Origin of the sequence: Rathayibacter rhapontici, assembly GCF_001995175.1 — a bacterium.
Lineage (GTDB): Bacteria > Actinomycetota > Actinomycetes > Actinomycetales > Microbacteriaceae > Rathayibacter.
On sequence record NZ_MUKN01000035.1, the window covers coordinates 1 to 41,584 of the forward strand.

The following is a 41,584-nucleotide window of genomic DNA, read 5'->3' on the forward strand; positions in this document are numbered from 1 at the left end:
AAGCCGACCGCGGCACGCCGGGCAGGAACCGGCACGCACACGAACACAGGCGAACGAACGGATCGCGTGCGAGCGATCCGTCCTAGCCGTACGCAGGACGCTCCCCAGAACGCAACCACTCCGAGAAGCCGACCGCGGAAAGCCGGGCAGGGACCGGCTTTCGATCAAACTCAGAACAGCGAGATCGGCTTCACGATGTCGGCGTAGATGAGCAGGGCGCTCATCCCGCCCAGCAGCAGCACGACCGCGTAGGTCAGCGGCAGCAGCTTCGCGATGTCGACCGGTCCGGGGTCGCGCTTCCCGAAGAGCTTGGCGATGCGGCGGCGCAGGCCCTCCCAGAGGGCGCCGGCGATGTGACCGCCGTCCATCGGGAGCAGCGGGACCAGGTTGAAGACGAAGAGCGCCACGTTGAGCGAGGCGAGCACGCCGACCATGGTCTGCACCTTCGACACCACGGGGAGCTGGTCGGAGGCGGCGATCTCGCCCGCGATGCGGCCGACGCCGACGACGCTGATCGGGCCGTTCGCGTCGCGCTCCTCCGGGCCGAATGCCGCCTGCGCCACGTCGAGCAGCCGCTGCGGCAGGTTGAGGATCACGCCGGCGACGCTCGCGACGTTCTCCCCCACCGTCTCCGGGACCGCGGTGATCGGCTGCTGGACCAGCGCCTGCGCGGGCGAGATGCCGATGAAACCGACGGTCTGCGTCCGGACGGCTCCCGAGGAGTCGAGCACGGGGCTGCCCGCGTCGTCCACCACGGCCACCTCGTTCTCGGCGGGGGTGATCGAGAGGGTGAGGCTCGTGCCGTCGCGGTCGATCGCCACGGCGAGGGGCGTGCCGGCCGACTCGCGGATGATCGGGGTCAGGTCGTCCCAGGAGGAGACGTCGGTGCCGTCGATCGAGACGATCCGGTCGCCGGGGAGCAGCCCGGCGGCGGCTCCCGGTGCCAGCGGATCGTCGGGCGAGCAGGTCTCCGCGCTCGACTCGGTCGCGGGAACCACGCACTGCGAGACAGTGGAGATCGTCGACGTGTTCTGCGCCACTCCGATGCCGCACAGCAGCACGGTGAAGAGGACGGTCGCGATGAGGAGGTTCATGAAGGGGCCGCCGAACATCACGATCACGCGCTTCCAGACCGGCAGCCGGTAGAAGGCGCGGTGCTCCTCCCCCTCGCCGATCGTCTCGGCGCTGGCGGCCCGCGCCTCGTCGATCATGGTCGAGTAGGCGCCGCGTCGCGGTTCGGGTGCGGACTCGTTGCCGTTCAGCCCGTTGAAGAAGCCGGTGCTCGACTCCGCGACCCGGTCGCCGGGGTGCTTCGGCGGGTACATGCCGATCATCGCGATGTAGCCGCCGAGCGGCAGCGCCTTGATCCCGTACTCGGTCTCGCCACGGCGGCGCGAGTAGATCGTCCTGCCGAAGCCGATCATGTACTGCGTGACCTTCACTCCGAAGAGCTTGGCCGGGACGAGGTGCCCCACCTCGTGCAGGGCGATCGAGAGGGCGACGCCCACGGCGATGATGACGACGCCGAGGACGAAGAGCAGCACGGATTCCACCGCATCACTGTAGGCCTGGCCGACGCGTGCACGCTGGGGTGCGCCTGCACGATCCCGATGAGTCGACCACGCGGCCGATCGGGGCTCAGGCGGCGGCGATCCTCGCGTCGGCCGCTCGTCGCGCCCAGGTCTCCGCCGCCGCCAGCGAGTCGCGGGTCAGGGCTCCGTCGACGACGTGCGCATCGACGACGGCCTCCACCGTCGCGAGGATGTCGAGGTAGCCGATCCGGCCCGCGTGGAACGCCTGCACCGCCTGCTCGTTCGCCGCGTTGAAGACGGCCGGGTACGACGCCCCGGCGACGCCGACCTTCTTGGCGAGGCGGACGGAGGGGAACGCCTCCTCGTCGAGGGGCTCGAAGGTCCAGGAGTGCGTGCGGGTCCAGTCCAGCGGCACGCCGACGCCCGCGACGCGGTGCGGCCAGTCGAGGCCCAGCGAGATCGGCAGCCGCATGTCCGGCGGCGACGCCTGGGCGAGCGTCGATCCGTCGACGTACTCGACCATCGAGTGCACGACCGACTGCGGGTGCACGGTCACGTCGATCCGCTCGTAGGGGATGTCGAAGAGCAGGTGCGCCTCGATGACCTCGAGGCCCTTGTTGACGAGCGTCGACGAGTTCGTCGTGACGACGAGACCCATGTCCCAGGTCGGGTGCGCGAGCGCCTCGGCGGGGCTCACGTCCCGGAGGGAGGAGCGGTCGCGGCCTCGGAACGGCCCGCCGGACGCGGTGAGGACCAGGCGGCGCACCTCCCGGTGCTCGCCCGCCAGAAGGGCCTGCGCGATCGCGGAGTGCTCGGAGTCGACCGGCACGATCTGGCCGGGAGCCGCGAGCGAGGTGACCAGCTCGCCGCCGACGATCAGCGACTCCTTGTTGGCCAGGGCGAGGCTGCGCCCCTCCTCGAGCGCGGCGAGGGTCGGGCCGAGTCCGACCGAGCCGGTGATGCCGTTCAGCACGACGTCGGCGTCGACGCCCCGGACGAGCTGCTCCGCCTCGTCCGCGCCGAACGCGGTGTGCTCGACGCCGAACGCCCGGGCCTGCTCGGCCACCGCCTCCCGGTTGGAGCCGGCGGCGAGGCCGACCACCTCGAAGCGGTCGCGGTTCGCGCCGATGACGTCGAGGGCCTGCGTGCCGATGGACCCGGTCGAGCCGAGGATGATGACCCTGCGCATCCGCCCATCCTGGCACGGCGCGCAGGGCCGCTCCCGGGTCAGCTCACGGCGAGGATGTCGATCACGAAGACGAGGGTGTCGGTGCCGGAGATGCCGGCGTTCGCGTTGCCCGCCTCGCCGTAGCCCAGGGCCGGCGGGATCACGACGACCACCTGCGAGCCGACGGTCTGGCCGACCAGGGCCTGCTTGAAGCCCTCGATCACGTCGCCGGTGCCGAACGACGCGGGCGTGCCGGTGCCCCAGCTCTGGTCGAACACCTCGCCGGTGCCCCACACGGTGCCCTGGTACTGGACGATCAGGCTGTCGCCGTCGGCCACGACCTGGCCGTCGCCCTTCTTCAGGACGCCCAGCTGCAGCTCGGCCGGCGGGTCGGTCTCGGGGATCGTGACGGTCGGCGTGCCGTCCTCGGCGAGCTCGACGGTGGGCAGGCCGTCGACCGGCGGCTGCGGCGCCCCCGTGGCAGTGGTCGGCACGATCGCCTCGACGTCGATCACCATGACGATCGAGTCGTCCGCGCCGACGCCGAAGTCGGCGCTGCCCGCGTCGCCGAAGGCGTCCGCCGGAGGCACCACGGCCACGACGCGCGAGCCGACGGCCGCGCAGTTGACGGCCTTCACGAGACCCGAGAGGTACTGGTCGGTGTCGACGGCGAACGCGGCGCGACCGCCGGACGCGTAGGTGCTCGCCGAGAACTCGGCTCCGCTCGTCGCGTTGTAGAGGGTGTAGTCGACCAGCACGGTGTCGCCCTCCACGACCTCGTCGCCGGTGCCCTCGATCACGGTCGTGCGCTCGGTCTCGTCCACGCTCAGCGGCGAGGGGAACACGGTGACCGGCTTCGTCGCGAACTCGCCGCTCGTCTCGACGGCCGCCGAGGCGTCGCCGTCGGACACGCAGCTCAGCGGAGTGGGCGACGCGCTCGGCGCCGCCTCCTCCGCACCGCCGGTGCAGGCCGTGAGGCCCAGGGTCGCGCCGACGACGGCGAGGATCGCGAATGCTCTGCGCACGGGGTGCCTTTCCTGTCCGGTGCTGCCGGACGACGTTCGGGGATGCACCCATGCTCCGTCATCCGCCTCGGGACGACCTGGGCGCGGAGCGTCGGAGCGCCCCTGCAGGAGCGCCGCCTACGATTGGGGCATGCGTGAATTCTCGGTCCCCCAGTCCCGCGCGCTCGTCACCGAGCTCCCCGGCCCGCGCTCGATCGCCCTGCAGGAGCGTCGCGTCGCGAGCGTCTCGCGCGGCGCGGGCACCCTGGCCAACATCTACATGGACCACGCCTCGGGCGCGGTCCTGGTCGACGTCGACGGCAACCGCCTCATCGACCTCGGCTGCGGCATCGGAGTCACCACGATCGGCCACGCGCACCCCGCGGTGGCCGCCGCGGCCGCCGCCCAGGCCGAGAAGCTCACCCACACGCTCTTCACGGTCACCCCCTACGAGAACTACGTGCGGGTCGCCGAGAAGCTCGCCGAGATCACCCCCGGCGACTTCGAGAAGCGCTCGATCCTCGTCAACTCCGGCGCCGAGGCCGTCGAGAACGCCGTGAAGATCGCCCGCAAGCACACGGGCCGCCGCGCGATCGCCTCGCTCGATCACGCCTTCCACGGCCGCACGAACCTGACGATGGCGATGACCTACCGCCCCTGGCCCGAGCGCGCCGGCATGGGTCCCTTCCCCGGTGAGATCTACAGCCTCCCGATCAGCTACCCGTTCCGCGACCCCGAGGGGATGACGGGCGAGGAGGCGGCCGAGCGCTCGATCGACTACATCCGCACCCACATCGGCGCGCAGGAGCTCGCGGCGCTGTTCGTGGAGCCCATCCAGGGCGACGGCGGCATCATCATCCCGGCGCCAGGCTACTTCCAGCGCCTCTCCGAGTTCTGCACCGAGAACGGCATCGTCTTCGTCGCCGACGAGATCCAGGCGGGCATCGCGCGCACCGGTGCGTGGTACTCCATCGAGCACCACGGAGTCGTCCCGGACCTGATCACGACCGCCAAGGGCATCGCCGGCGGCTTCCCGCTCGCGGCCGTCACCGGTCGCGCCGAGATCATGGACGCCGTGCAGCCCGGCGGCATCGGCGGCACGTTCGGCGGCAACCCCGTCTCGACGGCGGCCGCTCTCGCGACGTTCGAGGCGATCGAGACCGAGGGGCTCCTCGAGGAGGCTCAGCGCGTCGAGCGCGCGCTGTGGGCGCGGATCGGCGACTGGGCCGAGCGCTTCGCCGTCGTCGGCGAGGTGCGCGGCAAGGGCGCCATGTTCGGTGTCGAGCTGGTGCACCCGGGCACGAAGAAGCAGAACCCGGAGGCGCTCACCGCCGTCCTGAAGCACGCGACCGCCAACGGCGTCATCCCGCTGGACGCGGGCAGCTGGGACAGCGTCCTGCGCATCATGCCCAGCGTCGTCATCAGCGAGGAGCTGATCGACGACGCGATGTCGGTGATCGAGGAGGCGCTCGCGCAGCTCGGCTGAGCCTCCCTCCCGCCGGTCCCGCGCATGACCGGCGGGGCATGCGACCGCCGGTACTGTCGTGCGAATGCGGACCGACGACGACCACGACGCGCCGACCCCACCCGGGATCGGCCTCTCGGCCCGATTCGCCCGCTTCGCGATCGGCGGGGTCGGCCGCGTGGTCTACCGTCCGATCGTCGAGGGACGCGACAACGTGCCGCTGACGGGCCGCGTGATCCTCGCCGCCAACCACCTGTCGTTCATCGACTCCCCCGTGCTGACGCTCCTCGCGCCGCGCCCGGTGCAGTTCCTGGCGAAGGCCGACTACTTCACCGGCACCGGACCCCGCGGAGCCCTCTCCCGGTCCTTCTTCACCGCGGTCGGCGCCGTCCCCGTCGAGCGCGGCGCAGGGCACGCGGCGCAGGAGGCGCTCGACCTCGGTCGCGCGATCCTCGAGCGCGACGAGGCGTTCGCCGTGTACCCCGAGGGCACCCGCTCGCGCGACGGCCGGCTCTACCGGGGCAGGACGGGAGTGGCGTGGCTCGCGCTCACGACCGGCGCCCCCGTGGTGCCGGTCGGGCTGATCGGCACTCAGGAGCTGCAGCCCGTCGGCTCGGTGATCCCGCGCCTGCACCGCATCACGGTGCGCTTCGGCGATGCGCTCGACCTCTCGCGGCACGGCTCCGCCGACTCGGGGCGCGCCCGCCGTCACGCGACCGACGAGGTCATGACCGCCATCCACGCACTGTCGGAGCAGGAGGCGGCCGGCGTCTACAACGAGTCGCCGCCGACGACCACGGCCGAGCGCATCCGGCGCGCGCTGCCGCACGAGCGGCGCTGATCCGGGAGGCGCCGGTTCCAGCGGCGCCGATCCGGGCGGCGCAGAGCTCTTCGGCGCAGGATCAGCCGGCCGCGACCGTCTCGGGCTCGTGCGCCACGGGGAAGGCGACGGAGTTCGCGATGAAGCACAGCCGTGCGGCCTCGCCGTGCAGCGACTGCGCGAGCTCGATCATCGACTCGTCCGCGACCGTCACCCGCGGTCTCAGGGTCGCCGCGGCGAAGCGACCACCGTCGCCCTCCTGCACCATCCGGCCGACCGCGTCGTCGACGTAGTCGGTGACGACCACTCCGTTCTTCACGGCCACGTGGAGATAGGAGAGGAGGTGGCACTGCGCCAGGGCGGCCAGCAGCATCTGCTCCGGGTTCCACCGGTCGGCGTCCCCGCGGAAGGGCTTGTCCGCCGACCCCGCGATCGGTTCGCGCCCGTCCGCCCGGACCGTGTTCTGGCGCCCGTAGTCGCGGTACCCGCTGGTCCCGGTGCCCCGATTCCCGTCCCAGACGACGGATACCGCGTACTGGTGGTCGATCTGCATCGGATTCCTTCTTCCCCTGGCTGGATCGAGCCGGTCTCGTCGGTCTGGACCCCTGCCCTCGTCAGCGCCGCGGGTAGGATCGCAGGACCATGACAGACACGCTCGCCCCCCAGGTTCCCACGTCGGCAGTCCCCCAGGAGAGGCTCGTCTCGACCGAGATCCCCGGACCGCGCTCGAGGGCCCTGCACGAGCGACGCCTGGCCGTGGTCCCCACCGGAGTCGGCACCGCCCTGCCCGTCTACATCGACCGCGCGCACGGCGCGATCCTGGTCGACGTCGACGGCAACCGCTTCATCGACCTCGGAGCGGGCATCGGAGTGACCACCATCGGCCACACCGACGACGCGGTCGTCGCCGCCGCGACCGAGCAGCTCGGCCGCCTCACGCACACGCTCTTCACCGTCACGCCGTACGAGCCCTACATCCGGGTCGCCGAGCTGCTCGGCGAGCACACCCCCGGCGACTTCGCCAAGAAGACCGTCCTGGTCAACTCGGGCGCCGAGGCGGTCGAGAACGCGGTCAAGATCGCGCGCAAGCACACCGGTCGCCCCGGGGTGGCGGTCCTCGACCACGCGTACCACGGCCGCACGAACCTGACGATGGCCATGAACTTCAAGGCCCTGCCCTACGGCCTCGGCTTCGGCCCCTTCGCGAGCGACATCCACCGCGCGCCGAGCTCCTACCCCTACCACGACGGGCTCTCCGGCGCCGAGGCGGCCGAGCGCACGATCTCGTACCTCGAGAAGACGGTTGGCGCCTCCGCTCTGGCCTGCCTCGTCGTCGAGCCGGTGCAGGGCGAGGGCGGATTCATGGTGCCCGCCGAGGGCTACCTGCCCGCCCTGCAGGAGTGGTGCACCGCGAACGGGATCGTCTTCGTCGCCGACGAGATCCAGTCGGGCATGGCCCGCACCGGCGCGTGGTTCGCGAGCGAGCACTTCGGTCTGGTCCCCGATCTCGTGCTCTCGGCCAAGGGCATCGCGGGCGGGCTGCCGCTGGCCGGAGTGACGGGTCGCGCCGAGATCATGGACTCCGCGCAGGCGGGCGGGCTCGGTGGCACCTTCGGCGGCAACCCCGTCGCCGCCGCCGCCTCCGTCGCCGTCTTCGAGCGCATCGAGCGCGAGGGGCTGCTCGCCGAGGCCGACCGGATCGCGCCCGCCTCGGCGCCGCTCTGCGCGAGCTGCAGGAGCAGTACGACATCATCGGCGACGTGCGCGGGATCGGCGCGATGATGGCGGTCGAGCTCGTCCTGCCCGGCACCGCCACGACCACGAAGATCCCGAACGCCGCCGCCGTGACCGCGATCACCGAGTACGCGGCCTCGCACGGCGTGCTCGTCCTCAGCGCGGGCACCTACGGCAACGTGGTGCGCTTCCTGCCCAGCCTCGCCCTCACCGACGAGCTGCTCGACGACGCGGTGTCCGTCCTCCGCGACGCCTTCGCCACTCTCTGACGAGGCTCTCCTGCCGTCGACGGCCCGGGCCCCGCACGAGGGGTGCCGGGCCGTCGGGCAAGATGGGGGGATGTCTGCAGGAACCTTCACCGTCGCGGAGTCCGTCGAGCTCGCCGTCGTCGAGCGCTCGGGATTCGTCGAATCCCGCCACGCGGGCTCGGCCGTCCTCCTCGACAGCGACGGCCGGATCGCCCGCACCCTCGGGAACCCGGCGGCGCCGATCCTCCCCCGCTCCTGCCTCAAGCCCTTCCAGGCCCTCGCCGTCATGACCGCCGGGGTCGAGCTGAACGCCGCGGAGGCGGTCATCGCGTCCGCGAGCCACGCCGGCCTGTCGCAGCACGTCGCCCTGGTGCAGAACCTGCTCTTCCGCGCGGGGCTCGACCACACGGCGCTGCAGTGCCCCGCCGACTGGCCGAGCGACTCCGCGAGCCGGGCGCAGCTCCTCCGGGCCGGTGCGGCGAAGGACCCGCTGTACATGAACTGCTCGGGCAAGCACGCGGCGATGCTGCTGGCGTGCGTCCAGAACGGCTGGAGCACCGACGACTACCTCGAGCGCACCCACCCGCTGCAGCAGCACATCGTCGACACGATCGAGCGGCTGACCGGCGAGCGGGTCGCGGGGACGGCGATCGACGGCTGCGGTGCTCCCGTGCACGCGCTGCCGCTGACGGCGCTCGCGAAGGGGATCTCGCGGATCGTCTCCTCCTCCCCTTCCTCGCCGTTCGGTCTCTACCGGCAGGCGGGGATCCTCACGAACGCCATCCTCGAGAACGCCTGGGCGCTGGACGGCCCCGGCCGCGACAACACGGTGGTGATCGAACGGCTCGGTCTCGTGGCCAAGCTGGGCGCCGAGGGCGTGCTGATCATGGCCTCACCCGACGGCACGACCGTGGCGCTGAAGATCCTCGACGGCAGCCTGCGCGCGGCGACGGTGGTCGCGCTGAAGCTCCTCGTGGAGGCCGGCACGGTCGAGCGCGCCGCGGCGAACGAGGTGCTCGTCCGCCTGAACCCGGTCGTCACCGGCGGCGGACGTCCGGTCGGCGCGATCCGCGCCTCCTACGTCTGACCCGCGCGGCCCCTCCGCTCGTCACTGCTCCGCTCGTCACTGCTCCTTCGCGAGTCGCTTGGCGCGCGCCGCCGAGGAGACCTGGGTGACGACGACGATCACGATGGCCAGCAGGAACACCGCGGAGGCGATGACGTTCGCCTCGGCCGGGATCCCGCGCGCCGCAGCGATGTAGATGTACTTCGGGAAGGTCGTGACCGAGCCGGAGTTGAAGTTCGTGATGATGAAGTCGTCGAAGCTGAGCGCGAAGGACAGCAGCGCCGCCGCGAGGATCCCGGGGAGCAGGAGCGGGAAGGTGATCCGCCAGAACACCTGCCCGGGCGAGGCGTAGAGATCGCGCCCCGCCTCCTCGAGCTTGGGGTCGAGGCTCGCCACACGGGCCTTGACCGTCACCACGACGAAGCTGATGCAGAACATCGTGTGCGCCAGGATGATCGTGACGAGGCCCTTCTCCGCTCCGACGGTGAGGAACTGGGCCGCGAGCCCCGCGCCGAGCACGACCTCCGGCGTCGCCATCGGCAGGAACAGGAGCAGGCTGATCGCCGAGCGGTACCGGAACCGGAACCGGACGAGCGCGATGGCGATCATGGTGCCCAGCGCCGTCGCGAGCACGGTCGCGACCGCACCGACCAGCAGGCTGTTGCCGAAGGCGGTCATCACCTCCTCGCTCGTCCACGCCGAGATCCACTTGTCGAAGGTGAACCCGCGCCAGGCGATGTTGCTCTTCACGGAGTCGTTGAACGAGAACACGAAGGTGTAGCCGATGGGGATGAGCAGGAAGATCAGCGCGAGGGCGGTGTAGACGCCCAGGCCGAGTCCTGTGAAGCGGCGCGGGCCGCGCACGGGGGCGGGCGCCGGGGCCCCGAGGGCCTCCTGCGCGCTGGCGACGGGCCGGTCGGCGGTAGCGGTCACAGCAGGTCCTCCGTTCCACTGCGCTTCACGTAGAAGCCCACGATGACGAGGATCACGGCCATCAGCACGATCGAGAGCGCCGCGGCGGCGGGATAGTTCTCGAGCGTGAGGAAGTTGGCCTCGATCGCGTTGCCCACCATGGACGTCTGCGAGGATCCGAGGAAGTCGCGGCTGGCGTTGATGTAGTCGCCGGCCGCCGGGATGAAGGTCAGCAGGGTGCCCGAGACGATGCCCGGCATCGAGAGCGGCACGGTGACCTTCCAGAACACGGACGCGGGAGGGGCGTAGAGGTCCGAGCCCGCCTCGAGGAACCGCACGTCGAGCCGCTCGAGCGAGGTGTAGAGCGGCAGCGTCATGAACGGGATGAAGTTGTAGGTGATGCCGAAGATCACCGCGATCGGCGTCCCGGTCAGGTGGCCGTCGGCCGGGAGGATGGCGACGGCTTTGAGCCCCTGCACGAGCGGGCTCTCGTCGGCCAGGATCTGCTTCCAGGCGAGGGTCCGCAGCAGGAAGCTGATGAAGAACGGCGCGATGACGAGGGTCAGCAGCAGGTTCTGCAGCAGCGGCCACGGGCGCGCCTTGACGCCGATGAAGTACGCGAGCGGGTAGCTGATGACGAGGGCGAGGACGGTCGCGATCAGGGCGTACCCGAAGGAGCGCAGCGCGTGGGGCCAGTAGTCGGCCATCACGACGAGGTAGTTCTGCCACGCGAATCCGGGAGCGTACTCGCCGATGTCGCCGTCCGGGATCTCGGCCTGGAACGACGTGAGCACCAGGGAGATCAGGGGCGCGAGGAAGAACAGCAGCATGTACGCGATGCCCGGCAGCAGCAGGACCAGCGCGAGGGTCGAGCGCCTGCGGACCGGAGCGTCCAGCGGGTTCGCGGGACCGGACGCGAACGCGGCGAAGGCCATTCCTACGCTCCCGCTCGCCCGGCGAGCAGGCCGCGCTTCTGCAGCGCGATCGCGCGGGTCGAGTCGTCGGCGTCGAAGCGCGGCACGGAGCCGGGCTCGTCGGCGAGGCCGAAGCCGTGCTCCGTGCTCCAGCTCACCCAGACCTGCGCTCCCTCCCCCACGACCGGGCCGAACACCATGTTCTGCGCGAACACGACGACGGGACCGAGCCCCGGGATCTGGAGGGTGTACTGCGTGCTCACGCCGCTGAAGGACACGTCGACGACGACTCCGGGCCCGAGCACGTTCCGGTCGGGGAGGTCGCCCGGCGCCTCGGTGAGCAGCAGCAGCTTCTCGGGACGGATGCCGATGGTGATCTCGCCGCTCATGCGCGCGGACCGCGCCGCCGGGACGGTGATGCGGTGGCCGCCCGCCTCGACCGTGAGCGCGCGATCGGTCGAGCCGACGACCTCGCCCGTGAAGAGGTTGGACTGGCCGAGGAAGTTCGCGACGAACGCCGTGCGCGGCAGCTCGTACAGCTCCTCCGGAGCGCCCATCTGCTCGATCCGGCCCTTGTTCATCACCGCGACGGTGTCGGCCATGGTCATGGCCTCCTCCTGGTCGTGGGTGACGTGGAGGAAGGTCAGGCCGACCTCCTCCTGGATCGACTTGAGCTCGAGCTGCATCTGCCGGCGGAGCTTGAGGTCGAGCGCCCCGAGCGGCTCGTCGAGCAGGAGGAGCGCCGGACGGTTGACGATCGCCCGGGCCAGCGCGACCCGCTGCTGCTGCCCGCCCGAGAGGGAGGCGGGGCGGCGCTGGGCGAGATGGTCGAGCTCGACCAGGCGCAGCGCTTCGTGCGCCTTGCCCACGGGGTCGTCGATCCTTCGGCGCTTGAGGCCGAACGCGACGTTCTCGAGGATCGACATGTGCGGGAAGAGCGCATACGACTGGAACACGGTGTTGACGGGTCGTTGGTAGGTCTTCGTCGCCGTGACGTCCTCCCCGCCGATGAGGATCCGGCCGGCGGAGGGCTCCTCGAGCCCTGCGACGAGTCGCAGCGTGGTGGTCTTCCCGCAGCCCGACGGGCCGAGCAGTGCGAAGAACGAGCCGGCGGGGATGGTGAGATCGAGCGAGTCGATCGCGGTGAATCCGGGGTAGTGCTTGCTGATCCCGACCAGCTGGAGGTCGGCGCCGCTCTCGGCGAAGGTTCCGGTCGCCATCAGATGCCCAGCAGCACTTTCTGGAACTCCGCCTGGTAGTCCTTCTCCTCCGACGCGGTGAGCGTCCGGAACACGTGCGCCTGCGACAGCGTCTGCTCGTCGGGGAAGATCAGCTGGTTCTCGGCCAGCTCCGGGTCGATGCTCTCCATGGCGTCCTTCGCTCCGTCGACGGGGGTGATGTAGTTGACCCAGGCGGCCACCTCGGCGGCGACCTCCGGCTCGTAGTAGTAGTTCATGAGGGCTTCCGCGTTGGCCTTCCGCTTCGAGCCCATCGGCACGACGAACGTGTCGTTCCAGAGCGTGCCGCCGGAGTCGGGGAGAGCGAACTCCCACTTGTCGCCCGCCTCCGCGTTGATGAGCGTGATGTCGCCCGACCAGCAGATCGCCGCCAGGGTGTCCTCGTTCTGCAGGTCGTTGAGGTAGGCGTTGCCCTTGATGTTGCGGATCTGGCCGTCGTCCACCTGCTTGCGGAAGACGTCGATCGCGTTCATGAACTCGTCGTCGCCCCAGGTCCCGGCGATGTCCGTGCCCTGCGCCTGCATGATGAGTCCGATCGTGTCCCGCATCTCGCTCAGCACGCCGACGCGTCCGCGCAGCTCCGGATCCCACAGGTCGTCGACGCTGCGCAGTCCGTCGGGCAGCTTCTCCTTGTTCCAGCAGATCCCGGCGAACCCCGCCTGCCACGGCAGCGAGAGCCGACGGCCCGGATCGAAGTCCGGGTTGGCGAGCGAGGCGCTCAGATTGGCGATGTTCGGGATGTTGGCGTGATCGAGCTCCTGGACGAAGCCGCGCCGGACGAGCCGCGAGACCATCCACTCGGTCAGGCACACCGTGTCGGCGCCGATGTACTGGCCGAGAGCCAGCTGGTCCTTGACCTTGCCGTAGTAGGAGTTGTTGTCGTCGACCGCCACGTTGTACGTGACCGAGATGCCGGACTGCTCCTCGAAGGCCAGCAGTGTCGGGTAGGCCCCGTCGTCGTCCTCGTCGAGGTAGGCGGGCCAGTTGTCCCAGACCAGTCGCGGATCGGCGGCCGACCCGTCGGCGGCCGCCGTGGGGGCCGGACGACTGACCGGCGCGCAGGCGGCGAGCGCGAGCGCGCCCGCTCCGAGCCCCAGGCCGCCGAGGACGGCGCGCCGGGACAGCGTCGCACGACGCTCTCGCTCTCGGGAGCGGGCGACGGCGATCGCCTCGCGGAGAACGGGATCCCTCGGGAGGGGACGGGTCATGGCTGCGGCTCCTGACTTCGTCGGTGCGCGGGCTCACCGGCGTGAACGTGGGGAAATACTGGCACAGCACCGATCGGCCTGTCGACGCGCGACGGACGGAATCGGGCATTCGGAAACATGATCGTCACGAATTCCGCGCTCACACGCCCTCCAGACCACGGATTCCCGGGGTCGACGCCTTTCCGGTCCTGCGGTCCGGCCACCGCGCCCGCCGGAGCTGTCCGCCCTCCTCGAGCACCAGGCTCCCGGGAGCGCACAGCGGGGCGACCGGCAGCGGGCCGAGGACGATCCGCGCCTCGAGCGGCGGCACATCGAGCGCGACTGCTCCGTCCCGTCGGATCCCGCCGAGCAGTGAGCGGGCCGTCGCCCACTCCGCGACCGTCCCGAGGACCACCGCCGTCGGGTCCGCGCCATCGGCGGCGAGCGCCTCCTCGACGGTGAGAACGGGAGCCGAACCGTTCAGCAGCTGGCGGAGCGGTTCGGCCGAGTTCGTGAGGACCGCCACCCGTGCGGAGCCCACCGGTACGAGCTCGGGGAGGCGTCGATCGCGCTCGGGAGCGAGCAGGGCGCACTCGAACACCTGGAGCCGATCGCCGTGCCACCATCCCCCGCCGGGAGGGAGATCGGAGCGGAACGGCTCGCCGTCGACGGCGAGCAGCTGGTGCTCCTGCCTGCCGGCGGCCCGCAGCAGCAGCACGTCGTCGATGCCGTCCCGGAGCCCGGCGATCCCGTCCGTGGTCCGTCGCGCTGAGACGACGATCCGCCGACGACCCGATCGGACGGCGGTCTGCAGCGAGTCGAGCAGCCGCCGCCGCTCCTCCTCCGAGCATCGACGCAGCAGCAGATCCAGGTCGTCGAGCAGCAGAGGGCCCTCTCCCGCTCCGGCCGGCACCACCTCGTCCCAGACCTCCTCGGCGTCGTCGGCGCCGAGCACCGGAAGACCCCCGAGCTGCTCGGCGAGCATCCGGAGAGCACTCGTGCGCCCCGATCCGGCCGCACCGAGCACGAGGAGGGAGGGACGAGCCAGCACGATCACCTCCTGCGCCTGCTCCGCCGGCCGGTCGACGACGCCCAGCAGCAGACCCGCGGGGCCCCCCGGGGCCGGACGAGGCGGGAGGGGAGCGGATCGAGCCACGGACGGTGGACCGGCACCTCGGCGTCCCCTGGCGCGATCGCCGCGTCGACGTCTCCCGGCCCCGCGAGCGCGGTCTGCACGACGGTCCGTCCTCCGCCGGCCGACACCACGCAGCGGCCCGGAGAGGAGTGCGGGATCCGTGCCGCCGCATCGGTGCCGAGCAGGGAGCGGGAGTCGGCGGCGTCCTGGACGCGCAGTGCGATCCGCAGTCCGCAGTTCGCCGCCACCGCGTCGCGCACGACGCCGACGGGACGCTGCGTGCACAGCACGAGGTGGACGCCGAGCGAGCGCCCCCGGGCCGCGATGTCGGCGAACGCGCGGTGCAGGTCCGGCGAGCGCTCGAGGACCACGGCGCACTCGTCGACCACCACGACCAGGCGGGCCAGCGCGCCGGGCGGCAGACGCGCGATGTCCGCGACCCCGTGACCCGCCAGCACCACCTCCCGCCTCCGCAGCTCCGCCGCGACACTCGCGAACGCGCGGTCGGCACCGTGAGGGTCGAGGTCGGTGATGACACCGGCGACGTGCGGCAGCCTCCCGAGCGGAGCGAACCCCGCCCCGCCCTTGAAGTCGGCCAGCAGGAAGGTCACGGCCGCCGGGCCGTGACGGGCGGCGAGCGCCAGGACCCACGCCACGAGCAGCTCGCTCTTCCCGCTGCCGGTCGTCCCTCCGACGATGGCGTGCGGCCCGTCGGCGACCAGATCGACCTCGACCGGACCGTGCGCGCCGATCCCGAGGACGACCGGCAGCCCGGATCCGCCGCCCGCGCGGCGCAGCGCCCCGAGCTCGGCGAGACTCACGGCGTCCGGGACGACGCGGGTGCCACCGGGAGCGGCCGACGCGGCGAGCGCCTCGGAGTAGCGGCGCGCCTCCTCTGCCGAGACGTAGCCGACCGACAGCTCCTCCGTCCGACCGGCGGCCTCCCTGCCGATCACCCGGTCACCGCCCGACCCGCCCAGTTCGACGACGCACCGGCACGCGGGCGGCAGATCGGAGGAGTGGCGCGCGAGGACGAGGATCCGCTCGCTCCCGCTCCCGCTCCTCACCCCGCCGTCGTCGGCCTCGACCACCTGCCAGACCGCTGCTGGAGCATCCCCGCGCACGTGGGGCGCGCTGCGCAGGCAGTCCCACTCGGAGCCGGGCGGGAGGACGACGCCCAGCTCCTCCGGCGGGACCAGCTCCAGCGCCTGGATCAGGAGGCCGCGGGCGAAGGCCCGGGTCAGGACCGGAGGACCCGATACTCCGATCCCGGCGGTCGCCGGTGCGCGCAGCGGCGCACCCGCGGTCGGCGCATCGGAGCCGCCGGTCCCCGATGGGAGCACTCCCCTCCCGAGCACCGCGGCGAACCCCTCCGCTCGTCGCCGCCACCTCGTGTCGGCGGGCAGCCCGCCTCGGAGGATCGCCCGCGCGTCGGGCGCCTCCGCCTGCAGTGCGGCGAGGCGGTCCCGCTGCCGCTGTGCGAGCGCCTCCTCGTACGCGGCGAGCTCCCGCGCGTACCGCTCCCCCTCGGCGCGCTCGGTCCTGCGTCGCACGCGCTTCGCGTCGAGGGAGGAGGCGATCACGACGACCGGCCCGAGCGCCGCGAACGCCAGCACCGTGGGCGACCGCGTCACGGCGAACAGGACCACCGCCGACAGGACCGGGGCGAGAGCAGCGATCCAGGGGAACGCCGGGCGCGGCGCGGAGGAGGGCGGACGGGGCGGCGAGAGCCCGGGGAGGTGGTTCATCCCCCCATCAGAACGGAGGACGGCCGCCCGTGGGGCCTCAGCGGAGGATCGGGGGGCGCCCGGACCCTGTGGAGGAGCCGTCCAGCCGCTCGACCGCCATCTCGACCGAGGAGAGCAGCAGTCGGCTGCCGATCTTGGCGCGGTAGCGGCGCCCCGCCTCCAACGGCAACGGCGCCTGAGCGGGAGCGACGAGCACCGTGCCGTTCGCCGACCAGCGGTCCCGCACCCAGAGGCCGACCTCGTCGAAGCCGAACTCGAGGTGGGTCTTCGACAGCGACCTCGTCGCATCGGGGATCGCGAGGATGTGGCGGACCGTCTCCCCGGGATCCGGCAGCGGCTGCCGGCCGACGAGGCCCGTGCCGGTGACGATGGCGTGGTGCCCGGTGGCGAAGCTCAGCCGGACGAGTCCCTGCGCCGGCGGCGCGAGAGGCGCTCCCGGGGCGGGTCGGCGGTGCCGACCGGGTGCGAGGCCCGGCAGCCACGCGCGTCTCGACGGATCCAGGACCGTGGTGTCCCCCGTGGCGCTCGGACCGGGAGTCCCGGGGGTCGCGTGCGTCGCCACCGGAGACCCGCACTCACCGCAGAGGATCGCCCCCGGGGCGAGGGTGGAGCCACACGTGCTGCAGATCACCGAGAACGCCCTTTCCTCCATCCATGCTATCCGGCGGCGGCCCGGCACCGACCGGGTGGCGGGATCAGCCGGGGTCGCCCGCGACGTCGAGCACATCCACGACGATCGCCGTCACGTTGTCGCGCCCGCCGTTCTCGAGCGCGGCGTCAACGAGCGCGTCGACGGCGTCCTGGGCACTCGTGGTCGAGGAGAGCAGATGCTCGAGCCCCGCGTCCGTCAGCTCCTTGGTCAGCCCGTCCGAGCACAGCAGGAGGCGCGACGGCGCGATCACCGGGACGAGCCGGTAGTCCGGGACGGGTGCCTCGTGGAAGCCGACCGCCCGCGTGATCACGTTGCTGTGGGGGTGCACGTCGGCCTCGTCCCGCGAGATCAGCCCCGCGTCCACCAGCTCCTGCACCACCGAGTGGTCCACGGTCAGCTGCACGAGCGAGCCCTGCACCCACAGGTAGACCCGCGAGTCCCCGATGTTGAAGATCGACCAGTAGGGCTCTCCCCCGACGGCGGTGAGCGCGGCTCCGGTCACGGTGGTGCCCGTCCCGCGGTCGGCGGAGTCGGAGTGGCGGGCGATGTCGCCCACCGCGTCGCGGAGAGCGCGGTCGATCTCCTCGGCTCCCACGGTGGTCCCCGTGGCGGCGACCGACAGCCGCGAGACGACGGCCTCGCTGGCGATCTCCCCGGCCGCGTGCCCGCCCATCCCGTCGGCCACGGCGAAGAGCGGCGTCTTCGCGAGGTAGCTGTCCTGGTTGGCGCTCCGGACCCGGCCGGTGTCGGTCCGGGCCGCCCAGCCCAGGGTCACCTCTGCCGCCGGAGTGTCCGAGCTCCAGGCCGAGACGGGCACGGTGACGCTCGCGCGGCTGCGGCCGATCTGCGTCATCGCGACTCCTCGTCTGAGCTCCCCGGCCGCTGTCCGGGCACGAGGGACCCTCCGATGCTACTTCCTGCCCGCGCTGCACCCCTCCCGTCCGGCTCCCCCGTCGATCCGCAGCCCCCGTGAGGCCGTCACGGCCCAGCTGGCCGACCGGCATCGACGGGTGGATCCGTGATTCCGGACCCCGTCTGCGTGCGGAATCACTTGCCGCACGCCCCCGGCGCTGCCAGGATCGTCGCATGAGTCCGAACCGCCCTCCTTCGCAGCGCCCCGTCCAGCTCGACGACGTGTCGAAGGCGATCATCGAACAGCTGCAGGCCGACGGACGGCGCTCCTACGCCGAGATCGGCAAGGCCGTCGGCCTGAGCGAGGCGGCGGTGCGCCAGCGGGTCCAGAAGCTCACGGAGTCGGGCGTCATGCAGATCGTCGCCGTGACGGATCCGATGCAGCTCGGCTTCTACCGCCAGGCGATGATCGGCGTCCGTGTCACGGGCGACACCCGCGAGGTCGCGGATCGCCTCGCCGCGATCCCCGCCGTCGACTACGTCGTCCTGACGGCCGGCACGTTCGACATCCTCGCCGAGGTCGTCTGCGAGAACGACGACGACCTCATCGCGCTGCTCAATCAGGAGATCCGCTCGCTGCCGGGCGTCCTCTCGACCGAGACCTTCGTCTATCTCAAACTCCACAAGCAGTTCTACAACTGGGGAACGCGGTAAGCCATGACTGACACAGCCTTCTCGACCGACGCGATCGACGCCGGAGAGACGTTCCGAGCGGACGACGCACCGGCCCCGATCGACGACGCCGACCTCCAGAAGAAGGCGAAGGACCATCTCTGGATGCACTTCACCCGGCAGTCCGTCATGGACTCCGGAGCCGGTGTGCCGATCATCACGCGCGGCGAGGGCCACCACATCTGGGACAGCACGGGCCGCAAGTACATCGACGGCCTCTCCGGCCTGTTCGTCGTGAACGCCGGCCACGGGCGCCGCCGTCTCGCCGAGGCCGCGGCCAAGCAGGCGTCGGAGCTCTCCTTCTTCCCGCTGTGGTCGTACGCCACGCCGAGCGCCATCGAGCTCGCCGACCGCCTCGCCGACCACGCCCCGGGCGATCTCAACAGGGTCTTCTTCTCCACCGGCGGAGGCGAGGCGGTCGAGACCGCGTTCAAGCTCGCCAAGCACTTCTGGAAGCTCCAGGGGAAGCCGGGGAAGCACAAGGTCATCTCGCGGTCCGTCGCGTACCACGGAACTCCGCAGGGCGCGCTCGCCATCACCGGCATCCCGGCGATGAAGTCGATGTTCGAGCCGCTGGTCCCGGGCGGTTTCCGGGTGCCGAACACGAACTTCTACCGCGCGCCCCAGCACGGCGACGATCTCGAGGCCTTCGGCGTCTGGGCCGCCGATCGGATCGAGGAGATGATCGAGTTCGAGGGGCCGGACACCGTGGCCGCCGTGTTCCTGGAGCCCGTCCAGAACTCCGGCGGATGCTTCCCGCCCCCGCCCGGCTACTTCCAGCGCGTCCGCGAGATCTGCGACCGGCACGACGTCCTCCTCGTGTCGGACGAGGTGATCTGCGCCTTCGGCCGCATCGGCCACATGTTCGCCTGCGACGAGTACGGCTACGTCCCCGACATGATCACCTGCGCGAAGGGCATGACGAGCGGCTACTCCCCCATCGGCGCGACGATCGTCAGCGACCGCGTGTACGAGCCCTTCCGCCACGGCCAGGTCTCCTTCCCGCACGGCTACACCTTCGGCGGCCACCCCGTCTCGGCCGCCGTCGCCCTCGAGAACCTCGACATCTTCGAGGAGGAGAAGCTGAACGAGCGCGTCCGCGAGAACTCGCCGGTCTTCCGATCGACCCTCGAGAAGCTCCTCGATCTCCCCATCGTCGGAGACGTGCGCGGAGCCGGGTACTTCTTCGGCATCGAGCTCGTGAAGGACAAGGCGACGAAGGAGACCTTCGACGACGCCGAGTCCGAGCGGCTGCTGAGGGGGTTCCTGTCGAAGGCGCTCTTCGACGCGGGCCTCTACTGCCGAGCCGACGATCGCGGCGACCCGGTCGTCCAGCTCGCTCCGCCGCTGACGACGGGCCCGGAGGAGTTCGACGAGATCGAGCAGATCCTCCGTGGTGTTCTGACGGAGGCCTGGTCCCGGCTCTGAGGGTGCGAGCGCGCCGCCCACTCAGGCGGCGCGCTCGTGCACGAACCGCCAGGGCGAGCGCTCGCCGCACTCGAGTGCCGCGACGAGGCGGCGCGCACCCTCCTCGTGCGGGTCGGTGCGCCCCGCTTCCCTCGCGCAGCGGAGTGCCGCTCCGGAGCCGCCGGACGACCAGTGCACTGCCGCGAGGAGCACGAGGACGCGCGCCCTCTCGGTCCGTGGAGCGAGCTCCGCGACTCGTGCGATCGCACTGATCACATGATCCGGGTCCGGGTGCTGCTGCGGCGCCAGGAGGATCGCCAGCGCGTGCCCGATCCAGCCCGGCCGTTGCGCGCTCACGATCACCGCGGCCGTGAGCTCCGGTCCGGGTCGGATCTCCCGGCCGTCCGCCGCCCTCCGGAGCAGGGCGTCGACCCTCGCGCGGTCCGTTCCGGGCAGCTCGGCGCGCGGGTGCCGGTCGAGCAGCAGGTCGACGTGCTCCGCCACCGCCTTCCGCGCCTCCCCGAGCGGTCCTGTGCCCAGGTCATCGATCGGCGCCGGCGCGCGTGTCCCTCCGATCGCCTCGAACGCCGGGAGCGAGGTCTGACGAGCGCGGGCCCGCAGCGCGGCGGCGACCGCTCCCGATCTCTCCGGATCGTCCGCGTAGAGCACCGCGACGACGGAGTCGGCGCGGCCGAAGCGTCCCAGTGCACCGAGGAACGCGCGGGCGGAGAGCGCCGGGTCTCCTCCGGGCAGATCGAACCGGAGGGCTCCTGTCGGGGCGCCGTCGCGCACGGGGACGAGCACGACGCTCTCGCGCGGGTGGAAGCCGACGAGCTGCGGGATGCGGGACAGGAGGGCGGTGTGCCCGAGGGGCGAGGCCGTGTCGAGAGGTGTCATGGGAGCACAGTGGCGCTCCGGCACGCCCGCGCGGCGGACGGCCCCCGGACCCGGAGGAGAGCGGCGTCCGGCCCGCCGCTGTGGAGGACCGGACCGCCTCCTCCTCCCCAGACGCCGTCGCGGCGGTCGATCCACCGATGTCCGTTTCCCGCCGGTCGGCGGAGGGACCGGCGGATACTCTCGGGGCATGAGAACGACTCCCCTCCACCTCCGCCGCACGACGAGTCCGCTCGGCCGGATCGAGGTCGGCAGCGACGGCAGCTCGATCGTGTCGCTCGCGATCGCCCGGGCCGACGTCCTCCCCCACGACCACCTCGACGAGACCGCGGATCCGGTGCTCGACGCCGCCGTCGACCAGCTCGGCGAGTACTTCTCCGGAGCGCGCCGCGCCTTCGACCTGCCGGTGAGCCTCACGGGCACCGTCTTCCAGCTCGAGATCTGGAAGGCGCTGCAGGCGCTCCGCTGGGGTGAGATCACCTCCTACGGCGCACTCGGTCAGGCCACGGGGCGACTCCGCTCCGGGCGCCCGATCGGCGGCGCGGTGGGGCGCAATCCGATCCCGATCATCGTGGGATGCCACCGTGTCCTCGCGGGAGACGGGCGGATCACCGGGTACAGCGGAGGCGAGGGCATCGCCACGAAGAAGTGGCTCCTCGACCACGAGGGGATCGCGCACCGATGACCGACGACGAGGGGGTCCTCGTCGGGGAGGACGGCCGGGCCCGCTGCGCGTGGGCCGGCCACGATCAGGAGTACCGCCGGTACCACGACGAGGAGTGGGGTGTCCCCCTGCACGGCGATCCCCCGCTCCTCGAGAAGATCTGCCTGGAGGGCTTCCAGTCCGGGCTCTCCTGGCTCACGATCCTGCGGAAGCGACCCCGCTTCAGAGAGGTCTTCCACGACTTCGATCTCGAATCCGTGGCCGCTCTCGGGGACGACGACGTCGACCGCCTCATGGCCGACACGGGCATCATCCGCAATCGCGCCAAGATCGTCGCGACGATCGAGAACGCGCAGGCCACTGTCGCCCTGCGCGACCGGCACGGCGACGGCGCGCTCGACCGTCTCGTGTGGTCGATCCCCGACGACCGATCGGGCGGCAGGCCCGCGACCAGGGAGCAGGTGCCGACCAGGACGGCTGCATCCCTCGCTCTGTCCCGCGCCCTCCGCTCCGCAGGCTTCCGCTTCGTGGGCCCCACCACGATGTACGCCCTCCAGCAGTCCGCCGGCATCGTGGACGATCACCTCGCGGGGTGCTTCCGAGCGGTCGAGTGAGCGTCAGACTTCGGGGACGACCAGGTCGAGCTCACCGGACTGCGCATTGACTGCGAGCTCGAAGCCGCGGCTCGCCGACCACGCGACGAGGTCGTCGGTCGAGTCGGTCGAGAAGCCGTCCAGTGCGAGGGCTCGGACGAAGAGCCCCTTGCTCTGCTTGTTGAAGTGGTTGAGGTTCCGGAGGGAGCCGTCGGCGGCCCGCGACCGGACCCGGACGAAGTACCGCGACTCCCCGTCGAGCGGGCCGAGGGCCGCGTAGGCCTCGCTCCGCAGATCGAGGACCAGCCCGTCCAGAGACGCCAGCGCCCGACCTGCCTCGGCAGCCCACCACCGCTTCAGCGGCATGCCGGGGATCCGGGAGTCGTGCGACAGCCGGTACGCCGGGATCGGATCGGATGCCCGTACCGGCCCCCAGAGAGCCGACTGGACGAGGACGGTCCGGCCGAGGAAGGCCCGCGCCTTTGCGCCCAGACCCGCCGCGTCCAGCGAGTCGTAGAGGACGCCGTCGAAGCGGTCGACCGCCGGCATCGCCGGTCCGGTCATCAGCTCGGCGTTCCGATCGATCTCCGAGAGCTGTCGCGGGCCGAGCTTCAGGGCGCGCGCGGACGCGTCGCGATCGCCAGCGAGCCGCACCAGCGCATCCCGCAGCTCTCGACGGCGTCCCGTGAGTTCCGGGAAGGCCAGTTCCTCGAGCGCGAAGACGGAGGAACCGCCCGAGCGCTTCGTCTCGGACGGCGGGAGCAGGACGTGCACGGATCTCCTCGCAGGTTCTCGTGCCGCAGAGGGCACACGACGGAGGGGCCGGGCGATCGTGGTGATCGCCCGGCCCCTCCGGTGCCGCGGAGTGCGGCGGGTGTCTCAGACGAGCGCCGCCTCGCGGGCGACGACCGTCACGACGTCGTTCTCGACGGACAGGAATCCTTCGTCGGCCTGCGCGGTGATGCGCGTGCCGTCGACCGCGGTGACGCGGACCTCACCGGTGGCGAGGATCGCGAGGAGCGGCTCGTGGCCGGCGAGGATGCCGATCTCGCCCTCGACCGTGCGCGCCGTGAGCTGCTTCGCCTCTCCCGACCACACCTCCGCGTTGGCGGAGACGACGCTGACCTTCAGGGTCCCGGCCATGATCAGCCGTTCTCCTTCTGGATCTGGACCCACTTCTCCTCGCGTCCGAGATCGAGCCGACGTTGAAGAACGCCTGCTCGGCCACGTGGTCGAACTCGCCCTTGGTGATCGCATCGAACGACTCGATGGTGTCCTTCAGCGGGACGGTCGAACCCTCGACGCCGGTGAACTTCTTCGCCATGTACGTGTTCTGCGAGAGGAACTGCTGGATGCGGCGCGCACGCGACACCGTGATCTTGTCCTCTTCGGAGAGCTCGTCGACACCGAGGATCGCGATGATCTCCTGCAGCTCCTTGTTCTTCTGCAGGATCTGCTTCACGTTCGTCGCCACGCGGTAGTGATCGGCGCCCAGGTAGCGGGGGTCGAGGATCCGCGAGGTCGAGGTGAGCGGGTCGACGGCCGGGTACAGGCCCTTCGACGCGATCTCGCGCGAGAGCTCGGTGGTGGCGTCGAGGTGCGCGAACGTGGTCGCCGGCGCCGGGTCGGTGTAGTCGTCCGCGGGGACGTAGATCGCCTGCAGCGAGGTGATCGAGTGACCCCGGGTCGACGTGATGCGCTCCTGGAGCACACCCATCTCGTCGGCGAGGTTCGGCTGGTAGCCCACCGCGGAGGGCATGCGGCCCAGGAGGGTCGACACCTCCGAGCCGGCCTGCGTGAAGCGGAAGATGTTGTCGATGAAGAGGAGCACGTCCTGCTTCTGCACGTCGCGGAAGTACTCCGCCATCGTGAGCGCCGACAGGGCGACACGCAGGCGGGTTCCCGGCGGCTCGTCCATCTGGCCGAAGACGAGGGCGGTCTTGTCGAAGACGCCCGCCTCCTCCATCTCGGCGATGAGGTCGTTGCCCTCACGGGTGCGCTCGCCGACACCGGCGAACACGGACACTCCACCGTGGTCCTGCGCGACGCGCTGGATCATCTCCTGGATGAGGACGGTCTTGCCGACGCCCGCTCCGCCGAACAGGCCGATCTTGCCGCCCTGCACGTACGGGGTGAGAAGGTCGATGACCTTGATGCCGGTCTCGAACAGCTCGGTCTTGGACTCGAGCTGGTCGAACGCCGGCGGCTTGCGGTGGATGGGCCAGCGCTCGGTGATCTCGAACGACTCGCCGTTGATCTTGCCATCGGCGTCGGCGTTGAGCACCTCTCCGATGACGTTGAAGACCTTGCCCTTGGTCACGTCGCCGACGGGGACCGAGATCGGCAGGCCGGTGTCGTGGACCTCCTGACCGCGGACGAGTCCGTCGGTCGGGTTGAGCGAGATGGCGCGGACGAGGTCGTCGCCCAGGTGCTGCGCGACCTCGAAGGTCAGCTTGCTCGAGACGCCCTCGACCTCGACGTGCGTGTAGAGCGCGTTGTAGACCTCGGGGATCGCGTCGTGGGGGAACTCGATGTCAACGACGGGGCCGGTGACGCGGGCGATGCGGCCGATGGCCCCGCCCGACGTCCCGGTCGCCGCCTCAGGTGCGGTCAGTGTCATTGCTTCTTCCTTCTTGGTCTCACCGCACCCGGGGCGCGGAGTTTCGTGTCTGGGGAGGAGAGCCGTCTACTTGGCGGACGACAGGGCGTCCGCGCCGCCGACGATCTCCGCGATCTGCTGCGTGATCTCGGTCTGGCGGGCGTTGTTGGCGAGACGCGTGTAGGTCTTGATCAGCGTGTCGGCGTTGTCGCTCGCCGACTTCATCGCCTTCTGACGCGCTGCGTGCTCCGACGCCGCCGACTGCAGCATCGCGTTGAAGATGCGGCTCTCGACGTAGACCGGGAGGAGGCGGTCGAGGACCGTCTCGGGGTCCGGCTCGAACTCGTACAACGGGTAGAGATCGCTGTTCTGATCCTCCGCGCCCTCGACGACCTCGAGCGGCAGCAGACGGACGACCGTCGGCTGCTGCGTCACCATGCTGACGAAGCGGTTGTACACGAGGTGGATCTCGTCCACGCCGCCCTCTTCGTCATCGAGGTTGTACGACTCGACGACCGCGTCCGCGATCTCTTTCGCCGTCTCGAACACGGGCTGGTCGGTGCCTCCGGTCCAGACGCGCACGCTGGGGCGCTTCCGGAACGAGAAGTACGCGTTCGCCTTGCGGCCGACCAGGTAGAAGACGACCTCCTTGCCCTCGCTGCGCAGCAGCGAGGCCAGCTCCTCCGCCTCCTTGAGCACGCTCGAGGAGAAGGCTCCCGCGAGTCCGCGGTCGGAGGTGAAGATCACGATCGCGGCCGTGTCGAGCTTCTCGCGCTCGGTCGTGAGCGGGTGCTCGACGTTCGAGTAGGTCGCGACGGCCGACACGGCCCGCGTGATGGCGTTCGAGTACGGAGCCGCGGCGGCGACGCGGTTCTGCGCCTTCTGGATGCGCGAGGCCGAGATCAGCTCCATGGCCCGAGTGATCTTCTTGGTCGTCTGGGCCGAACGGATCTTCGACCGGTAGACCCGAAGTTGCGCTCCCATGTGTCTCCTGTAGTCCTTGTGTGACGAATCGCCGGGGTGCCGCTGTTAGCGACGGCCCTTGACGATCTTCTCCTGGCCGACCTCGTCGGCCGAGATCGCCTGGTGCTCCTCGCGCCCGACCGAGGCGAGGGGCTTGCCCTCACCGGTCTGGAACTCGAGCTTGAAACCGTCGACGGCACGGGACAGCTCGGCGACGACGTCGTCCGAGAGCACGTTCGTGTCGCGCAGCGTGGAGAGGACCTTCGTGTTGCGGCCCAGGTAGTCGAGCAGCTCGCGCTCGAAGCGGAGCACGTCGGGGACGGGCACCTCGTCGAGCTTGCCGTTCGTGCCGGCCCAGATCGAGACGACCTGCTCCTCCACGGGGTACGGCGAGTACTGCGGCTGCTTGAGCAGCTCGGTCAGGCGCGCACCACGGGCGAGCTGACGGCGAGAGGCCGCGTCGAGGTCGGACGCGAACATCGCGAACGCCTCGAGCGAGCGGTACTGCGCGAGCTCGAGCTTCAGCGTTCCCGAGACCTTCTTGATCGACTTGACCTGGGCGTCGCCGCCGACTCGCGAGACCGAGATCCCCACGTCGACCGCCGGACGCTGGTTGGCGTTGAAGAGGTCGGACTGGAGGAAGATCTGGCCGTCGGTGATCGAGATCACGTTGGTCGGGATGTACGCCGAGACGTCGTTCGCCTTGGTCTCGATGATCGGGAGGCCGGTCATCGATCCGGCGCCGAGCTCGTCGGACAGCTTTGCGCAGCGCTCCAGCAGGCGGGAGTGCAGGTAGAAGACGTCACCCGGGTACGCCTCGCGTCCCGGCGGGCGGCGCAGGAGGAGCGACACGGCGCGGTAGGCCTCGGCCTGCTTCGACAGGTCGTCGAAGATGATCAGGACGTGCTTGCCGCCGTACATCCAGTGCTGGCCGATGGCCGAGCCGGTGTAGGGGGCGAGGTACTTGAAGCCGGCGGGGTCGGAGGCCGGGGACGCGACGATGGTCGTGTACTTCATGGCTCCGGCGTCCTCGAGCGCGCCCTTCACCGAGGCGATGGTCGAGCCCTTCTGGCCGATGGCGACGTAGATGCAGCGGACCTGCTTGTTCGTGTCGCCCGACTCCCAGTTGGCCTTCTGGTTGATGATCGTGTCGATCGCGATCGCCGTCTTGCCGGTCTGGCGGTCGCCGATGATCAGCTGGCGCTGGCCGCGGCCGACGGGGATCATCGCGTCGATGGCCTTGATGCCGGTCTGCAGCGGCTCGTGGACCGACTTGCGCGACATGACGCCGGGCGCCTGCAGCTCGAGAGCGCGGCGGCCCTCCGAGGCGATGTCGCCGAGGCCGTCGATCGGGTTGCCGAGCGGGTCGACGACGCGGCCGAGGTATCCGTCGCCGACGGGGACGGAGAGGACCTCGCCCGTGCGGGTGACCTCCATGCCCTCCTCGATGCCGGAGAACTCGCCGAGCACGACGACGCCGATCTCGTTCTCGTCGAGGTTCTGGGCGAGGCCCAGGACGCCGTTCGAGAAGCGGATGAGCTCGTTCGCCATGACGCCGGGGAGACCCTCGACGTGCGCGATGCCGTCGGCGGCGTCGATGACGTAGCCGACCTCGGTGGTGGATGCCTTGCCCGGCTCGTACGACGAGACGAAGTCCTTCAGCGCGTCGCGGATCTCATCCGGGCTGATGGTGATATCTGCCATTGGAATTCCTGTTCGTTGGGTCCGTGCGAGCCGAAGAGGTCGTCGGGGCCTGACCTGGATGGTGCGGGGGTCGGAGGCGGCGCGAGCCGCTCCCTGAGGATACGTGCGCCCGTCAGGACGCGAGCTGGAGCTTCAGGTCGGAGAGCCGTGCGGACACGGTCCCGTCGATGACCTCGTCGCCGACCTGCAGTCGCATGCCGCCCAGGAGGGAGGGATCGACGAGCATGTTGACGGAGACGGGCCGGTCGTACTGCCGCGAGAGCGCGGACCGGAGCCGGTCGAGCTGGTGCGGCGGGAGCGGGGACGCGACCGAGACCGTGGCGATGGTGAAACCGCCCTGGTCGGCGACGACGCCGGCGGCGAAGCGGACGAGCTCCGGGATGCGGCGACCGCGCGGGTGCGCGATCAGCTGCCGGAGGATCGCGAGGGTCTCGGCCGAGGCCTTGCCCTCGAGGAGGCGCTGCACGAGCGAGACCTTCGAGTCGGACGCGGCCAGCTTGCTGCCCAGCGCCAGCTCGAGCTCGGCGTCGGACGAGACGACCGCGCCGAACATCTGCAGCTCGCGCTCGATCGAGACGCCCTCCGGAGCGGACGTCGCGATCGCGCGGACCCCGACCTCCTCGATCCCGGCGACGAGGTCGCTCGGGCTCGACCAGCGGTGGCCGGCGATCACGGTCAGCAGGCGCTTCGCGCTGACGTCGAAAGGAGCGAACACGCGGGCCACGAGGGCCCGCTTGCTCGCCGCTTCGACGCTCGGGTCCGAGAGGGCCGAGCGCAGCTGCGCCTGCGAGTCGATGACCCGGGCCGCTTCGAAGAGCTGCTGAGCGGCCTCGAGCGACACGTGGCCGTGGAAGGCGGACAACTCCGCCTTCGCGGCGGCCAGGGCCTGTCGTGACGCGCTGCCCATCAGCTGTTCGCCTTCTCCGAGGCCTCGAGGTCGGCGAGGAAGCGGTCCACGATCGCGGACGCCTTCGCGTCGTCGTTGAGGCTCTCGCCGATCACGCCGGAGGCGAGGTCGATGGCGAGGGTTCCGACTTCGGAGCGCAGGGCGACGACGGCGGCCTGACGGTCCGCCTCGATCTGGGCGTGCGCGTTGTGCAGGATGCGCTCGGCCTCGGCCTGAGCCTGCTCCTTCTTCGCCGCCACGATCGCGTTGCCGTCGGCGTTGGCCTTCTCGCGGATGACCCCGGCCTCGGCGCGCGCTTCGGCGAGCTGAGCGGTGTACTTCTCGAGTGCGGCTTCCGCCTGGCGCTGAGCCTCGTCGGCCTTCGCGATGTTCCCCTCGATGGCGGCGGACCGCGCGTCGAGCATCTTCTGGATGCGCGGCAGGACCAGCTTCCAGAAGAAGAACAGGAGGATGAGGAAGATCACCCCCGACCAGAAGAAGTCGTAGAACTCCGGGATCAGAATGACCGCGGGGACGTCACCTTCTTCCGCAGCGATGTTCACAGCGGTGCTGAACATGACTAAACCGTGAAGATGAAGTAGGTGGCGAGGCCGATGAGCGCGAGCACCTCGGTGAACGCGATGCCGAGGAACATCGTGGTCTGGAGGCGGCCGGCCATCTCGGGCTGGCGCGCCATCGCCTCGACGGTCTTGCCCGCGACGATGCCGACACCGATGCCGGGGCCGATCGCTGCGAGGCCGTAACCGACCGTCGCGATGTTGCCGGTGAGTTCGGCGAGAACGGTGACTGAGTCCACGAGTGGGTCCTTTCAGTGGGGTGATCGTGTGAACGGGTGGGAGCCCGTGAGTTGAGGTGTCAGTGCTCCTCGGCGACGGCCAACTGGATGTAGACCGCGGCGAGAAGAGTGAAGATGTACGCCTGGAGGACGGCGACGAGCAGCTCGAAGAGCGTGAAGGCGCCTCCGAAGGCGAAGGTCACGACACCGAAGAGCTTGAAGCCCGGGTCGACCTGCGAGCTGAAGAGGAAGAACTGCGTGGCCGAGAAGCAGAGGACCAGCAGGAGGTGCCCGACGATCATGTTCATGACCAGTCGAAGCGCGAGCGAGAGCGGACGGATGATGAACGTCTGCAGGAGCTCGATCGGCGTGAGGATGAAGTAGATCAGGAACGGGGCTCCGGGCGGGAACAGGGCGTTCTTGAAGAAGCCCATCCCGCGGTCCTTGATGCCGGCGTAGATGAAGGTGACGTAGGCCACCAGACCGAGGAAGAGCGGCATGCCGACGACGGACGTTCCCGCGATGTTGAGGAACGGCACGATCCCGGTGAGGTTCATCGCGATGATGGCGAAGAAGATCGTCACGAGGATCGGCAGGAAGCGGCGCGCGTCCTTCTCGCCGAGGATGTCCTTCGCGATCGTGACGCGCACGAAGTCGAAGGCCAGCTCGACGACGCTCTGGAAGCGTCCGGGGACGATGCGCATCTTGCGCGTCCCGAGCCAGAAGAACAGCATCAGGGCGATGACCGCGATGAAGCGGACCATCATGACGCGGTTGATCTCGAAGGGGGTGTCCACGAAGAGGAAACCGGGCGGGAAGAACTCAGAGATCGACGGGGTGTGGAAGTCACTCTCACCGGTCGAGGCAGAGACCAACAGGGTCACAGCGTTAGCAAACAGCGCTAGCTCCTGGAATTCGGGGCGTGGCACGCGGCAGCCGGATGATCTTCATCATTCGGACACAACGCTCTCGCGACGACGAAAGGTGGGGGTCTTTCCGCTCGGACGACGCTCGTACTCGACGACCGACATCAACGATGAGACGACCTGAGGACGGGCACACGTTCGCCTGCGGATTCGTCCCTACTGTAGCAACAGAACGGCCTGAGAGCCGAATCGTGTCGTTCTCAGACAGTGCACGGGTGGCGCTCACCTGGCGAGATCGCTGACGTTGGCCATCCGCGACCGCGACACGACGAGGACGTCGATGACGAGCGAGCCGAGCACCGCCGCGATGATCGTGACGAACATCGCGGTGCTGTTCAGCCAGGGCTGGTCGCGGAGCACGAGCGCCGCGATGACGAAGAGCACGAACTTGGCCAGCCAGGTGCCGAGCACGACGGCGAAGAAGCCGCCGATGTCGAGCCTGTTGGCGACCAGGATGCTCGCAGCGGTCAGCGCGACCATCACTCCGCCTACCAGCGCGCCGACGAGCGCGCCGATGGCTCCCTCTCCCCCGGCGACCAGCGCGCCGACGACGGCGCCCACGACGGCGAGAGCCAGGACGAACACCCCGCCCAGGACGAGGGTCCGCCGCAGGATCGGGACGGAGGCGGGCTGGGGACGGGGGGTGGCCGGGGTGTCTCCGGTCATGATGCTTCTTTCCGCGCCGGCGGCGGCGCCTGGGTGTCCCGGACGAACGGCGAGCCGACCGGGGGTTCGACGGGCTCCGCTGCGGAGGCCCGGTCGAGGGGATCGAGGACGGGGGACGCCTCCGCCGACTGCGCCGCGGCCTCGAGCCGCTTCCGGCGGCTGAGGGGTGCGAGTGTGACCACGGTGCAGCCGAGCAGACCGACGCCGAGGAACGCGAGCGGGATCCAGATCACGTCGACGACGAAGATCAGGAGGCAGCCGAACGCCACCACCGCGGTCCAGGAGTAGAAGATCAGGACCGCGTGCAGGTGCGAGTGCCCCATGTCGAGGAGACGGTGGTGGAGGTGCTTGCGGTCGGCGCTGAACGGCGACTTCCCGGCGCGGAGCCTTCGGATCACGGCGAGGCCGAAGTCCATCAGCGGCACGATCAGCACGGCGAACGGAAGGATGATCGGGATGAACGCGGGCAGGAGCTCCTTCGCCTTCAGCTGCGCCGGATCGATCTGACCGGTCACCGCGATCGCGGCCGTGGCCATCAGCATCCCGACGAGCAGCGCTCCCCCGTCGCCCATGAACATGCGCGCGGGACGCCAGTTGATCGGCAGGAACCCCGCGCAGGCCCCGACCAGCACGACCGCGATCAGCGAGGCGAGGTTGAAGTAGTCGGTCGGCGACGTCCGCTGGACGAGCAGGTAGCTGTAGAGGAAGAACACGCCGTTCGCGATCAGGGCGACGCCCGCGACCAGGCCGTCGAGGCCGTCGATGAAGTTGAGCGCGTTGGTCACCAGGACGATGGCGAGAACCGTGATGATCAGCGACATCCACGGCGATCCGACCGTGAGCCCGCCGATGGGCAGCGACACGATCTGCACGCCCTTCCAGGCGATCAGACCGGCGGCGATCAGCTGGCCGGCGAGCTTCGTCGTCCAGTCCAGGTCCCAGATGTCGTCGGCGACGCCGATCAGGACGATGAGCAGGCTCGCCCCGAGGATCGCGAGGATCGGCTCGGGATTCGCGAACACGAGCCGGAAGTACGGGACCTGCGAGGCGATGCCGAACGACGCCACCATGCCGAGGAACATGGCGATCCCGCCGAGACGGGGGGTCGGCCGAGTGTGCACGTCGCGGATGCGGATCTTCGGGTAGAGCCGGTAACGCAGGGCCAGCCGCCAGATCACGAAGGAGAGGACGAACGTCACGACCGCGCAGGCGAGCGAGACGAGGACGAAGGCGATCACGCGCTACTCACCCGGGGCGGAGTCGGGGCGCGCGGTACCGCTCGCCGCCGGCCCGTCCTGCAGGCGCGCTCCGGAGGCCCAGTCGGGTCGCGCGGAGGGAGCGGCCTCGTCCTGCGCCTCCACCGGCTCCGAGGAGGCGGAGTCCTGGGACGTCTCGGTCGTGTCGCCGGTCGTGACCGCGTCGTCGGTCCCGTCGGGCAGCAGCCCGCCCACCACCTCGCGGATGCGCACGGCGGAGACCACGCCCTGACGCAGGATCCGCAGGGTGCCGCCGTCGAAGCTGAGAGCCGTGGCGTCGATGATCGTCGACGACTCGCTCGCTCCTGCGGGGCGGTCGCCGTATCCCGTGCCCGCGGTTCCCGCGTCGAGGTACACGTCGACGGCGTCGCCGAGCTGGTCGAACGCCTCCTGCGCGGTGGTGGCGGAGGGACGACCGGTCCGGTTGGCGGAGGACACGGCGAGCGGACCCGTCTCGGCCAGGAGCTCGAGTGTCACGGGGTTGTCGGGCATCCGCAGCGCCACCGTCCCCCGGGTCTCCCCCAGGTCCCAGATGAGCGACGGCTGCGCGTGCAGCACGATCGTCAGTCCGCCGGGCCAGAACGCCGCGGCGAGCTCGCGCACGGCGTCGGGCACGTTCTCGGCCAGAGCATCCAGTGCGGCGACGTCGCCGATGAGCACGGGCGGAGGCGACTGCCTCGTGCGGCCCTTCGCGTCGAGCAGGCGCTGGACGGCCGCGGCGTCGAAGCGTTCGCGGCGACTCCGTAGACGGTGTCGGTCGGCAGGACGACGAGCTCACCCCGCCCGATCGCCGTCCGCGCGAGACGGGTGCCGGTGAGGAGGTCCGTGTCGACGGAGCAGTCGTAGATGCGTGCCATAACGCGGCAATGATACTCGGACGGCTTTCGCGAGCGTTGAAGGCGTCGCGTGCGGCACGAAGGGGGGCCAGGCCCGCTCTCGGGAAAGCGCTCCCGGAGCGCGCCAGGCAACGGAACCGAAACACGGAGCGATTAGTGTCGAGCACCGTGCAGATCCATCAGCGCTCCTCCTCCTCGGCGATCGGGACCCCTCCCGCTTCCTCCGCGCCCGTCCTCGTCCTCGCGATCGGGGTGTCCTCGTGAAGGGCATCATCCTCGCGGGCGGTTCGGGCACGCGGCTCTGGCCGATCACCAAGGGCATCTCCAAGCAGTTGATGCCGATCTACGACAAGCCGATGGTCTACTACCCGCTGTCGACGCTGATGATGGCCGGGATCCGCGAGGTGCTCGTCATCACCACTCCCGAGTACAACGAGCAGTTCAAGGCGCTGCTGGGCGACGGCGCGGCGCTGGGCATGTCGCTGTCGTACGCGGTGCAGGAGTCGCCGGACGGGCTCGCGCAGGCGTTCCTGATCGGCGAGGAGTTCATAGGCGACGACTCGGTCGCACTCGTGCTGGGCGACAACATCTTCCACGGGACGGCGCTCGGCACCGCCCTCGCTGCGAACGCCGATGTCGAGGGCGCCGTGATCTTCGCCTACCAGGTCGCCGATCCCCGGGCCTACGGCGTGGTGGAGTTCGACGCCGACTTCCACGCCCTCTCGATCGAGGAGAAGCCGGCGAAACCGAAGAGCAACTACGCGGTGCCCGGCCTGTACTTCTACGACAACGACGTGGTGGCGATCGCCAAGACGATCGTGCCGTCTGCCCGGGGCGAGCTCGAGATCTCCACCGTCAACGAGCGGTATCTCGAAGCCGATCGGTTGAACGTCCAGGTGCTCGACCGAGGCACCGCGTGGCTCGACACGGGCACGTTCGACTCGATGATCGAGGCGACGGAGTTCGTGAGGGTGATCGAGCAGCGCCAGGGCTTCAAGATCGGGTGCATCGAGGAGATCGCCTGGCGCAACGGCTGGATCGACGACTCCGCGCTCGCCGAGCTCGCCGCGCCGCTGGTCAAGAGCGGCTACGGCGCCTACCTCCAGCGGCTCCTCGCGCTCGAGTCCTCGTCGTTCTGACGACGAGCCGCGGATCGATCCTGCACTAGCGTCGATGACGAGCGAATCCGTCTCCGTTCCCTCAGTCCACCAGCCCACACCACCTGCAGGAGCACTCGTGCGAATCCTCGTCACCGGCGGCGCCGGCTTCATCGGAAGCAACTTCGTCCACCTCACGCTGAGCGAGCGTCCGGACAGCGAGATCACGGTGCTCGACAAGCTGACCTACGCCGGCAACCGCGACTCCCTCGCGCCCGTCGCCGACCGCATCACCCTGGTCGAGGGCGACATCGCCGATGCCGACCTCGTCGACCGACTCGTCGCCGAGTCAGATCTGGTCGTCCACTTCGCGGCGGAGTCGCACAACGACAACTCGCTGAACGACCCGGCTCCGTTCCTCGAGACCAACATCATCGGCACGTACACCCTGCTGCAGGCCGTCCGGAAGCACGACGTCCGCTACCACCACATCTCGACCGACGAGGTCTACGGCGACCTCGAGCTCGACGACCCGGCGAAGTTCACCGAGCACACGCCGTACAACCCCTCGAGCCCCTACTCCTCGACCAAGGCCGGCAGCGATCTGCTCGTGCGCGCCTGGGTCCGCTCGTTCGGGGTGAAGGCGACGATCTCGAACTGCTCCAACAACTACGGGCCCTACCAGCACGTCGAGAAGTTCATCCCCCGCCAGATCACGAACGTCATCGACGGCATCCGCCCGAAGCTCTACGGCGCCGGCGAGAACGTGCGCGACTGGATCCACGTCGACGACCACAACAGCGGCGTCTGGGCGATCATCGACCGCGGCGAGATCGGCGAGACCTACCTCATCGGCGCCGACGGCGAGAAGAACAACCTCGAGGTCGTCACACTGATCCTCGACGAGTTCGGCCTCGCCGAGAACGCCTTCGACCACGTCACCGACCGACCCGGTCACGACCTCCGCTACGCGATCGACTCGACCCGCCTGCGCACCGAGCTCGGTTGGGAGCCCCGCTACACCGACTTCGAGTCCGGCCTCGCCGCGACCGTGAGGTGGTACCGCGAAAACGAGCCCTGGTGGCGTCCGCAGAAGGCTGCGACGGAGGCGAAGTACGCGGCTCAGACCGCCTAGCATCGCAGAAGGCCCAGCAACATCGCCCGGTTTACGCAGGACCAATACAGTCACACCAACGGACCCCCGCCTGAAGCAGGGACGCGGAAGGAACAGCGTGAGCAAGTCAGTCGCCATCATCGGGACTCGCGGATACCCGAGCTACTACGGCGGATTTGAGACAGCTGTTCGGCGTCTCGCTCCCTACCTTGCCGAGAACGGTTGGGATGTGACTGTTTACGGACGCGAGGGTTCTACCAAGCCGGACGACCCTGCACGAGACCTCCGCGTGCACAGCAAGGTCACGCGGGGTATCGAATCGAAGTCGCTCAGCACCCTGACCTACGGACTGACGGCAACCGCCGATTCAGTCTGGAAGAAGCCGGACGTCGCCTCGTGATGAACGTTGCCAACGGCTTCTGGTTGCCCATGCTTAAGGCACGTGGAGTCCCAACGCTCGTCAACGTCGACGGCATCGAGTGGGACCGAGCGAAATGGGGCCGGGCGGCAAAGGCCATGTTCCGCGCCGGCGCTAAGATGACAGCACTCTGGGGGACGGAACTCCTCTACGACGCAGAGGCGATTGCTGCTCGCTGGAAAACTGATTTCGGCCGGGACGGCGTTTTTGTCCCATACGGCGGCGAGGTGCCCGCGCCGTTGCCGCTGGAAGAAGGACTTACCCACCGACGCTACGTGCTGATCGTAGCCCGGTTTGTCCCTGAGAACTCGATCGCAGAGTTCCTAGAAGCAGCAGCACACCTAAGCGTGAACCATGACGTTGTTATCGTGGGCTCCACTGGCTATGGCGGTGAACTCGACGAAGCTGCAGAAGCACTACAGCGGTCATCCCCCCGCGTCCACTGGCTTGGCCATGTCAGCGACGATGCCAGACTCCTTTCCTTGTGGCAGCACGCTGGCGTCTATTTCCACGGCCACAGCGTAGGAGGCACGAACCCTGCACTGGTCCAAGCGATGGCGTGCGGCGCCCCAATCGTCGCGCGAGACACGATCTATAACCGAGAAGTCCTCGCTGACTCCGCACTCTTCACTGAACCGCAATCTTCCGCCATCGCTGAGACAATCGAGTCGCTTCTCACTGACACCGAGCTTCAGAACCGCCTCGCCGCGCGAGCGCAAGAACGCGCTATCTCCGAGTACTCGTGGCAGTTGGTTTGCACTCGCTACGAAGACGCACTCAGCAACCTAGTCGCACGACGCTGATCTATAAAGCGCACAGGAATCGGCTACTCGCCATTACCGATATGCACCATCGCACCTGTGCGCGGCCCGGAAATCCACTGCTGCGGTTTCTAGGCCCAGGATCTACACATACCGGCAAAACCCACCAAACTCTCTCGCCCCTCCCCGCGTACGATCAGGCTACTCTTGCCGATTCTGGAGGCACGTGGCCATCCGTTCAGATTGACGCGAGCACCTGACAGGAAAGCAGCGCAGAGCGATCATTCCGCGGAGAACCTGGGCGCGAGGACCGCACGCGCGTAAGCTCGGAATTTTTCGCTTTCGCGCAGCCAGATCGCTGCACGAACTCTGTCTTTCCGCCCGAGAACGGCGAATCGCAGAGCCCGGAGTCCCAACCCGCTGGCGACAATCAATCGCCACGCCCAGAATTTCGTCGCCGAGGGGTTGTAGACCTCACGATAGTAATCGGCGAGGCTTTCGATCCACATCGTGAATACGGGCCCGGTGGCAACTTCGCTGGACGCCCCCACCTCGTGCGTTGCCAACGTAGTCGAGTCCTGGACAACCAAGAGCCCTCCCTCTCGCACACGTCGGCACAGATCGATATCTTCCGCGTACATGAACCAGCGTTCGGAAAGTCCCCCAATCGTCCACCAAAGGTCGGTGCGGATTGCGAAGCACGCCCCCGAAACCCAGTCCACTCGCGTCATCGGAGCGGTCTCCCCGGCCGCGTAGAGGTTGAATCCTCGGAACAGGTGTCCCGCGATGCGCCTGCGCCCAAGACCGAGTGCGTGGACCGTCATGTGCGCCAAGTTGGGTTCGTAGCCTGCCGACCGGACTTCTAAGCGGCCATCCGGATGCGTGATCGTGGGTGCCACGACCCCGATTTCACTATTGTTCCGCACCTGGTCCGCAAGAGCACGAAGATCGGCCGCCGCAACTCGACAATCAGGATTAAGCAGAATGATGACGTCCCCCGTTGCGCGAGTGGCCGCCTGATTAACCGCTTTCGCGAAGCCTACATTCTCGCTGTTTGCGATTACGACTACATTAGTGAGCCCTCTCGCTATACTCGTTGAGTTGTCACTCGAAAGATTGTCGACGACGATCACTTCAAAGTCCGGGATATCCACCAACGGCCCGATGCAGGGGACGATGTGCTCTGCGCTGTTGTACGTAACGACGATGACCGAGATACTTCGAGCGATTCCCATGATCTTCCTTCTCCGTTGCATTTCCCAGCCCGGCGCGTTCCTCACGCAGGGCAGCGAGTCCAAGACCCACCGCAATCCACAGCGTATAGCTTGTCGACCCGTCTTGAAGAGACGGGAGCACCAACTGGCTCGGAATGGAGCTCGCTATGGCAACCGCAATCAACGCGATCCCCATTGTCCTGCCTCGGAGCGAAAGCACGACGAGACTGAAGAGCAGAACAAAATACAGCAGCAAAACGAACGGACCCGCCTCCAGCCCAATCAGCAGAAGGAAACTCTCGACCAAAATCGGGTCATTAGTGAATAGATAAGCCCTCGGCCCAACCTGGCCCACACCATAACCGATCGGGTGGCCGAACATCTGCGGTAACGAGTCGGCGAGACTCACTATGTGGCCTGACGTCGAGAGATCGACTTCGGCCCCGCCGATGTACTCCAGGAATAGGAAGCAAGCGGCCAATCCACCCGCTGCGAACACCGGAACCAGCAATTGGCTATAAGTCGCTTTGCTGGTCCGAGCCCGGATAGTAACGAGAACCGCAATAGCCGCTGCGAGTCCGAGCATCGCCGAACGAGACTGAGTCAGCCATAACGCAATCAAGGGTAGCACCAGTAGGAGCCCTCGGCTGGTAACTCGCCACTCCGATCGAGTTATGATGACGCAGAACAATATGACGAGATACAGCCCGAGCTCATTGGGCCCCGGGGCCGGGCTGAAGGCTCTGGGCTCAGTCGCGCCCTGCACGAAGAATGAAGCTGGGAAGCTCTGGCCCTCCGGCACGGGCAGAATTTCCAGGTCGTACAACCATTGGACACCCAACGATGACGTGTAGATTGCAACTAGAGCGACCGCTTGGCCCGCAAGAACCATGACCTTTCCGACCCGACGCATGGAGTCGGCGTCGAGGACCGCTGGCACGACGACCACGAGGATCAGCGGCAGATAGTTGTTCCGCAGGCCGTAGATTCCCTGAAACGGGTCGGATTGCAAACTCGACCCGATTGCCAGAAGCACGATACTGGCAATCACCAGCGCGAGCCAGCCATTAACTCGGCGAAGGCGCTTGGCAGAAAGAATCGTCACCAACACAAGTAGAACGACAATGACGTCCTTGATGGCTCCAAACAAAGTTGCATCCCGCCCGGCCGCCAAAGACGAGGAGATGATGCTGTTGAAGGGCACTAAAACGACGAGAGCGGCGACCCCGAGCCATGGTCGCGAAAGGGTCAGAAGCATCAGAATCGCACCGACGGTTGCGACTGCTGCGATGATCATGACAGCTATAGTAGCATTCGCCTGCCTCAGACGCGCGAATCGTCCTCCGCTGATTAGCGGCAGAACTCCCGCGGAGCAGCGAGGCAGAAGGACATGCGCCGTTCCCCTCCCCCTTTGGGGGTAAGAGCAAGATTTGATGCTAACTCCGTTGGCGCGTGATCACCGTCGGACGGGGCTAAATCGCGGCTGAAGGCGCGCGCTCGTCCCTCTCGAAAGTGAAATTGCAGCACGGAAACATCTCCGGCGCGAACTGATTCACGCAATTGAAGGCTCCACTTCGTAGCATCGAACCCCGTGATCGATGACGCCGTTGCGTTCAATCGGGTGGTCGTATTCCCAAGGGTCACTGGTTTTCCTCACGGCGTTGAGCACGGAGCTAAAGAGGTCGCGCATGCGCGACGTGAATATTTCGCGCGTGAACTCTTTCTCGTACCTTGAGCGTGCGTTAGCGCCCATCTCGGCAGCTTGCTCCTTTGTGATCGAATCGATTGCAAGAGTCCAAGCTGGGACATTGCCGGGTGGGACTGTCACGCCGGAGATCCCGTCGACGACAATTTCCGACAAACCGCCAGTATCGCTCACTATCGCAGCGCGCCCGGCGCCACTTGCCTCGAGGGCAATGGTCGGGAAGGGATCGGGCTTGATGCTCGGAACAAGAATTACGTCCGCGCCATCAATTATGGAGCGCACGTCCCGCGTTTCCCCGATAACTTCGACCGACGAGGTGATCCCAAGGTCATCGATCAACCCAAGGACATCAATAGTCTCCCCACTGGAGGGTGGGCCGCCGAGCACCAGTAGCCGTGCGTCTTCTCGCTGCGTCTGTGCCCAAGACCGCAGAAGGACCTCGTGCCCCTTCCAGGCGTTCCAGCGACTCGCGAGCACAAACACCATCTGGCCGCTATGACTGTCCTTAGCCACTGGTGGAGGCAACTCAAATCCGTTGCGAATCACAACCGCTCGCGCTCTGGCTCGGCGCGGAAGAGTCTTCAGAACAGCGTCGCTCACAACGACTATACGATGTGCAAAAAGGTACATCAACGAAAGAAGAAAGGACTCGACTCCCGTCGCGTACTCATGCAGGTGCAGTACTTTTGGGACTTTCCGCAGAGGAACAGCAACAAGCGCTGGTGCAAGTGCAGCAGTATTCACATAAACGAGATCAGGCTGGTGATTCCGAATCGCATTGCGCGTCGCCCAGAATTGGCGAAGCAGTTTGGGGGCATTCACCAAGCGGAGATTTGCTCTGCGCAGAACAGGCAGATCCATTCTGCGCACATAATGTCCACGTCGTTCGAGCTCGTGCGTCAGGGCTCTTTCCGGATAGTCGACGTCACATGGCAACCACACTTCGATACGGGAGCCTTTCGGGAGCGCGGCGAGGGATTCGAGTAGAACCCGATCCGCCCCATACAGCTCATCAGAGGGATGCAGAATGAGTACCCGAATCACTTCTTCGTACCTTTGACTTGTCGCGCCGGTACGCCAGCGACGACTGTGTGCGCCGCGACGTCCCTTGTCACGACAGATCCGGCCGCCACGACAGCTCCGGGGCCGATGGTTACTCCCGCGAGAATCGTGACTCCACTAGCTATCCAAGCACCATCACCGATTAGGATGGGAGACCATGTCACTCCCTGTCCTTTGACGGAACCGCTATCGCCGAAGTTGTGATTTTCCGAGAAGAGCCGCACGCCGGGTCCGAGCATCACCTCGGAACCTATATCGATCCCGCCCGAACAGCCGATATAGCAGTGCGGCCCGATGCTCGAGCTGTCGCCGATCGTGAGTCCGACCCCGATCTCTCGCGAATAGTAGCTGCTAGGCCTGATTTGCGCAAACGAGCCAATCGAAACATCGTTGCCGATTTCCAAGCCTCGTATCGAAAGACCCTGAACCTCCGCATAGTCCTCAATTATGAGACCATGCCCCGCCCGTATGAATTGGGGGTTCTCGAGGCGCACTCCTCGGCCGATGAGTGGAACCCCGGCTACCTCCTTGAGGCGAACCTTCAACGAGACCCCGCGTGCCGCCATCGGCCCGACCTTGGTCGCGAGTTGCAGGCTTACTTGCGGCCAGTCCTCTTCTCGTCCCGCTTGGCGTAGACGTTCCCGTTGTTGCACCGTCAGACGATCAAAGATTTCGCGAAGTGAACCGATCATTGAGATATCTCCTTGGATTCGTCAGGAGGAAGCTGTGCTGAAATGCGAACGAGCCGTGCCAGAGGAGCACCCACTTGAGACCGTTCTCCTCGCCCGCTCCCGGCAAAGGCGGACAGATCAGTCGGCGATGCTTTTCGCCCCGGCAGGACGCCGAACGTAGAGCAACGGGGTCGATGGTAGCGGACCAAGAGCCGCCTACCCGTGCTGACGTACGGTGGTGGCGCTGGCCCGCTGCACGGGCGGCTTGCGGAGTGAATTTCTCATCCGGAATCGCGTGGTGATCGCTCAGTGGACGTCTGGACGGAAGCACCACAGCCGCGACTTCAATCCGTCCTCGGACCAAGCCCCACATGGTGTCCATGACGGCTGAAGTCCTCGCGAGCACAGAAGACGTATCGCCTGCTGCTCGTCTGACGAGGGTGGCCACTGACGTGGAGCGGGTCCACGCGTCGTGCGACGCCGCGACCTTGAGTTCCGACGAACTTGCGGCTGTCTGCGCGTGGAGCGGCGAAACGCGATCGCGAGGTCGAAGCTCCGATCAGGTGCGGAGCACCTCCTCAAGTCAACGCGGACCCCGGCCCTTGCATGAGGCGCCTCGTCTGCGCGAGTACCGCGACGGTTGCAGCGGCCAGGATCGCAGGCCGGGTGGATGCGCTGTGGGGCCGACGGCCCGCCTCGAGAGCTTCCTGAGGATGTCTCCCCGTCGCCCCTCGCCAATGGGGGTCAAAGGCATGAGCCATAGCTTGAATAGCGTATATAGCCTCCTTAACAACCGTTAAGAGGAGCATATGTTTGTCGTGACTTTCCGACGCATCAAAGCCAAAGCGGCATTTATCATCGCACTTGTCTGCGTCGGTGGAACGCTGGGCGCATCCTCGCCGGCGTCCGCCCAGATGCGGCTCGAAAGCGCCGTCACCAACCCGG

The 41,584-nt window shown here is 68.5% G+C and carries 38 protein-coding genes and 3 pseudogenes; 12 read left to right on the forward strand and 29 right to left on the reverse strand.

Annotation, left to right across the window (positions count from 1 at the left end; translation table 11 throughout):
- Nucleotides 1-170 precede the first annotated feature (170 nt).
- The 3 genes from B0T42_RS12050 to B0T42_RS12060 all read right to left on the reverse strand — a co-directional run bounded on the left by B0T42_RS12050 (nt 171) and on the right by B0T42_RS12060 (nt 3,725).
- On the reverse strand, nt 171-1,553 hold the full coding sequence (locus B0T42_RS12050; protein ID WP_201788535.1) for a M50 family metallopeptidase: 1,383 nt from the start codon (nt 1,551-1,553) through the stop codon (nt 171-173).
- Nucleotides 1,554-1,638: 85 nt separating this feature from the next.
- Entirely contained in the window at nt 1,639-2,721 is a 1,083-nt protein-coding gene (locus B0T42_RS12055; RefSeq protein WP_077223355.1) for a 1-deoxy-D-xylulose-5-phosphate reductoisomerase, read from the reverse strand.
- A 38-nt stretch (nt 2,722-2,759) separates the two neighbouring features.
- Entirely contained in the window at nt 2,760-3,725 is a 966-nt protein-coding gene (locus B0T42_RS12060) for an FKBP-type peptidyl-prolyl cis-trans isomerase (protein WP_139344495.1), read from the reverse strand.
- A gap of 130 nt (nt 3,726-3,855) precedes the next feature.
- Here B0T42_RS12060 and gabT (B0T42_RS12065) point away from each other — a divergent pair, with 130 nt between their 5' ends.
- The gene (gene gabT, locus B0T42_RS12065) at nt 3,856-5,190 is read left to right on the forward strand and encodes a 4-aminobutyrate--2-oxoglutarate transaminase (RefSeq protein WP_077223357.1); all 1,335 of its coding nucleotides are present in this window, start codon (nt 3,856-3,858) and stop codon (nt 5,188-5,190) included.
- A gap of 64 nt (nt 5,191-5,254) precedes the next feature.
- Nucleotides 5,255-6,010, forward strand: a complete 756-nt coding sequence (locus tag B0T42_RS12070) for a lysophospholipid acyltransferase family protein (protein ID WP_077223358.1) — start codon at nt 5,255-5,257, stop codon at nt 6,008-6,010.
- 61 nt (nt 6,011-6,071) lie between these two features.
- Here B0T42_RS12070 and B0T42_RS12075 read toward each other — a convergent pair whose 3' ends face one another.
- Nucleotides 6,072-6,542 (reverse strand): OsmC family protein, encoded by a 471-nt coding sequence (locus tag B0T42_RS12075; protein WP_077223359.1) that lies wholly within the window; start codon nt 6,540-6,542, stop codon nt 6,072-6,074.
- A gap of 89 nt (nt 6,543-6,631) precedes the next feature.
- On the opposite strand from B0T42_RS12075, the pseudogene gabT (B0T42_RS12080) reads away from it, so the two are divergent.
- Nucleotides 6,632-7,992 (forward strand): annotated as a pseudogene (gene gabT, locus B0T42_RS12080) (4-aminobutyrate--2-oxoglutarate transaminase).
- A gap of 70 nt (nt 7,993-8,062) precedes the next feature.
- Nucleotides 8,063-9,058, forward strand: a complete 996-nt coding sequence (locus B0T42_RS12085; protein ID WP_077223360.1) for an asparaginase — start codon at nt 8,063-8,065, stop codon at nt 9,056-9,058.
- Between the two features lie 36 nt (nt 9,059-9,094).
- On the opposite strand, the gene B0T42_RS12090 is transcribed toward B0T42_RS12085, so the two are convergent.
- From B0T42_RS12090 to B0T42_RS12125, 8 genes are all read right to left on the reverse strand, one after another.
- The gene (locus tag B0T42_RS12090) at nt 9,095-9,868 is read right to left on the reverse strand and encodes an ABC transporter permease (RefSeq protein WP_236720261.1); all 774 of its coding nucleotides are present in this window, start codon (nt 9,866-9,868) and stop codon (nt 9,095-9,097) included.
- 98 nt (nt 9,869-9,966) lie between these two features.
- Nucleotides 9,967-10,884: an ABC transporter permease gene (locus B0T42_RS12095; protein ID WP_077223361.1), complete on the reverse strand. Its 918-nt coding sequence runs from the start codon at nt 10,882-10,884 to the stop codon at nt 9,967-9,969.
- A gap of 2 nt (nt 10,885-10,886) precedes the next feature.
- Entirely contained in the window at nt 10,887-12,083 is a 1,197-nt protein-coding gene (locus B0T42_RS12100; protein WP_077223362.1) for an ABC transporter ATP-binding protein, read from the reverse strand.
- Nucleotides 12,083-13,309 carry an ABC transporter substrate-binding protein gene (locus tag B0T42_RS12105; RefSeq protein WP_077223363.1) on the reverse strand — a complete coding sequence of 409 codons (1,227 nt, stop codon included), beginning with the start codon at nt 13,307-13,309 and terminating at the stop codon, nt 12,083-12,085. The genes B0T42_RS12100 and B0T42_RS12105 overlap by 1 nt, the downstream gene beginning before the upstream one ends.
- A 139-nt stretch (nt 13,310-13,448) precedes the next feature.
- Nucleotides 13,449-14,339, reverse strand: coding sequence for a hypothetical protein (locus tag B0T42_RS12110; RefSeq protein ID WP_139344496.1), 891 nt, complete (start codon nt 14,337-14,339; stop codon nt 13,449-13,451).
- A 2-nt stretch (nt 14,340-14,341) separates the two neighbouring features.
- Nucleotides 14,342-16,171, reverse strand: coding sequence for an FtsK/SpoIIIE domain-containing protein (locus B0T42_RS12115; RefSeq protein ID WP_077223365.1), 1,830 nt, complete (start codon nt 16,169-16,171; stop codon nt 14,342-14,344).
- Between the two features lie 37 nt (nt 16,172-16,208).
- On the reverse strand, nt 16,209-16,733 hold the full coding sequence (locus tag B0T42_RS19550) for an FHA domain-containing protein (protein ID WP_077223366.1): 525 nt from the start codon (nt 16,731-16,733) through the stop codon (nt 16,209-16,211).
- A 133-nt stretch (nt 16,734-16,866) separates the two neighbouring features.
- Entirely contained in the window at nt 16,867-17,676 is an 810-nt protein-coding gene (locus B0T42_RS12125; RefSeq protein WP_077223367.1) for a PP2C family protein-serine/threonine phosphatase, read from the reverse strand.
- Nucleotides 17,677-17,909: 233 nt separating this feature from the next.
- On the opposite strand from B0T42_RS12125, the gene B0T42_RS12130 reads away from it, so the two are divergent.
- Together B0T42_RS12130 and B0T42_RS12135 are read left to right on the forward strand one after the other, a co-directional pair.
- On the forward strand, nt 17,910-18,389 hold the full coding sequence (locus B0T42_RS12130) for an Lrp/AsnC family transcriptional regulator (RefSeq protein WP_077223368.1): 480 nt from the start codon (nt 17,910-17,912) through the stop codon (nt 18,387-18,389).
- A gap of 3 nt (nt 18,390-18,392) precedes the next feature.
- Nucleotides 18,393-19,835 (forward strand): aspartate aminotransferase family protein, encoded by a 1,443-nt coding sequence (locus tag B0T42_RS12135; protein ID WP_077223369.1) that lies wholly within the window; start codon nt 18,393-18,395, stop codon nt 19,833-19,835.
- Nucleotides 19,836-19,856: 21 nt separating this feature from the next.
- Here B0T42_RS12135 and B0T42_RS12140 read toward each other — a convergent pair whose 3' ends face one another.
- Nucleotides 19,857-20,711 (reverse strand): DUF4192 family protein, encoded by an 855-nt coding sequence (locus B0T42_RS12140; RefSeq protein ID WP_158078113.1) that lies wholly within the window; start codon nt 20,709-20,711, stop codon nt 19,857-19,859.
- Nucleotides 20,712-20,898: 187 nt separating this feature from the next.
- Here B0T42_RS12140 and B0T42_RS12145 point away from each other — a divergent pair, with 187 nt between their 5' ends.
- Entirely contained in the window at nt 20,899-21,393 is a 495-nt protein-coding gene (locus tag B0T42_RS12145) for a methylated-DNA--[protein]-cysteine S-methyltransferase (RefSeq protein ID WP_077223371.1), read from the forward strand.
- On the forward strand, nt 21,390-21,986 hold the full coding sequence (locus tag B0T42_RS12150) for a DNA-3-methyladenine glycosylase I (RefSeq protein WP_077223372.1): 597 nt from the start codon (nt 21,390-21,392) through the stop codon (nt 21,984-21,986). Before B0T42_RS12145 ends, B0T42_RS12150 begins: the two co-directional genes overlap by 4 nt.
- Nucleotides 21,987-21,989: 3 nt before the next feature.
- On the opposite strand, the gene B0T42_RS12155 is transcribed toward B0T42_RS12150, so the two are convergent.
- From B0T42_RS12155 to B0T42_RS12210, 12 genes and pseudogenes are all read right to left on the reverse strand, one after another.
- Complete coding sequence (locus B0T42_RS12155) at nt 21,990-22,739, reverse strand: YaaA family protein (protein WP_077223373.1); 750 nt, start codon at nt 22,737-22,739, stop codon at nt 21,990-21,992.
- A 105-nt stretch (nt 22,740-22,844) separates the two neighbouring features.
- Entirely contained in the window at nt 22,845-23,108 is a 264-nt protein-coding gene (locus tag B0T42_RS12160; RefSeq protein WP_077223374.1) for a F0F1 ATP synthase subunit epsilon, read from the reverse strand.
- A gap of 2 nt (nt 23,109-23,110) precedes the next feature.
- A pseudogene (atpD, locus tag B0T42_RS12165) lies at nt 23,111-24,585 on the reverse strand (F0F1 ATP synthase subunit beta).
- 66 nt (nt 24,586-24,651) lie between these two features.
- Complete coding sequence (locus B0T42_RS12170) at nt 24,652-25,548, reverse strand: F0F1 ATP synthase subunit gamma (RefSeq protein WP_077223375.1); 897 nt, start codon at nt 25,546-25,548, stop codon at nt 24,652-24,654.
- A 45-nt stretch (nt 25,549-25,593) separates the two neighbouring features.
- The gene (atpA, locus tag B0T42_RS12175; protein WP_077223376.1) at nt 25,594-27,231 is read right to left on the reverse strand and encodes a F0F1 ATP synthase subunit alpha; all 1,638 of its coding nucleotides are present in this window, start codon (nt 27,229-27,231) and stop codon (nt 25,594-25,596) included.
- 112 nt (nt 27,232-27,343) lie between these two features.
- On the reverse strand, nt 27,344-28,138 hold the full coding sequence (locus B0T42_RS12180; protein WP_077223377.1) for a F0F1 ATP synthase subunit delta: 795 nt from the start codon (nt 28,136-28,138) through the stop codon (nt 27,344-27,346).
- The gene (locus B0T42_RS12185; protein ID WP_077223378.1) at nt 28,138-28,695 is read right to left on the reverse strand and encodes a F0F1 ATP synthase subunit B; all 558 of its coding nucleotides are present in this window, start codon (nt 28,693-28,695) and stop codon (nt 28,138-28,140) included. The genes B0T42_RS12180 and B0T42_RS12185 overlap by 1 nt, the downstream gene beginning before the upstream one ends.
- A gap of 2 nt (nt 28,696-28,697) precedes the next feature.
- Nucleotides 28,698-28,934, reverse strand: a complete 237-nt coding sequence (locus tag B0T42_RS12190; RefSeq protein WP_077223379.1) for an ATP synthase F0 subunit C — start codon at nt 28,932-28,934, stop codon at nt 28,698-28,700.
- A gap of 59 nt (nt 28,935-28,993) precedes the next feature.
- Nucleotides 28,994-29,797, reverse strand: coding sequence for a F0F1 ATP synthase subunit A (gene atpB, locus B0T42_RS12195; protein ID WP_077223380.1), 804 nt, complete (start codon nt 29,795-29,797; stop codon nt 28,994-28,996).
- 264 nt (nt 29,798-30,061) lie between these two features.
- Nucleotides 30,062-30,505 (reverse strand): Cg1360 family ATP-synthase-associated protein, encoded by a 444-nt coding sequence (locus B0T42_RS20045; protein WP_077223381.1) that lies wholly within the window; start codon nt 30,503-30,505, stop codon nt 30,062-30,064.
- On the reverse strand, nt 30,502-31,743 hold the full coding sequence (locus tag B0T42_RS12205; protein WP_077223382.1) for an MraY family glycosyltransferase: 1,242 nt from the start codon (nt 31,741-31,743) through the stop codon (nt 30,502-30,504). The genes B0T42_RS20045 and B0T42_RS12205 overlap by 4 nt, the downstream gene beginning before the upstream one ends.
- 195 nt (nt 31,744-31,938) lie before the next feature.
- Nucleotides 31,939-32,618 (reverse strand): annotated as a pseudogene (locus tag B0T42_RS12210) (L-threonylcarbamoyladenylate synthase); the annotation flags it as partial.
- Nucleotides 32,619-32,857: 239 nt separating this feature from the next.
- Here B0T42_RS12210 and rfbA point away from each other — a divergent pair.
- From rfbA to B0T42_RS12225, 4 genes are all read left to right on the forward strand, one after another.
- A complete protein-coding gene (gene rfbA / locus B0T42_RS12215; protein ID WP_077223383.1) occupies nt 32,858-33,736 on the forward strand; it encodes a glucose-1-phosphate thymidylyltransferase RfbA in 879 nt (292 codons plus the stop codon).
- A gap of 97 nt (nt 33,737-33,833) precedes the next feature.
- Nucleotides 33,834-34,829, forward strand: a complete 996-nt coding sequence (rfbB, locus tag B0T42_RS12220) for a dTDP-glucose 4,6-dehydratase (protein WP_077223384.1) — start codon at nt 33,834-33,836, stop codon at nt 34,827-34,829.
- A 97-nt stretch (nt 34,830-34,926) separates the two neighbouring features.
- A complete protein-coding gene (locus B0T42_RS21395) occupies nt 34,927-35,208 on the forward strand; it encodes a glycosyltransferase family protein (protein ID WP_236720259.1) in 282 nt (93 codons plus the stop codon).
- Complete coding sequence (locus tag B0T42_RS12225; protein WP_236720260.1) at nt 35,208-36,029, forward strand: glycosyltransferase; 822 nt, start codon at nt 35,208-35,210, stop codon at nt 36,027-36,029. Before B0T42_RS21395 ends, B0T42_RS12225 begins: the two co-directional genes overlap by 1 nt.
- 239 nt (nt 36,030-36,268) lie before the next feature.
- Here the strand turns inward: B0T42_RS12225 and B0T42_RS12230 are convergent, their stop codons facing one another.
- The 4 genes from B0T42_RS12230 to B0T42_RS22125 form a co-directional block, all read right to left on the reverse strand.
- Nucleotides 36,269-37,222 carry a glycosyltransferase family 2 protein gene (locus B0T42_RS12230; RefSeq protein WP_158078114.1) on the reverse strand — a complete coding sequence of 318 codons (954 nt, stop codon included), beginning with the start codon at nt 37,220-37,222 and terminating at the stop codon, nt 36,269-36,271.
- The gene (locus tag B0T42_RS20050; protein WP_158078115.1) at nt 37,122-38,498 is read right to left on the reverse strand and encodes a hypothetical protein; all 1,377 of its coding nucleotides are present in this window, start codon (nt 38,496-38,498) and stop codon (nt 37,122-37,124) included. The genes B0T42_RS12230 and B0T42_RS20050 overlap by 101 nt, the downstream gene beginning before the upstream one ends.
- A gap of 255 nt (nt 38,499-38,753) precedes the next feature.
- A complete protein-coding gene (locus B0T42_RS12235) occupies nt 38,754-39,950 on the reverse strand; it encodes a glycosyltransferase family 4 protein (RefSeq protein ID WP_077223386.1) in 1,197 nt (398 codons plus the stop codon).
- Nucleotides 39,947-40,660: an acyltransferase gene (locus tag B0T42_RS22125; RefSeq protein ID WP_077223387.1), complete on the reverse strand. Its 714-nt coding sequence runs from the start codon at nt 40,658-40,660 to the stop codon at nt 39,947-39,949. The genes B0T42_RS12235 and B0T42_RS22125 overlap by 4 nt, the downstream gene beginning before the upstream one ends.
- Nucleotides 40,661-41,584 lie beyond the last annotated feature (924 nt).

What these genes read in the sequence shown, in the direction of transcription:
- B0T42_RS12055 (WP_077223355.1), bottom strand. Translation starts at nt 2,721, where the DNA reads ATGCGCAGGGTCATCATCCTCGGCTCGACCGGGTCCATCGGCACGCAG.
- gabT (WP_077223357.1), top strand. Translation starts at nt 3,856, where the DNA reads ATGCGTGAATTCTCGGTCCCCCAGTCCCGCGCGCTCGTCACCGAGCTC.
- B0T42_RS12070 (WP_077223358.1), top strand. Translation starts at nt 5,255, where the DNA reads ATGCGGACCGACGACGACCACGACGCGCCGACCCCACCCGGGATCGGC.
- B0T42_RS12075 (WP_077223359.1), bottom strand. Translation starts at nt 6,542, where the DNA reads ATGCAGATCGACCACCAGTACGCGGTATCCGTCGTCTGGGACGGGAAT.
- B0T42_RS12085 (WP_077223360.1), top strand. Translation starts at nt 8,063, where the DNA reads ATGTCTGCAGGAACCTTCACCGTCGCGGAGTCCGTCGAGCTCGCCGTC.
- B0T42_RS12095 (WP_077223361.1), bottom strand. Translation starts at nt 10,884, where the DNA reads ATGGCCTTCGCCGCGTTCGCGTCCGGTCCCGCGAACCCGCTGGACGCT.
- B0T42_RS12100 (WP_077223362.1), bottom strand. Translation starts at nt 12,083, where the DNA reads ATGGCGACCGGAACCTTCGCCGAGAGCGGCGCCGACCTCCAGCTGGTC.
- B0T42_RS12105 (WP_077223363.1), bottom strand. Translation starts at nt 13,309, where the DNA reads ATGACCCGTCCCCTCCCGAGGGATCCCGTTCTCCGCGAGGCGATCGCC.
- B0T42_RS12115 (WP_077223365.1), bottom strand. Translation starts at nt 16,171, where the DNA reads ATGAACCACCTCCCCGGGCTCTCGCCGCCCCGTCCGCCCTCCTCCGCG.
- B0T42_RS12125 (WP_077223367.1), bottom strand. Translation starts at nt 17,676, where the DNA reads ATGACGCAGATCGGCCGCAGCCGCGCGAGCGTCACCGTGCCCGTCTCG.
- B0T42_RS12130 (WP_077223368.1), top strand. Translation starts at nt 17,910, where the DNA reads ATGAGTCCGAACCGCCCTCCTTCGCAGCGCCCCGTCCAGCTCGACGAC.
- B0T42_RS12135 (WP_077223369.1), top strand. Translation starts at nt 18,393, where the DNA reads ATGACTGACACAGCCTTCTCGACCGACGCGATCGACGCCGGAGAGACG.
- B0T42_RS12140 (WP_158078113.1), bottom strand. Translation starts at nt 20,711, where the DNA reads ATGACACCTCTCGACACGGCCTCGCCCCTCGGGCACACCGCCCTCCTG.
- B0T42_RS12145 (WP_077223371.1), top strand. Translation starts at nt 20,899, where the DNA reads ATGAGAACGACTCCCCTCCACCTCCGCCGCACGACGAGTCCGCTCGGC.
- B0T42_RS12150 (WP_077223372.1), top strand. Translation starts at nt 21,390, where the DNA reads ATGACCGACGACGAGGGGGTCCTCGTCGGGGAGGACGGCCGGGCCCGC.
- B0T42_RS12160 (WP_077223374.1), bottom strand. Translation starts at nt 23,108, where the DNA reads ATGGCCGGGACCCTGAAGGTCAGCGTCGTCTCCGCCAACGCGGAGGTG.
- B0T42_RS12170 (WP_077223375.1), bottom strand. Translation starts at nt 25,548, where the DNA reads ATGGGAGCGCAACTTCGGGTCTACCGGTCGAAGATCCGTTCGGCCCAG.
- atpA (WP_077223376.1), bottom strand. Translation starts at nt 27,231, where the DNA reads ATGGCAGATATCACCATCAGCCCGGATGAGATCCGCGACGCGCTGAAG.
- B0T42_RS12180 (WP_077223377.1), bottom strand. Translation starts at nt 28,138, where the DNA reads ATGGGCAGCGCGTCACGACAGGCCCTGGCCGCCGCGAAGGCGGAGTTG.
- B0T42_RS12185 (WP_077223378.1), bottom strand. Translation starts at nt 28,695, where the DNA reads ATGTTCAGCACCGCTGTGAACATCGCTGCGGAAGAAGGTGACGTCCCC.
- B0T42_RS20045 (WP_077223381.1), bottom strand. Translation starts at nt 30,505, where the DNA reads ATGACCGGAGACACCCCGGCCACCCCCCGTCCCCAGCCCGCCTCCGTC.
- B0T42_RS12225 (WP_236720260.1), top strand. Translation starts at nt 35,208, where the DNA reads ATGAACGTTGCCAACGGCTTCTGGTTGCCCATGCTTAAGGCACGTGGA.
- B0T42_RS12230 (WP_158078114.1), bottom strand. Translation starts at nt 37,222, where the DNA reads ATGGGAATCGCTCGAAGTATCTCGGTCATCGTCGTTACGTACAACAGC.
- B0T42_RS20050 (WP_158078115.1), bottom strand. Translation starts at nt 38,498, where the DNA reads ATGATCATCGCAGCAGTCGCAACCGTCGGTGCGATTCTGATGCTTCTG.
- B0T42_RS22125 (WP_077223387.1), bottom strand. Translation starts at nt 40,660, where the DNA reads ATGATCGGTTCACTTCGCGAAATCTTTGATCGTCTGACGGTGCAACAA.